Origin of the sequence: Rhodohalobacter halophilus, assembly GCF_001715195.1 — a bacterium.
Taxonomy (GTDB): domain Bacteria; phylum Bacteroidota; class Rhodothermia; order Balneolales; family Balneolaceae; genus Rhodohalobacter; species Rhodohalobacter halophilus.
In genome coordinates this window covers 1-57,671 of sequence record NZ_MDWE01000043.1, presented here as the reverse complement: position 1 = coordinate 57,671, position 57,671 = coordinate 1, and the positions used below count along the sequence as shown (strand labels likewise).

Annotated in this window: 52 protein-coding genes and 2 pseudogenes (1 of these 54 running past the window's edge); 21 read left to right on the top strand and 33 right to left on the bottom strand. The window is 43.3% G+C overall.

The genetic code is table 11. The features are described 5' to 3' along the window. The 4 genes from BG260_RS11770 to BG260_RS11755 form a co-directional block, all read right to left on the bottom strand. Positions 1 to 11 carry the beginning of a DUF305 domain-containing protein gene (locus BG260_RS11770; protein WP_069132915.1) on the bottom strand. 769 nt of this gene lie to the left of the window's left edge, so the window shows 11 of its 780 coding nt (coding positions 1-11); its start codon is at positions 9 to 11; the stop codon falls past the left edge of the window. A gap of 335 nt (positions 12 to 346) precedes the next feature. After that, positions 347 to 2,194, bottom strand: a complete 1,848-nt coding sequence (ftsH, locus tag BG260_RS11765; RefSeq protein WP_069132955.1) for an ATP-dependent zinc metalloprotease FtsH — start codon at positions 2,192 to 2,194, stop codon at positions 347 to 349. A 265-nt stretch (positions 2,195 to 2,459) separates the two neighbouring features. Beyond that, on the bottom strand, positions 2,460 to 2,834 hold the full coding sequence (locus BG260_RS11760) for a hypothetical protein (protein WP_069132913.1): 375 nt from the start codon (positions 2,832 to 2,834) through the stop codon (positions 2,460 to 2,462). Positions 2,835 to 2,854: 20 nt separating this feature from the next. Continuing rightward, positions 2,855 to 3,109, bottom strand: a complete 255-nt coding sequence (locus tag BG260_RS11755; RefSeq protein WP_069132953.1) for a Smr/MutS family protein — start codon at positions 3,107 to 3,109, stop codon at positions 2,855 to 2,857. An 89-nt stretch (positions 3,110 to 3,198) separates the two neighbouring features. On the opposite strand from BG260_RS11755, the gene BG260_RS11750 reads away from it, so the two are divergent. Together BG260_RS11750 and BG260_RS11745 are read left to right on the top strand one after the other, a co-directional pair. Further along, positions 3,199 to 3,597: a DUF3127 domain-containing protein gene (locus tag BG260_RS11750; RefSeq protein ID WP_245683962.1), complete on the top strand. Its 399-nt coding sequence runs from the start codon at positions 3,199 to 3,201 to the stop codon at positions 3,595 to 3,597. A gap of 310 nt (positions 3,598 to 3,907) precedes the next feature. Beyond that, a complete protein-coding gene (locus tag BG260_RS11745; protein WP_069132906.1) occupies positions 3,908 to 5,386 on the top strand; it encodes a histidine kinase dimerization/phosphoacceptor domain -containing protein in 1,479 nt (492 codons plus the stop codon). Here the strand turns inward: BG260_RS11745 and BG260_RS11740 are convergent. Together BG260_RS11740 and BG260_RS11735 are read right to left on the bottom strand one after the other, a co-directional pair. Beyond that, positions 5,383 to 5,796, bottom strand: coding sequence for a DUF4296 domain-containing protein (locus tag BG260_RS11740; RefSeq protein WP_069132904.1), 414 nt, complete (start codon positions 5,794 to 5,796; stop codon positions 5,383 to 5,385). The genes BG260_RS11745 and BG260_RS11740 overlap by 4 nt on opposite strands. After that, positions 5,796 to 6,515: an SDR family oxidoreductase gene (locus tag BG260_RS11735; protein ID WP_069132902.1), complete on the bottom strand. Its 720-nt coding sequence runs from the start codon at positions 6,513 to 6,515 to the stop codon at positions 5,796 to 5,798. Before BG260_RS11735 ends, BG260_RS11740 begins: the two co-directional genes overlap by 1 nt. An 82-nt stretch (positions 6,516 to 6,597) precedes the next feature. On the opposite strand from BG260_RS11735, the gene BG260_RS11730 reads away from it, so the two are divergent. Continuing rightward, positions 6,598 to 7,338 (top strand): type III pantothenate kinase, encoded by a 741-nt coding sequence (locus BG260_RS11730; protein ID WP_069132899.1) that lies wholly within the window; start codon positions 6,598 to 6,600, stop codon positions 7,336 to 7,338. A gap of 30 nt (positions 7,339 to 7,368) precedes the next feature. Here the strand turns inward: BG260_RS11730 and udk are convergent, their stop codons facing one another. Further along, positions 7,369 to 7,992: a uridine kinase gene (gene udk, locus BG260_RS11725; protein WP_069132897.1), complete on the bottom strand. Its 624-nt coding sequence runs from the start codon at positions 7,990 to 7,992 to the stop codon at positions 7,369 to 7,371. Continuing rightward, on the bottom strand, positions 7,985 to 9,247 hold the full coding sequence (locus tag BG260_RS11720) for an N-acetylmuramoyl-L-alanine amidase family protein (protein ID WP_218089767.1): 1,263 nt from the start codon (positions 9,245 to 9,247) through the stop codon (positions 7,985 to 7,987). Before BG260_RS11720 ends, udk begins: the two co-directional genes overlap by 8 nt. 262 nt (positions 9,248 to 9,509) lie before the next feature. On the opposite strand from BG260_RS11720, the gene BG260_RS11715 reads away from it, so the two are divergent. Together BG260_RS11715 and BG260_RS11710 are read left to right on the top strand one after the other, a co-directional pair. Then, positions 9,510 to 12,524, top strand: coding sequence for an ATP-binding protein (locus BG260_RS11715; RefSeq protein ID WP_069132895.1), 3,015 nt, complete (start codon positions 9,510 to 9,512; stop codon positions 12,522 to 12,524). A gap of 44 nt (positions 12,525 to 12,568) precedes the next feature. Further along, positions 12,569 to 13,558 (top strand): mechanosensitive ion channel family protein, encoded by a 990-nt coding sequence (locus BG260_RS11710; protein WP_176719489.1) that lies wholly within the window; start codon positions 12,569 to 12,571, stop codon positions 13,556 to 13,558. Here BG260_RS11710 and BG260_RS11705 read toward each other — a convergent pair whose 3' ends face one another. The 7 genes from BG260_RS11705 to rsmB form a co-directional block, all read right to left on the bottom strand. Beyond that, positions 13,559 to 13,969, bottom strand: coding sequence for a hypothetical protein (locus BG260_RS11705; protein ID WP_069132893.1), 411 nt, complete (start codon positions 13,967 to 13,969; stop codon positions 13,559 to 13,561). It lies immediately after the preceding gene. 8 nt (positions 13,970 to 13,977) lie between these two features. After that, on the bottom strand, positions 13,978 to 14,412 hold the full coding sequence (locus BG260_RS11700; RefSeq protein ID WP_069132891.1) for a hypothetical protein: 435 nt from the start codon (positions 14,410 to 14,412) through the stop codon (positions 13,978 to 13,980). Between the two features lie 85 nt (positions 14,413 to 14,497). Next, positions 14,498 to 15,277 carry an SDR family NAD(P)-dependent oxidoreductase gene (locus BG260_RS11695; protein ID WP_069132889.1) on the bottom strand — a complete coding sequence of 260 codons (780 nt, stop codon included), beginning with the start codon at positions 15,275 to 15,277 and terminating at the stop codon, positions 14,498 to 14,500. Positions 15,278 to 15,282: 5 nt separating this feature from the next. Further along, complete coding sequence (locus tag BG260_RS11690) at positions 15,283 to 15,468, bottom strand: hypothetical protein (protein ID WP_069132886.1); 186 nt, start codon at positions 15,466 to 15,468, stop codon at positions 15,283 to 15,285. A gap of 104 nt (positions 15,469 to 15,572) precedes the next feature. After that, entirely contained in the window at positions 15,573 to 16,061 is a 489-nt protein-coding gene (locus tag BG260_RS11685; RefSeq protein ID WP_069132884.1) for a hypothetical protein, read from the bottom strand. A 122-nt stretch (positions 16,062 to 16,183) separates the two neighbouring features. Continuing rightward, positions 16,184 to 18,883: a valine--tRNA ligase gene (locus BG260_RS11680; protein ID WP_069132881.1), complete on the bottom strand. Its 2,700-nt coding sequence runs from the start codon at positions 18,881 to 18,883 to the stop codon at positions 16,184 to 16,186. Positions 18,884 to 18,971: 88 nt separating this feature from the next. After that, entirely contained in the window at positions 18,972 to 20,291 is a 1,320-nt protein-coding gene (gene rsmB, locus BG260_RS11675) for a 16S rRNA (cytosine(967)-C(5))-methyltransferase RsmB (protein ID WP_069132879.1), read from the bottom strand. Between the two features lie 210 nt (positions 20,292 to 20,501). On the opposite strand from rsmB, the gene BG260_RS11670 reads away from it, so the two are divergent. The 4 genes from BG260_RS11670 (at position 20,502) to BG260_RS11655 (ending at position 27,057) form a co-directional block, all read left to right on the top strand. Then, positions 20,502 to 22,118 (top strand): Na/Pi cotransporter family protein, encoded by a 1,617-nt coding sequence (locus BG260_RS11670; RefSeq protein WP_069132877.1) that lies wholly within the window; start codon positions 20,502 to 20,504, stop codon positions 22,116 to 22,118. Positions 22,119 to 22,339: 221 nt separating this feature from the next. Further along, entirely contained in the window at positions 22,340 to 23,830 is a 1,491-nt protein-coding gene (atpD, locus tag BG260_RS11665; RefSeq protein WP_069132875.1) for a F0F1 ATP synthase subunit beta, read from the top strand. Between the two features lie 20 nt (positions 23,831 to 23,850). Continuing rightward, positions 23,851 to 24,246: an ATP synthase F1 subunit epsilon gene (atpC, locus tag BG260_RS11660; protein ID WP_069132873.1), complete on the top strand. Its 396-nt coding sequence runs from the start codon at positions 23,851 to 23,853 to the stop codon at positions 24,244 to 24,246. A 261-nt stretch (positions 24,247 to 24,507) separates the two neighbouring features. Continuing rightward, on the top strand, positions 24,508 to 27,057 hold the full coding sequence (locus BG260_RS11655) for a zinc-dependent metalloprotease (RefSeq protein ID WP_069132871.1): 2,550 nt from the start codon (positions 24,508 to 24,510) through the stop codon (positions 27,055 to 27,057). A 59-nt stretch (positions 27,058 to 27,116) separates the two neighbouring features. Here BG260_RS11655 and BG260_RS11650 read toward each other — a convergent pair whose 3' ends face one another. The 7 genes from BG260_RS11650 to BG260_RS11620 all read right to left on the bottom strand — a co-directional run bounded on the left by BG260_RS11650 (position 27,117) and on the right by BG260_RS11620 (position 32,595). Then, positions 27,117 to 27,734, bottom strand: a complete 618-nt coding sequence (locus tag BG260_RS11650) for a GNAT family N-acetyltransferase (protein WP_069132869.1) — start codon at positions 27,732 to 27,734, stop codon at positions 27,117 to 27,119. A 17-nt stretch (positions 27,735 to 27,751) separates the two neighbouring features. Beyond that, complete coding sequence (locus BG260_RS11645; protein ID WP_218089766.1) at positions 27,752 to 28,288, bottom strand: class I SAM-dependent methyltransferase; 537 nt, start codon at positions 28,286 to 28,288, stop codon at positions 27,752 to 27,754. Between the two features lie 189 nt (positions 28,289 to 28,477). Further along, positions 28,478 to 28,864 carry a DUF2237 family protein gene (locus tag BG260_RS11640; protein ID WP_069132865.1) on the bottom strand — a complete coding sequence of 129 codons (387 nt, stop codon included), beginning with the start codon at positions 28,862 to 28,864 and terminating at the stop codon, positions 28,478 to 28,480. Next, positions 28,865 to 29,269, bottom strand: coding sequence for a phosphoribosyl-AMP cyclohydrolase (locus tag BG260_RS11635; RefSeq protein WP_069132863.1), 405 nt, complete (start codon positions 29,267 to 29,269; stop codon positions 28,865 to 28,867). A gap of 3 nt (positions 29,270 to 29,272) precedes the next feature. Then, the gene (locus tag BG260_RS11630; protein ID WP_069132861.1) at positions 29,273 to 29,866 is read right to left on the bottom strand and encodes an acyltransferase; all 594 of its coding nucleotides are present in this window, start codon (positions 29,864 to 29,866) and stop codon (positions 29,273 to 29,275) included. A 142-nt stretch (positions 29,867 to 30,008) separates the two neighbouring features. Then, complete coding sequence (locus BG260_RS11625; RefSeq protein WP_069132859.1) at positions 30,009 to 31,217, bottom strand: acyl-CoA dehydrogenase; 1,209 nt, start codon at positions 31,215 to 31,217, stop codon at positions 30,009 to 30,011. 190 nt (positions 31,218 to 31,407) lie between these two features. Then, positions 31,408 to 32,595, bottom strand: a complete 1,188-nt coding sequence (locus BG260_RS11620) for an acyl-CoA dehydrogenase family protein (protein ID WP_069132857.1) — start codon at positions 32,593 to 32,595, stop codon at positions 31,408 to 31,410. Between the two features lie 243 nt (positions 32,596 to 32,838). Here BG260_RS11620 and BG260_RS11610 point away from each other — a divergent pair, with 243 nt between their 5' ends. Next, complete coding sequence (locus BG260_RS11610) at positions 32,839 to 33,165, top strand: carboxypeptidase regulatory-like domain-containing protein (protein ID WP_069132853.1); 327 nt, start codon at positions 32,839 to 32,841, stop codon at positions 33,163 to 33,165. 67 nt (positions 33,166 to 33,232) lie between these two features. Here the strand turns inward: BG260_RS11610 and BG260_RS11605 are convergent, their stop codons facing one another. Further along, positions 33,233 to 33,535, bottom strand: a complete 303-nt coding sequence (locus BG260_RS11605; RefSeq protein ID WP_176719488.1) for a ferredoxin family protein — start codon at positions 33,533 to 33,535, stop codon at positions 33,233 to 33,235. A 149-nt stretch (positions 33,536 to 33,684) separates the two neighbouring features. On the opposite strand from BG260_RS11605, the pseudogene BG260_RS14405 reads away from it, so the two are divergent. Further along, positions 33,685 to 34,032 (top strand): annotated as a pseudogene (locus tag BG260_RS14405) (four helix bundle protein). 34 nt (positions 34,033 to 34,066) lie between these two features. On the opposite strand, the gene BG260_RS11595 reads toward BG260_RS14405, so the two are convergent. The 3 genes from BG260_RS11595 to BG260_RS11585 all read right to left on the bottom strand — a co-directional run bounded on the left by BG260_RS11595 (position 34,067) and on the right by BG260_RS11585 (position 37,241). Then, positions 34,067 to 35,392, bottom strand: coding sequence for an FAD-dependent oxidoreductase (locus BG260_RS11595; protein ID WP_069132851.1), 1,326 nt, complete (start codon positions 35,390 to 35,392; stop codon positions 34,067 to 34,069). Positions 35,393 to 35,474: 82 nt separating this feature from the next. Beyond that, positions 35,475 to 36,452: an electron transfer flavoprotein subunit alpha/FixB family protein gene (locus BG260_RS11590; protein WP_069132849.1), complete on the bottom strand. Its 978-nt coding sequence runs from the start codon at positions 36,450 to 36,452 to the stop codon at positions 35,475 to 35,477. Positions 36,453 to 36,470: 18 nt separating this feature from the next. After that, a complete protein-coding gene (locus tag BG260_RS11585; protein WP_069132847.1) occupies positions 36,471 to 37,241 on the bottom strand; it encodes an electron transfer flavoprotein subunit beta/FixA family protein in 771 nt (256 codons plus the stop codon). A 173-nt stretch (positions 37,242 to 37,414) separates the two neighbouring features. On the opposite strand from BG260_RS11585, the gene BG260_RS11580 reads away from it, so the two are divergent. From BG260_RS11580 to BG260_RS11565, 5 genes are all read left to right on the top strand, one after another. Next, positions 37,415 to 38,314: a hypothetical protein gene (locus tag BG260_RS11580; protein WP_069132845.1), complete on the top strand. Its 900-nt coding sequence runs from the start codon at positions 37,415 to 37,417 to the stop codon at positions 38,312 to 38,314. Between the two features lie 70 nt (positions 38,315 to 38,384). Continuing rightward, complete coding sequence (locus BG260_RS11575; RefSeq protein ID WP_069132843.1) at positions 38,385 to 38,732, top strand: response regulator; 348 nt, start codon at positions 38,385 to 38,387, stop codon at positions 38,730 to 38,732. 72 nt (positions 38,733 to 38,804) lie between these two features. Further along, positions 38,805 to 40,025, top strand: a complete 1,221-nt coding sequence (locus tag BG260_RS13960; RefSeq protein WP_083750291.1) for a hypothetical protein — start codon at positions 38,805 to 38,807, stop codon at positions 40,023 to 40,025. A 3-nt stretch (positions 40,026 to 40,028) separates the two neighbouring features. Beyond that, positions 40,029 to 40,652 carry an ABC transporter ATP-binding protein gene (locus BG260_RS11570; protein ID WP_083750290.1) on the top strand — a complete coding sequence of 208 codons (624 nt, stop codon included), beginning with the start codon at positions 40,029 to 40,031 and terminating at the stop codon, positions 40,650 to 40,652. A gap of 65 nt (positions 40,653 to 40,717) precedes the next feature. Then, the gene (locus BG260_RS11565; RefSeq protein WP_069132841.1) at positions 40,718 to 41,641 is read left to right on the top strand and encodes an FAD-binding oxidoreductase; all 924 of its coding nucleotides are present in this window, start codon (positions 40,718 to 40,720) and stop codon (positions 41,639 to 41,641) included. Here the strand turns inward: BG260_RS11565 and BG260_RS11560 are convergent. From BG260_RS11560 to BG260_RS11545, 4 genes are all read right to left on the bottom strand, one after another. Next, the gene (locus BG260_RS11560; protein ID WP_141691591.1) at positions 41,635 to 42,207 is read right to left on the bottom strand and encodes a hypothetical protein; all 573 of its coding nucleotides are present in this window, start codon (positions 42,205 to 42,207) and stop codon (positions 41,635 to 41,637) included. The genes BG260_RS11565 and BG260_RS11560 overlap by 7 nt on opposite strands. 165 nt (positions 42,208 to 42,372) lie before the next feature. Then, positions 42,373 to 43,290, bottom strand: coding sequence for a YihY/virulence factor BrkB family protein (locus BG260_RS11555; protein WP_069132837.1), 918 nt, complete (start codon positions 43,288 to 43,290; stop codon positions 42,373 to 42,375). Next, positions 43,274 to 44,434, bottom strand: coding sequence for an aminotransferase class V-fold PLP-dependent enzyme (locus BG260_RS11550; RefSeq protein WP_069132836.1), 1,161 nt, complete (start codon positions 44,432 to 44,434; stop codon positions 43,274 to 43,276). Before BG260_RS11550 ends, BG260_RS11555 begins: the two co-directional genes overlap by 17 nt. 4 nt (positions 44,435 to 44,438) lie before the next feature. Further along, on the bottom strand, positions 44,439 to 45,017 hold the full coding sequence (locus BG260_RS11545) for a DUF502 domain-containing protein (RefSeq protein ID WP_083750289.1): 579 nt from the start codon (positions 45,015 to 45,017) through the stop codon (positions 44,439 to 44,441). 147 nt (positions 45,018 to 45,164) lie between these two features. On the opposite strand from BG260_RS11545, the gene alaS reads away from it, so the two are divergent. From alaS to BG260_RS11520, 5 genes and pseudogenes are all read left to right on the top strand, one after another. Continuing rightward, positions 45,165 to 47,822, top strand: a complete 2,658-nt coding sequence (gene alaS / locus BG260_RS11540) for an alanine--tRNA ligase (RefSeq protein WP_069132834.1) — start codon at positions 45,165 to 45,167, stop codon at positions 47,820 to 47,822. 84 nt (positions 47,823 to 47,906) lie between these two features. Beyond that, on the top strand, positions 47,907 to 49,010 hold the full coding sequence (gene pdhA / locus BG260_RS11535) for a pyruvate dehydrogenase (acetyl-transferring) E1 component subunit alpha (protein WP_083750288.1): 1,104 nt from the start codon (positions 47,907 to 47,909) through the stop codon (positions 49,008 to 49,010). A 27-nt stretch (positions 49,011 to 49,037) separates the two neighbouring features. Beyond that, a pseudogene (locus tag BG260_RS11530) lies at positions 49,038 to 50,036 on the top strand (pyruvate dehydrogenase complex E1 component subunit beta); the annotation flags it as partial. Between the two features lie 87 nt (positions 50,037 to 50,123). Beyond that, a complete protein-coding gene (locus BG260_RS11525) occupies positions 50,124 to 51,410 on the top strand; it encodes a pyruvate dehydrogenase complex dihydrolipoamide acetyltransferase (protein WP_069132830.1) in 1,287 nt (428 codons plus the stop codon). A gap of 285 nt (positions 51,411 to 51,695) precedes the next feature. Then, positions 51,696 to 52,139 (top strand): hypothetical protein, encoded by a 444-nt coding sequence (locus BG260_RS11520; protein WP_176719487.1) that lies wholly within the window; start codon positions 51,696 to 51,698, stop codon positions 52,137 to 52,139. Positions 52,140 to 52,165: 26 nt separating this feature from the next. Here BG260_RS11520 and BG260_RS11515 read toward each other — a convergent pair whose 3' ends face one another. The 3 genes from BG260_RS11515 to BG260_RS14280 all read right to left on the bottom strand — a co-directional run. Beyond that, positions 52,166 to 56,533, bottom strand: a complete 4,368-nt coding sequence (locus tag BG260_RS11515; protein WP_069132826.1) for an SPOR domain-containing protein — start codon at positions 56,531 to 56,533, stop codon at positions 52,166 to 52,168. Further along, positions 56,530 to 57,360, bottom strand: a complete 831-nt coding sequence (locus BG260_RS11510) for a fimbrial biogenesis chaperone (protein WP_069132824.1) — start codon at positions 57,358 to 57,360, stop codon at positions 56,530 to 56,532. Before BG260_RS11510 ends, BG260_RS11515 begins: the two co-directional genes overlap by 4 nt. Before the next feature lie 93 nt (positions 57,361 to 57,453). Further along, the coding region (locus tag BG260_RS14280) for a hypothetical protein (RefSeq protein WP_218089764.1) at positions 57,454 to 57,671 on the bottom strand (218 nt) is incomplete at its 5' end.

Genomic DNA, 57,671 nt, shown 5'->3' with positions numbered 1-57,671 from the left:
TTGAAAAACATGTACCTAATTCGTTTATAAAGTTGAAGGATTTTTGATCGGCGCTCAAATAGAACAACGCTTAACAGATGAGTCAATCAGAGGGGTAAAATCCGGATTTGACTTTGCTGTCAAAAATTCGTGTTTGAGAACGCTACACCATTACCTGCATTATGAAGCTGAACGTTACATCATATTTTTTAAGAATCAAAAGCGAATAAACGTGAAAAAGTGTAAAAAGTTTGCTCTGAATGTTCAAAAACAGGGTAAATCTTCAATCAATCAATAACTCTCTTGAAATAAATAAGGGGATTCACTTTTAGAAAAAATGAATCCCCGTTCCGTATTAGAAACAGAATCAATCACTGTCCTGATCTTTCTTCATCAGTTTTAAAACCTCCTCACCGGAAACTTCCTCTTTTTCAATGAGCAGTTCGGCAAGTTGATCAAAGGCATCTTTATGCTTTTGAAGAATTTTGACAGCACGCTCATACGCCTCTCGGGAGATCTCCTGCACCTCCTCATCGATCTCACGAGCCGTGGCGTCACTGTAGCTCTTTTGTCGGGTCATATCCCGGCCAAGAAATACGTCCTCCTCATCACTTCCAAATGCAAGGTGACCAAATTTATCACTCATACCCCATTCAACCACCATTTTTCGGGAGAGTTTTGCTACCCTCATAAGGTCGTTCTGGGCACCGCTTGTTGCAGTGTTGAAGATGAGCTGCTCGGCGGCGCGCCCGCCCATAATTACCGCCATCCGATCGAGCAAGTACTCTTTGTTGTAGAGATATTTCTCTTTTTCGGGAAGCTGCATGGTTTGTCCCATTGCTTTACCGCGTGGGATAACCGATACTTTATGAAGCGGGTCGCTGTTTGGCAGTGCCGCGGCTACAATGGCATGGCCCGCCTCGTGATAGGCAAGAATTTTCTTCTCATCATCATCAATCTGCATTCCTTCACGTTCGAGGCCCATCATAATTTTGTCCCGTGCATTTTCAATATCATCCATGATGATCTTTCGCCGTTTGTTACGGCCGGCGTACAGAGAAGCTTCATTGAGAAGGTTCTCCAGATCGGCACCGCTGAATCCGGGAGTACTTCGGGCAATTTTATCCAGATTTACACTTTCGTCGATGGTCTTGTTTTTCGCGTGAATTTTCAGAATTTCATGCCGGGAGTTTTGCGATGGAAGATCTACCGTAATCTGGCGATCAAAACGCCCGGGTCTCAGAAGGGCAGGGTCCAGAATATCGGGACGGTTGGTTGCCGCCATTACAATTACGTTTTCACTCGGCTCAAAACCATCCAGTTCTGCCAAGAGCTGATTCAGAGTTTGTTCACGTTCATCATGTCCGCCACCAACGCCGGCGCCTCGTTTTCTGCCGATGGAGTCGATCTCATCAATAAATATGATTGCAGGAGATTTCTCTTTGGCCTGCTTAAACATTTCACGTACCCGTTTTGCGCCTACACCTACAAACATCTCCATAAAGTCAGACCCGGTAATGGTAAAGAATGGGACACCGGCTTCACCGGCAACAGCGCGGGCAAGCAGTGTTTTACCGGTTCCCGGAGGACCCATCAACAATACGCCTTTGGGCAGTTTTGCCCCAATCTCTTCAAATCGTTTGGGATCTTTTAAAAATTCTATGATCTCCCTCAGTTCTGTCTTAGCTCCATCCATTCCGGCCACATTATCAAATGTGGTTTTGTTCTTGCCGGGTTCCTGCAATTTAGCCTGGCTTTTCCCGATGTTAAACATTCCGCGTCCCTGCATCTGCATGCGCCGGTAGAACATGTATCCGATAATCAGAAGGAAGAAGAGTGGCATGGAAAAGATCAAGAAATACCACCAGAATCCATCAGAGTCCGATTCAGCCGTAATGACTACATCGTTCTCTTCCAGCAGGGAGGAGAGTCCTTCATCCCCAAATGAGGGAATGACCGTGACGAAGTTTTTATGAGACGTAGTATCTGCTTCAGTTCTGTTAAGAACCTGAGACTCCCGGAATTCACCCCGAATCCGATCACCCTGAATGTGCACACTTTCGATATTATCACTTCGAAGCTGCTGTTTAAACGTGCTGTACTCAATTTCAGCCTGGCTGCCAAAAAGTCCGCCACTGTCCGTTAATACCCAGTAGCCGAGCATGACAAACAGAAAGAGATAGATCCAGTAAATGGTGCCTGTAGGGCGCTTCATTTTATTGGAATCTTTATTTTTTGAGCTGTCCTGATTCTGCTTTTTTTGTTGTGGTGCTTGCTTCGAGTGTTTATTCAAACCTTTTAAAAATTTAGTTCTGTTTAGGGGGTAATCAGTTCACCGCCATTTTATTAGCATAAAATAGTTTAATTTGAAATCGTTCGCGAATAGAACCCATTTACCCGGCCGGTTGATGGTCTCGATCTTGGAAAAATAAGCCGATTGATAAAAAACGGTGTCCGATTTCGATTGACATACAGTATAGTCAGGTAATAAAATCAATGATATCATCCAGAACAGAACGATTTCTGACTGCACTGATAATAGATGCGCCCAGAATTAAAACATGAATGACGGGAGTGAGCCATTCAAAACTAACACCAAAATAACCCATCCCTGCTCCAAACATGTACCGGCCAATGTATGACAACATTACGTAAGCTGCGTAAAGAACTCCAAATGTGATAAAGAAAATAAGAATTCGGTCTCCATATTTTCCTGTGTGCTCCTCCCTGATCTGTTGCTGTTTGGCTTTCATCTCGCCATGACGAAGCTGTTGTTTAAGATCTTTTTCAAATTCCTTTTTCTTCAGCTTTTTCTTTCTCTGTTCAATCAGTTTTTTACGCTCTTTCTCGTCCATAAAAATGTATAGTTGTTAGTTCAGAATTTGAAATAGACAAACAAGCGTCCGTGATTTTTACTGTCTTTATCAATTCTGTGATATTTATCTTTAATATGTTTCTGATCCAGGAACTTTAAAACCCGTTTTTTTAACTGCCCCGATCCCTTTCCCGGAATGATCTCTACAGTTTTAATTCGCTTTTCAATGGCCTCATTAATGATATTTTCCAGCTCCTGATCTATCTGATTGCCATTGTTATAAATATCATGAAGGTCGAGTTTAAGTTTTGCCATAGGATGATCAGCCTTTTCTGAATAATACATTACAGATAATGGTCATGGATAATAATTGAAAAGTCTCACATTTTCATTCTGAATTGTTTTTGAATCCTGCTATTTTAGAACTTGAAAAGTCAATAAAATGTGCAGTTATGGATCTTCAAATTACAGGAAAAGTCATCGATATTTTAGAAATAAAATCGGGTAAGGGAAAAAATGGCCCATGGAAAAAGCGCGATTTCATTTTGGAAACGGGGGGAGAATATCCAAAAAAGGTTTGCATTACGCAGTGGGGCGATCAAATTGACAAAAATCCGGTTGTAAAAGATGAAACGATAACTGCGTTTATAGATATTCAAAGCCGGGAGTATAAAGGAAACTGGTACACAGACGTTAAAGCCTGGAAAATAGAAAAAGGTGCTGCCGCTTCAGAAGGGAACTCAGCTGATGATGTAGTCATAGACTTTGGCCCCGAAGGAGAAGATGAACGCGCACCTTTCTGACTCTTACTTATGTTTTTGAAAATCAATATGGGGGTTTCGATCAAGTTTTTGCGCATACTTAAATGAGGGAGAGAGTTTCCCTACAACAAAAAGGTGAGAGACTGAAAATTTGAACGATTAAACAATGAGAGTTTTAAAGAAGTGATTCTGAACTTAACCGTGTAATGCTAATCCTCATTCGGCAGACTTCAGGGGCTTACCTTTTTTTAATAGGCTATAGCATTTTTTCCGGTGAATTTTTTAATCAACTGAAAATTGACTTACATTTTAATAGGGTAATCATTCCATTCATGGAATTTGGGAGGCTTTATTGAATAAAATATCACCAAAGGGGCTGGCTATTGGCAGTGTTGTTGCACTTTTGCTCATCTTCGCATTCTATTATGGATGGAGTAAAGATCAAAAGCAGTTGAGGGAAGCCCGCATTCAGACACTTGAATCGACTGCAGGACTTCTGAAAGATCTGTTTGAGGAGACTGTAAATGAACATCTAAATCTCGCCTACAATCACAAATCAAGGGTTGAATTCACCGAGGGCAGATATTTTGAGAATTTTGAATTTGAAACAGGGCTTCTTTTAAATGTTAAGCTACCTTTTCGATTTTTTGAATGGATAGACAGCGATGGGGTAATCCGGTTAATTGAACCCTATGAAGAGAACAGAGAAGCAATTGGGTTAAATATTCTGGACCTGGATTACAGGCGCGATGAATGGCTGCAGATGAAGAGAGATTCTACGCTTAATATGACCGGTATAACCGATTTGGTTCAGGGTAATTCTGCATTCTTAATCGATGCCCCTATCTATTATAATAACGAATTTCACGGTTCCCTGACAGTTGGAATGGATTTTACCGATGAGTTTAATGCCCTCATGGCCGGGAGAGAGATGTTTAATTTACGAATTTGGGATCATCACGATCGACTGTTCTATCAGTTTGGTTTTGAGGATGGCGAGAATAGTAAAGAGTACATAACCTCGCTGCGCTTAGATTTTATTTCCGGGTCAGATAATTATTGGAAAATGGAATTGGCAATGAACGAGCACTTCTATTCCGGGCGTGAAGCACTGATCAGTCAGGTTGGTCTCTTTTTCAGAATTGTGGTAGGGGTAATGTTCGGCTTTTTGATCTATTTCATGATGGCCTCATATAAAGCGAATAAACGGAATGAAGCCGCATTGAAGGAGAAAGAGGTATTGATTTCTGAGATTCATCACAGGGTAAAGAACAATCTGGCCATTATCTCCAGTCTGATCGACCTTCAAAGGATGGATGCTGAGGATGAGGTGATTGTTAATACGTTAATCAAAACTCAAAATCGAATACAGTCGATTGCCGGGGTTCATGAACTACTCTACCGTTCTGATACCTTCTCTGAAATACCATTTGATCAGTATCTGCAACAGTTAATCAATAAACATCTTGCCGTTTATCTGATTCAGGGTAAAGATATTGATATCCAGGTCAACTGTACGGTGAAGTCGATGAGTATAAATCAGGCCATACCTCTTGGCTTGCTTATGAGTGAACTGGTTACCAACTCATTTAAACACGCATTTAAAGAACGTGAAAAAGGGATTGTAAAAATCCATATTTTTCAGAAAGGCGATTTTGTGGAGGTAACATACCAGGATGATGGAAAGGGCTTTGATAAATCCATGTTTGAAAACAGTACCGGTATGGGAATTACCATCATCAAAACACTGATTAACCAGCTCGGCTCCAATTACAAAGTAGATTCAGAAAACGGTTTCCGAATCCGATTTAAGTTTAAACTTGACAGTTAGTCGATATCTTCTAAATCTCTTCGGTCTCTGATTTGCCGGCGAATTGAATCGGCATCGGGTCGATTTGCATCTCGGTACCTTCGTTCGGCTGCCTGGACAGAATCACGCTCCGTTCGTAACCGATCCTGTACATCTCGAATTCTCTCCATCTGTGCGTCAATATCTCGTTGGTAAATTTCGTGAGAAAGTTCAAACAGCTCTTCACTGATCCCGTAGTGGGAGAATATGTCTTCCCGTTTTTCCAGGCGACTCTTCTCCCCAAACAGTTCTTCATCCATTTGATTTACGATAGAGAGCTCTGTAAGCACGGTTTTGTAGAGCTCTTCATCCATAATTTCCGGCTCCTTCTCACAACCGAGAGCCGTGAGAAGGGCAATGGAGAGTAGAATTATATTTGCAGTACGTTTCACTATTTACTGTCCGGATTTTTTGGATTAAGCGGTCGCATCGTAACTTCATTGATCAGGAGATTATCCGGAGTCTCGAGCAGGTGAATCAGGGTATCGGCAACATCACCGGGCTGCATCATATTGGCGTGTGTTTCGCTGCCAACTTTGTTAAAGAAATCGGTAGCAATGGATCCGGGAAACATTGCCGAGACCTTAATTTTATCATAACGCAACTCTTTAAAAAGGGCTTCACTAAAGCCTCGAACACCAAATTTGGTTGCGTTATATCCGGTCAGCTGAGGATTTCCCAAGAGACCAGCCACAGATGCAATGTTGATGATATGGCAATGTTGAGGATTCTGCTTCATAAGAGGAACAATCACCCGGGTAAGGTAAAATATACCATTCAGATTGGTCTGAACCATTGTATCCCAGTCATCAACGGTAAGATCGTCAACATTGCCAAACCTGGCCAATCCCGCATTGTTTACCAGAATATCAGGCAGGTGATCCTCATCGAATTGATTATTTACCCACTCTTCAATGTCTTTGTGCTTGGTTACATCCATTTGTACAGGAATAAACTTTTCACCAAGCTTGCTTTGAATATCTTCCAGTTTATTTAGGCGACGCGCCAAACCGTACACCGTTGCGCCTTTATCGATCAGTTTCTTTGAAAATGCAGTGCCGATTCCGCTGCTGGCTCCGGTTACAATTGCTACCTTATTTAATAATTCCATTCTTTGGGATCAATTTTTCGTTTAACTTGTTGTTTGATAATATAAAACATCCGATCCATCAATCATTCCAAAATACGAAAAGATGTCAGTACTCTTTCTCGACATAGGAAACTCACACATTAAACTGGCCGAGAAGCGTGGTGTGGCCTGGAAGGTACTCTACAGAACCACAAATGGAAACGTTGAACAATTACAAAAGATTGTAGCGGAGCAGGGCGGTGCGGAGTTCATTGTAATCAGTTCTGTTCGAGAAGATGTTTTAACCAGGGCTCTGAAAAGTTTAGTCGAATTCGATATAAAAGTACTTACCACTTCGCTGGTTGACCCGGATAACCTCGATTATGAAACACCGGATACTCTCGGGATGGATCGTTTTTTAACCTGCTACGGAGCTGTATCCGCAACAAATAAGGATGTGATCTGTGTGGATGCAGGCACTGCCTGCACTGTAGACTGGATGACCGCCGAGGGAGTGTACCGGGGCGGTGTTATCATGCCGGGATTAACTCTCTTTCACAAGTCGATAGAGGCCTATTTGCCGGAGTTACCGGCAGTTGAGTATAACATTCCGGACCAGTGGCCGGGCAGGTCGACGGTTAAGAGTTTAGAGTGGGGGACGAGTGGCAGTTTTTTAATGGCTATCGATGGATTTATTCGAAAATATCTGGATGGGATAGCGGGTGAAACGGAGCTTTTTATTACCGGAGGGGATTCTTTATACCTTTCCCAAAATTTGAACACAGAACTAAAACCGGTTCATCGTCCTTATCTTCACTTCGACGGTATGGAAAAATTCTGGGAAGACTTAGAAAATCTGAAATGACAATCCGTTCATCAAAACGAGAATATTGTGTTAATCAGCGAGCTTGCCATTAACAAGGGCAATGACCATTTCAAGAGCAACTAAATTTTCGCCACCGCGGGGAATGATAATATCCGCATATCGTTTACTTGGCTCAACAAATTCGAGATGCATTGGACGTACAAATTTTTCGTATTGGTTCAGTACGCCATCCAGATCGCGCCCTCGTTCACTGATATCTCTCTGCAGACGTCTCAGCAGACGAACATCTCCATCCGTATCCACAAAGATTTTGATATCCATTAGTTTTCGAAGTTTGGGTTCACTGAATATGAGTATTCCATCAACCAGTATGATTCTTTGCGGTAGGGCGGTAAAGGTCTCATCCGAACGGGTATGTGCCACAAAATCATAAACCGGTATATCAACCTGATAACCATTTCGAAGTGCATCGAGGTGCCGGATCATCAGTTCAGTTTCGAGAGAAGCGGGATGGTCAAAATTTTGTTTCGTTCGCTCTTCAAATGGGAGGTGGCTGAGATCCCGATAGTAGGAATCGTGCTGTATCAGCAGCACCCGTTTTTCCCCAATTGCTTCAATAATATTCTTAACCACAGTCGTTTTGCCGGACCCGCTGCCGCCGGCAACCCCGATGATCAACGGTTTATCACTCATTACTTGCTTGCCTTTCACCGTTTCCTCTGATACTTCTGTCATACTCTAATTTAAAATCCCGAATGGCTCTGAAAATGGCAGAGGCCATGATTGTCTGCCCATAATCACTGTTCAAAAATCTTGCTTCAGACGGGTTGGATAAAAACCCGAGCTCTATCAATACGGCTGGAGTGGATGCGTGCCAGAGGGCTTCCAGACCGGCCTGTTTTACACCGCGAGATCTCCGCTGGGCACGATTTTTAAACTGATCTTCCACCATGGATGCAATACGTTCGCTGATGGCCAGATTTCCGGTGTTCGTTAATTCATACACCAGCAGTTCCTCTTCACTCAATTCCAGTGAACCGGGCCCGTTTTCGAGATCTACAACACTGTTCTCTCGTTTCATTACCTCAAGTGCGGATTTGCTTCGTGCAAGTCCCAAAAAGAATGTTTCGGTACCGTGAGCAGACGGTGAATTTGGGGCGGCATTTACGTGAATGGAAACAAAGAGGTCTCCCTTGTTTCGGGTAGCAGTCAATCCGCGTTCACTAAGGGGAACAAACGTATCATCCGTTCGGGTATAGACTACTTCAACATCAGGAATGTGCTCTTTGATATATTCACCCACTTTAAGCGTTACTGCAAGGGCGATATCCTTCTCCTGCAATCTCATGGATCTGTTTTCAGTTCCGGGATCTTTTCCTCCATGACCGGCATCCAGCACAATTACATTAAACTCCTGATTATCTCTGATTCTTAGAAATGAATTGTCTATCTCCTCATCTTCCGCAAATCCGTGAATATCTGCTATGTAGTCTGTAAAGTCGATTTCGGTAGAATTTGCTGCAATCTGCTCAATTTCTGTTGAGGAGACGCGCTCCATGGCCAGCAGCAGATCTCTTCCATTCTGGTCGGGGTAGGTTCTGGTCTTAAAATAGTTGCCTGCACTGAGTGAAATTTCAACCCCCATGCCGTTATCGACCGGAAAAAGATCAAAATGATTGAATGTTCCGGTTTGAGGAGGGTAGCGAAAATTCAAGGTGTCAAGCTCCTGAGCAAAAAGGAGCATTTGAATTCGGTCAGGTGAGGGCTGCTCAATTTTAACGGAATCAACCATACTTGAAAGGTGATTGCGCACCACATAGCCTTTGCCATCACTTCTCTCGGCGATAGAAATTCTGTTGAGCTCATTTTGAGCATACAAAGATTCGGCTTGAAGAGTAAGCAGAATCGAACCACACAGTAAGAGTAGAGTGATGATTTTCCGCTTCATTAGACTAAAGCATTCATATTTTCAGAAGTCCGTTAGATGATAACTAAAGGTAATCAAATTTTTGTGTTATGTATAGAGGCTTTAAAAAACCATATAATGGTCCGTATATCTTATTTCAGGTTTTCCATTTTCCTCTGCACCGATTTTAAAAGTCTCCGAATTATTAATGGAAATTAGCCGTGGAGCCGAGTCCAATTATATTTAAAAAGTTTTGTACTATGTTAGGTGAAACGGGCTGCGAAATACTTCAGTATACTTAAACATGAATAAAAATTATCCTTCCGTAAGGGAACATCTCAGAGAGCAGATTGGGGAAAAATTTGATCAGGCTTATGCAGATATGAGATCTGAATTCCGGCTGGCACTGCTGGAGTGGTTCCAAAAAACGTATAAGGAGATTCTCGGAATAAAGAAGAGTGATGAGCTCAGAAATAAGCGGGTTGTCGATACTCTGAATAAAAATATTTCTGATCTCAGACAGATCATAGAGGGATATAATGAAAATCTTTGGTCTGAAAAGTGGAATCAACTGATTGAAGATCTGACCAGATCACTGCCGGAAACTGTGGTTGAGTATCAATCGGAAGAGCGTTTTGCAATTGGTGAAGAGGATTCATTTAAACTAAGATTTCAAAAGAAGTTAAAGAGATTTGCCCGGCGGGTAAGTATGCCCTTTAAAAAGGATAAGAGCGGGTGGAAGCAGGTTGTTCAGCTGAGACGTACCGTAAAGTTACAGCTTTGCGGAACTTCGGACCTGCCGAATAATTTGTTGGCAGAAGAGTTTGAACTGTTGAGCCGGGCTGTGGGCAAGTTACTGGAACAGGAGCCGCTGAAAGAAGATGTTGAGAGTGCAGATGAATCTGTAAATAACGGTGCGGAAGATAAAGAGCACAGCGATAAGGAGAGCAAAACGAAACCGGAAGAACAGCATGCCGGAAGTAAATTCCGTGTTATCGATCAAATTGAAACCCATCTACAGGAGTCGATTCTGATGCTGAAGGATTCAGTTTCAAAAGCATCACTTTCTGAAAAGGTCTATGAAGCTTGTTATCAAGCCGCCGTTGTCAGCGGCACCGTTGAAGAGAACAAGAAACTGCTGGAGGATGACCGGTTAGAGGCGATCATTTCTGAAAAAAAGAGCATTCTGATAAACCGGCAGAAGGAGTGGCAGGCATTTCTAAACTCTCAATATTCAGACTTTGCCATTCAGATAGAAATTGCCCGTTTTGCATTTCTGGCAGACCGAGCTAAGGAAGAAATACTTGGATTTACCCATCGCTTTTTTCGGGATTTTTGCTACCTGCCGCTTGAAAATTCTGTGAAGCGGATTAAGGAGGTTTCCAAAACACTAAAAGAGCAAAAATCGGACAGATTGCCGGCCAAATTAGTACAGGAGCTAAGAGAAGAGATTTCGGAAAAGCTTTCGAGAGAAATGGCTGAAGGGATGGGAAATGTTGAAGGTCAGCAACATCTGATCAGTCAGATACAAAAATCGATCACTGATCTCCAGCTTGGATTCTACAACTTCACAGACACATTTACCCTGGCTGAAAAGAGATCCATTGAAAATGGCAGGCCACAGGTTACGACTGATACGGTAAACTGGAAAAAGCTTGCCACACGCTATGTGCAGGAGAAAGCCCTCCGGGAGATGGATCCCGAAAAACGGGAGTGGAGCGCTTTTTTGAATGAACTGGCCGCGGAGGCGGAGGAGATCATTCAGGTAGTGGATGTTAATCTATTGACAGCAAAAGAGTCTGAAAAAGAGAAGGATGAAGAGCAGTCGGTGCTGGAGATTGCTATTTCGGGAACCGACCGTGCGGTGAGTCAGCTTGAAGCGGCGATAAAACGGGTCAGAGAGCGCCAAAACTCTTACGAGAAGGTAGTAAAGGAGGATTTTCCGGTTAGTATTCAGTCTTTATCCGAAAGTATGCTTTCCCGCTCCTACAATGAACTGGAAATGCAGGATAAAGCACTTCAGGTGAAGGCTACCGCTCAAAACTGGCAAGATAAAATCGTAAAGGTTTACTACCGAGCCCTTGAAAAGTTTGAACTGTTCAGACGGTATTTTGTCAAAAAGTTTAAAGAAGTAAAGGGAGTTACTGCACGCTTTCTCGGCTTTGATGATGAAGGGGCCGTTAGCACTACTGAAAAACGAAATCTTGCCGAATACCTGGCTAAAGTAGATGTACACCACAAATTTCCATTTGTCTATAAAAGGCTCTTCAGCTACGACTTTGAAATTGATGATCGATTCTATATTCACCCTAAGGGGTTGTTTTCACATTTTGAGCAATCTTTTGAGGATTGGAATCTATCCATCGAAACGAACTTTCTGATTGTTGGAGAGAGAGGAAGCGGTAAGAGTTTAGCTCTAAAATTTTTAGAAAAACGTTTTCTGGAAAGCGAAAAAATTGTCACAGTCAATTTCAGAAAGACGATTCATAAGGAGAAAGATCTGATCGATGTGATTGCCGGAGCATTTGGATTTAAAAATATTGAAAGTCGGGATGAACTTATTCAGAAAATTCAGAAGCTCAGAAGCAGAAAAATCCTGGTTGTAGAAAATATCCACAACATTTTTATCAGAAATATCCATGGTTTTGAGGCAATCGAGAGCTTTTGGGTTATCATGGCGTCTACCCGAGATAAACTATTCTGGTTGGTAACCTGCTCCGCATTTGCATGGAACTATTTTGAAAAGGTATTCGGGGCAGATCAATATTTCTCCCATATTGTCCGGTCAGATAACCTTGACCGGGAGATGCTTGAAGACTCCATATTAACCCGCCATAAGGCAACCGGGTATGAACTGATCTTTGAGCCGGGAACGGCAACACAAAAGAGCAGAACGTTTAAAAAAATAATGTCGGATGAAGGGGAGAAACAGAAGTATCTGCATGAGCAGTATTTTAACCGATTGGATAAAATTGCGGAGGGTAACCTGTCGATTGCAATGATTTTCTGGATGCAGTCTATTAAAGAGTTTGATGACCGATCAGTGAAACAGCTTCCAACTGAAATTGCCGACCTGGATAAACTGGAAGTTCCGGCTCGGGAAGTTTTGTTTACCCTGGCAGCTCTGGTACTTCACGAAAACCTGAATGAAGCTGAATTAGCGATGGCTCTGCATCAGGATATTTCCGAAAGCCGACTGATGCTTGCACGACTGAAAAGCAAGGGTATTGTACAGAATGGTGAAGACGGTTATAAGTTAAATCATTTGGTATACCGGCAGGTTGTCCGGCTTCTGAAACGTAGAAATGTGATACATTGACGGGAGTAATAATGAGTAGATCAAGATTATCAAATCGGATACGAATGAGCATCAAACCGCTCTTCCTCGTCTTTATGCTGAGTTTTTTTGCAGCGGAACATGTACAGGCAGAATTAGCGGCGGAGTACCCTGTCACTGAGTGGGCAATGGAGCAGGATCAAGCGAGTAGCGCAGAGCCGGGAGCTGTGGATGAACTGCCTGAAGAGTACAGCGAAATTGCTAAGATTCGTGAATTGATATCTCTCAGTAAGGTTTTCTACATCATTTTTATTCTTGTGGTGACCTATTTCATCAACAAGTACCTGACGATCATACTCGATAATCTGTCAGAAAAGGCTACGAATTACCGGCTTTTTATCAAACGGCTTGCACCGATCAGTCGCATTGTCATTTGGTCCTTTGCAATTTACATTGTTATTGTAGGTATCATATCCCCGCCTTTTGAAACCATCATTGCCATAGGGGCATCTGTGGGCATAGCCGTAGGTTTTGCCTCTCAGGATATATTGAAAAATATTTTCGGTGGGATCATCATCATTCTGGACCGTCCGTTTCAGGTGGGAGACAAAATTGAGGTGGGAAATCATTATGGTGAGGTAATCAATATTGGACTTCGTTCCTGCAGAGTAGTCACTCCGGACGATTCCGTTGTATCTATTCCAAATGCCGAATTAATGAACACCGCAGTATCCAATACCAACTCCAGTGCACTCGACTGTCAGGTAGTTGCCGAGATCTATTTGCCTGCATCGGTGGATATACAAAAAGTGAAACAAATTGCGTATAAAGCGGTGTATGCTTCATCCTATACGTACCTGAATAAACCGGTTTCAATAATTGTTTTAAATGAACTGGAGAACCGGCATTTCGTCTATAAACTTCGGGTGAAAGCCTATGTGGTAGACATTCGGTTTGAATTTTTGTTCAAGAGCGACTTAACCGAGATGATCGTGGATGAGTGCAACAAACTGGGGATGATCCCCTCATCAAATAGAGAAGGCGAGAAAGGTGCGATGGCTCAATCGAAAAGTTAATCAGGTATTTTCCTGCACCTCACCGGGGTTCCAGGCGTACCGTCCTTCACCAAAACAATGTCCATCCACTAGTTTTAGCGCAGGCTCCGTTGCAACGTCAGCTGAAGAAAAGGTATCCCCCTCTTCATTTCTTGCAGCATCCAGTTCGTTGTATCTGTTTACCAGACTTTCCAGTTTTTCACGATCAGTTTTTTTCGTAGAGTAGATCAGAAATCCCCAGGGGCCGCCTGCCGGTTTTACGCCGATGGGCATTATAGCACACTGCTCAACTGAGTCTGCAGCTCCATCTCCAATCAGTTTGTCAATATCTTTGGCAATCTCTTCTATCGTTTTCTCCGTACCGTTTGAAGCGCAGGAGAAAAGGAGTATGGCTGAACTGAACAGAAGTACGGCTAATGATGTGAAGTCCATATAGTAGTTTATTGAGTGCGATTACTGATTTCTCCGGCATTCCATGCATAATGACCATCCCCGTGACATTGACCGCCGATAAGCTCGAGCTCAGGTTTTGTTGCAAAATCACACATTGAACCTAATCCTTTCTCTCTGTTTCGGATATCATCCAGTTCGTTATACCGATCTACAAGTCGCTGAAGTTTGTTGGTGTCAGATTGTTCTGTAGAGTAAACAATATATCCCCAGGGGCCACCGCATGGTTTTGCACCGATAGCCATAGTGCTGCAGCTACTAAGTTCATTCGCTTTTGCATCACCAACTTCCATTTCAATTAATTTGGCAACCTCATCAATTGAGAGTTCGTTGAGTTCGCCGGAAGTAATTTCATCGCAGGCGGTTGTAAATAAGAAAATGAATGAAACTGTAAGTGATATCAGAATGCTGTATGGAATGTTCATAATACGGAACTATTTATGGCCCTTTGATTTATATACGATGATGTTCCGGCAATATTATATCAAAAGTAGAAGTGGAATAACAGATCTATTTTCTCTCCTGAATTTTTCTGACCATGGCTGTTACCCATCTGCGGGGGAAGAATTTCACAACAAAAGATGTGACTTTATTCATCCATCCATAAATGGCTATACGCTTTCCGCTCATCATTTTTTTAAATCCGAACTCAGCAACTTCCTTGGAAGACGGGAGGGGAAACCGGTCCATAAGCTTGGACTTTTCCATATTTGCCGTTGCCTGAAATTCTGACTGGGTTGGGCCGGGGCAGAGAGCCGTAACTATTACACCTTGGTCGGCAACCTCATTGGCCAGAGCTTCGCTGAAGGCGAGAACATAGTGTTTGGTAGCGTAGTAAACACTCATCAGAGGACCGGGCTGAAACGCCGCAGTTGATGCCACATTCATAATTTTACCATGTCTGCGTTCAAGCATTTGCGGCAGGAAAAGATGGGTGAGATGAGTAAGTGATTTCATATTCAGGTCAATCATCGTTTCCGTTTTCCACCAAACACTATCTTGAAATAAACCGTAATCTCCAATTCCTGCGTTGTTCACCAGAACATCAACCTGTAAGTTGTTTTCTTTACAGTAACGGAAGAGGGAGTTTACGGTTTGCGAATGCGCTAAATCAGCCGGAAAAATATGTACATCTGCCGCATACTGATCTGAAATCTCTTTTTTAAGATCATTCAGGAGATGTTCCCTTCGTGCGGTTAAGATCAGATTATATTGATTTCGGGCAAATACTTTTGCCAGCTCCTTTCCAATTCCGCTTGAAGCCCCGGTAATCAGTGCCGTTTCTGACATTTAATTTAATCGCTCATTGCCTTGTACACTGCAATGGCAGAGAGGCCAACCAAGAGTGATGCAGAACCTAACAGCAGGGCAATATTAAGATTTCTCTGAGCTCGTTTGGCTTTTTCCAGCTTCTCGGCTCCAATTCCTTTCTCTTCAATGAACCGTTCCAGTTCTTCTCTTGTCATCTCCTTGAGTTTCATAGTGTCCACCGTTTAGTCAATTTTCCGATTTATTCAATATTCAGAACAGAAATAGTGGGTTCAAAGTTCAAAAAGTGGACGATATCTAAATCCGCAAGATGAGTCTAATGTTGCTCATCAATACCATGTACTCCGGCAATATTCAGGCTGAGTGTGAGGGTAAGACCATAGCTGAGATGCATGATGACACCGGCCAGCAGAATTTTTCCCGGAATCCAGGTGTCTGAGTAGAACAAACCAAATGAATCCCCTGCGGCAGCGGACACCAGCGGACCGACAATCAATCCGGAAAAGATGGAGATCAGTAATCCAAATGCAATTCCGTGTAGAATCCAGTTGCCGGGCATTCTTTTTTGAAGGAAAACAACCCAGAAGAGCGCCATCAAGATACCGCCAATTACATAGGCTACATTTGCCCAAGCCATGGAGTAAACTTCCTTGCCGTGAACGTGATTCAAACTTTGGTCTATAATATAGGCGATATCAATGGTTGGAAGCCCTATTCCTCCCTGAAGAAATGATACCATTGCCATGATAAAGGTGGCAATAAAACCCGAAATAACGGTGCGCCAAAACGTGCTTGAGCTGATCATAGAATCCCCTGTAAGTAAATAAACGTGTTAACGTTGACAGTTTTTCAGTCAGTTATACAAGATGTAGAAAAAATCTGTTATCCTGAAATTGCAACTTAGTGGATACTAAGTTCAAAAAAACACTAGGCCTGAAACTCCTCCAGCTGTTTGGTGAGTTTCTCGAGATTCATTTCGGCATCTTCTTTTTTCTGCCGCTCTTTCTCAACAACCTCTTCCGGCGCGTTATTCACAAATCCGGCATTGGATAGCTTTTTCTCCACTCCTTTCAGAAATCCTGTCAGCCGGTCGATCTCTTTCTGAATCCGATCCCGTTCTATTTCAAGATCGATCAAGCCTTCCAGAGGTACGTAAATTTCTGATCCGTCAACAACAGATGCAGCCGACGCTTTGGGTTTGTCAGCATTTACATCAAACGAAATGGATTCAACCGGCAGAAGTTTCCTGAACACCCATTCAGCAGATTCAAGTTGTTCGGAAAGCTCTCCATTTTTCGGTTTAATGATGATGTTCAGCTCCGCTTTCGGAGATAGATTCATCTCTGCCTGGATATTCCGAATGGATGAGATCTGAGTTTGAACCGTTTGAAAGATAGATACTGAATCACGGTGGAGTTCATCCTGCATCTCCGGCCAGGAGCTGATGGTCAGGGCTTCTTCCGTTGAGCGCTCCTGAATTCGCTGCCAGATCTCTTCAGTGATGAACGGCATAAACGGGTGCAGCATCTTCATCAGCATTTCAAAGAAACCGAGTGCCCGTTCCAGGTTCTCTTTTGGCATGTTCTCGCCATACTGATCCGCTTTGCAAACTTCGATGTACCAGTCGCAAAAATCATCCCAAACCAGAGAGTAGATCTTTTTCAGAGCTTCGTTCAGTCGATACTTCGAAAAGTCATCTTCCATCTCCCGCAGCGTGGTCTGGATGCGTCCCATCATCCACTTATCAGCTACATTTTTGGGGTCTATTATAGTGGTTGGATTATAATCAACACCCTTCTCCATATTCATGGTAAGGAATCGGTAGGCATTCCAGATCTTGTTGGAGAAGTTGCGACCCTGTTCGCAGAGTGCTTCATCAAACAGAAGATCATTCCCGGCGGGGGAGGCGAAGAGCATTCCCACGCGTGTTCCGTCGGCTCCGTACTTTTCAATCAGCTTCAGAGGATCGGGTGAGTTACCGAGAGATTTGGACATCTTCCGTCGCTTCTCATCCCGCACAATTCCGTGGTAGTAAACGTTGCTGAACGGCTTCTCATCGGTAAAGGCGTAGCCGGCCATAATCATCCGGGCAACCCAGAAAAACATGATTTCGGGCGCGGTTACCAGATCCTGTGTAGGATAGTAGTACTCTAGTTCCTTATTTCCTTTTTTGTTCTTGATGAAATCGGGATCAAAAACGGACATCGGCCAGAGCCAGGAACTGAACCAGGTATCGAGTACGTCTTCATCCTGATGAATTTCGGACTCTTTCAGATCGCTGCGACCCGATTTCTCTTTTGCTTTTTCAAGAGCTTCCTCAGCCGTTCTGGCAATTACATACTCCTCTTCACCGTCACCGTAGTACCAGGCCGGGATTCGATGTCCCCACCAGAGCTGGCGCGAAATGCACCAGTCGCGGATATTCTCCATCCAGTGCTTGTAGCTGTTTTTGAACTTGGCGGGATGAAACTGAATTTCGTCGTTCATCACGTTATCCAGTGCCGGCTTGCTCAGCTCATCCATTTTGCAGAACCACTGAAGGGAGAGTCTCGGTTCAATGACCGCATCCGTTCGTTCGGAGTAACCAACCTTGTTGGCCATCTCTTCAACCTTTACAAGCGACTCTTGTTTTTCAAGATCTTTAACAATGAGCTTACGAGCTTCAAATCGATCTTTACCGATATAGTGTCCGGCAACCTCTGCAACGGTTCCATCGGCATTGAGCATATCAATAATCTCAAGTCCATGTTTTACACCGATTTCATAATCATTCTGATCGTGTGCAGGAGTGATTTTCAGACAACCCGTTCCGTACTCTTTGTCAACATAATCATCCGCAATAATCTTCACTTCACGGTTTACCATCGGTATGATGGCAGTTTTCCCAATCAAATGTGTGTAGCGCTCATCGTCCGGGTTCACACAGACGGCTGTATCGGCCAGAATCGTTTCGGGACGAGTTGTTGCAATGGTGATATACTCATCTGAATCTTTGATTTTGTAGCGAACGTGGTAGAGTTTAGACTGTACCTCTTTGTGAATGACCTCTTCGTCACTGAGCGCGGTCTGAGCGGCCGGATCCCAGTTTACCATACGCTGACCGCGATAAATATACCCCCGATCGTACAGTTCAATAAAGCAGTCAATCACCGACTCATAGAGTTCATCTTCCAGGGTAAAGCGGGTGCGCTGCCAGTCGCAGGATGCTCCTAATTTGCGGAGCTGCTGGAGAATGATTCCGCCGTGTTCATCCGTCCACTCCCAGGCGTGCTTTAGAAATTCATCACGCGAAAGATCACTCTTCTTGATCCCTTTGTTTCGAAGCTTCTGAACAACCTTTGCTTCGGTAGCGATGGAGGCGTGATCCGTTCCGGGAACCCAACAGGTGTTAAATCCTTTCATGCGGGCACGGCGCACCAATACATCCTGAATAGTGTTGTTGAGCATGTGGCCCATATGAAGAACGCCGGTTACGTTTGGCGGGGGTATAACTACAGTAAATGATTCTCTATCATCAGGTTCAGAGTGGAAGTAGTTGTTCTCTTCCCAGTAAGAGTACCATTTATCTTCCGTTTCGGATGGATCGTAATGTTTTGGGATGTCTTGAAGATTGTCAGTTGAACTCATAGAAGATTATCATTCAGGTAAAAAAAGGAGATGATATAAAAAGAGTGCAGAGCTACTAACTCTGCACTCTTTAATACTCAGATTTAAATTATTTTACTCGTTTCAGGCGAACACCGAAATGTCCGTCGCAGCCGTGTTTATGAGGGAACGTTTGGTATGCATATCCATCCTCAATGAGAACTTCTTCCGGCAGAAATTCATCCAGTTTTTCCAATTCGAAGTTGTCGTATTTTTCAAGGAATTTCTGAATTTGCTCCCAATTCTCTTCCGGTTCCAGTGAGCAGGTGCTGTAAACAAGCCGTCCGCCTCGCTTCACATGGTTGGCAGCTTCATCCAGCAGTTCTTCCTGCAACTTAACAGAATTTTCCAGCTCCTCTTCAGTTCGCTTCCATCGTAGGTCAGCCCGCTTGCTTAGCACACCGGTTCCGGTACAGGGCGCATCCAGCAGAACACCGTCTGCAAGTTTCAGGTTTAGTTCACGGACATCATCCTGACGAATTTTGATATTTTCTGCCCGATAGTTCAGGGCGCTCTCTGCCAGCAGTTCGAGCCTGTTCGGGTTAATGTCTACCGCAACAATACTGCCTTCAGCGTTCATCATGTCAGACATCACAATACTTTTGGTGCCCGGTGCGGCGCAGAGATCATAAATAGTTTCACCGGGTTCAGGTTCTACTATGGTAGGTGCAAATCCGGCGGCAATATCCTGAACAAGGCAAATACCTTTTTTAAGCAGATCTTTTGAAATAAACGGGGCCACACTGTCCACCCGAAAGTAACCGGGCAGCCAGTCGCTTTCTTCGAACTGAATGTCGAGTTTCTCCATTCGGAGCTTAAAGTTCTCGGTCTTGGTGCGGAGATTATTTGCCCGAACATAGTAGTTTGGCCGCTGGTTGTTCGCCTGCATCAACTGAAAAGCTTCCCGCTCGCCAAATCGTTTTACCCATCGCTTTACCATCCATTCAGGATGAGAGAATGTTGTGGCAATCAGCTTGGTGCGGTCTTTGAACGCAGGTTTAGGGAGGTTGTCGATGTCTCGCTGAATGTTACGCAAAATTGCGTTGACCAGATCTCCGGCCTTGGATCCCAATTTTAGCTTAGCAATTTCAACAGCTTCGTTGATGGCGGCATAATCGGGCGTGCCATCCATAAAGAGCATTTCATAAAGGCTGAGTCTTAAAATGTTCTTCAGAGATGATTTCATCTCATCCAGAGTAATGCTCGAATACTCACCGATGATAAAATCCAGATAACTGCGCTTTCGTAAAATATTTTGAACATACTCCCGAACCTGTGCCCGCTCTCTGGGTTCGAGCTCATTGGCCACTGAATAGTCGAGATTGTTTGTTTCATCAAATGTTTCGAGTAGTTCAATGCTGGCTGATCGCGCTGTAAGTTCCGTATCCAATGGTTTTTCCCGGTTTTATAAATTCAAATTTCAGCAATCCGAAGCCGATAGGGGTCGGCATAAGGTCGAATTTTAAAGAGTCTTAAAGATAGTAGATTGAGATACTTTTTGCTAATAGTTGATTTGCCAAATCTCATCAAATTCTATTCCTTTGATATCGAGCCAATCTTCGTAATTTTGAATCAGGTGATAGGTTAATTAATCGGTTGTATGGAGCTATTTTCTCAGTTTGAAATCTGGACATTTTTTGCCGGTCTGGGGATTTTCCTTTTCGGGATGCATATGATGGAAGAATCCATTCGTATCCTGAGCGGTGCTGCATTTAAATCATTGATACGAAGATGGACCGGCACCAAAATCAAAGCGATACTTAGCGGGATGTTCAGCACGGCTATTCTGCAAAGCAGCTCCGCTGTTTCGTTGATGGTACTTGCATTTGTAGGTGCGGGAATCATGAACCTGATTCAGGCCATATCTGTAATGATGGGAGCTAAAATCGGGACAACCGCAACCGCTTGGATTGTAGCGGTATTCGGGTTTAAATTTAACATCGAGGCTTTTTCCCTGCCAATGATCGGAATTGGCGGTCTTGGAATGATTGTTCTAGCAAAGTCGGCCAAGTATGTGAATATCAGTAAATTTCTGGTTGCTTTTGGTTTCCTCTTTATGGGCCTCGACTACATGAAAACCAGTGTTGATGAGATCTCAACTGTTTTGGATCCGGCTATGTTTGCCGGATATGGTGTACTGGTTTACGCGTTGACCGGGTTAGTTTTAACCGCCATCATGCAGAGCAGTTCTGCCACAATTGCCATCGTCCTTACTATGCTGTTCAGTGGTGTCATAAATTTCTCATCCGGAGCAGCCATGATTATTGGCGCGAATGTGGGAACGACTGTTACGGTGGTTCTGGGAGCACTCGGAGGAATTCATACCAAAAAACAGGCAGCTTTAAGTCAACTTCTGTTTACCTCGGGTACTGCAATTGCAGCCCTGTTAGCTCTGCCGCTGCTCACCTGGCTGGTTCTCGATCTGTTCTCCTTTAATGACAACCTGGTTTTAGGGTTAGCGCTTTTTCACTCTATCTTCAATATTGGTGGCGTGTTGTTGTACTATCCGTTTATCGGCCGGCTGGCAAACAAGGTAGAAGGGTGGATTCCGGAGAAATTTGTTTCACTCAGCAGTTATATACATAAAACCGATCCCAATGTGCCGGAAGCCGGGCTCGTTGCCTTCAGAAAAGAGATTCAGTGTCAGCTCCGTCACACTGTAAACTTTTTGAAGCCGATATTTAAACTTGGAGGGGAGAGAACAGATCTGAGCTATTCTGATCTGGAAAGGTACAACGGGGAAATTTTTGCGTACTACACCGAGCTTCACAACGAAAATCTGCAGCCGGGTATGAGTGAACAGCTTGATAAGCTGTTACGAGCGAGTCGTAATTTTATGAACAGCACAAAAAACCTTTATGAATCGGTCGATGAGTTAAAGGTTTTGGAAGGGGAGTACGATGAAATTCATCAAGCCGGAAAGCAGATGCTGAAGGATCGGGTTGATCTTGTGGTAAAAACTACAAATAAGCTGGTTGACCCTGAATTAGAAATAGACTGCCAAGCTGTGCTGGATGAAGTGGAAGATCTCTATGAGCAGATTGAGGTGAGTGATAAAGAGTTTATACAGATGTGTTCAAAAGCAGTTGCTACTCCGGATTTTAAAAAAGTTGAGGTTACCTTTTTATTGATGCTAAACCGGGTAGTGACTCAATCCTGCCGGATGATTGTTTTTGGGATGAGAGCCATTATTGAGTCCAATCTGAATCATGATTAAAATTTGGTTTAAACGTATTGAAGCTAACACTTGCATTATATTTTGAACAGGGTGAAAACTGTTTGATTCTTCTTTGATTTTTGAGCAAGAAGTGGCTAACTTTTTAAGCTTTCAATGAGGAGGTAATAATCCGGGAAATCCGGGGTGCCTGCCGGCAACGTTGAAAGGAACAGAAAACAGTTTACAATACGCGTAAAGACACAAAAAACGATTATAATCGAATGAATAAAGGAACTGTAGCACAAGTTATTGGCCCCGTAGTTGACGTCGATTTTGGCAAAAGTGAACTGCCAAAAGTGATGAGCGCACTCTACATTGAACGAGAAGACAACACAAAATTGTATCTGGAGGTTGCACAGCACCTGGGAGAAAATCGGGTGCGAACCATTGCGATGGACTCAACAGACGGCCTGATTCGTAATACAGAGGTAGTGGATACCGGCGCACCTCTTTCGATGCCTGTCGGAGAGGATATTCGCGGTCGTCTATTCAACGTTGTGGGCGAAGCAATTGACGGAATTGAACAGCCTGAAGGCAAGAGAAGCTACCCGATTCACCGAGAGGCTCCTAAGTTTGAAGACCTGGCAACAAGTACCGAGATGCTTGAAACCGGAATTAAGGTCATTGACCTCCTCTGTCCGTATGCCAAAGGTGGTAAGATTGGACTTTTCGGAGGTGCCGGTGTAGGTAAAACCGTATTGATTCAGGAGCTGATTAACAATATTGCGAAGCAGCACGGTGGACTTTCCGTATTTGCCGGAGTGGGTGAACGAACACGTGAAGGAAATGACCTTCTTCGAGAATTTCTCGAATCCGGAGTTATCAAGTACGGCGATGAATTTATCGAATCGATGGAGAAAGGCGAATGGGATCTTTCCAAAGTAGACAAAGATAAACTCAAAGAGTCTCAGGCTACATTGGTATTCGGCCAGATGAACGAACCACCGGGAGCTCGTGCTCGAGTAGCACTTTCCGGGCTAACCGTTGCTGAGTACTTCCGTGATGAGGTTTCCAAAGACATTCTTCTCTTTATTGATAATATTTTCCGGTTTACCCAGGCCGGTTCTGAGGTGTCAGCACTTCTGGGACGTATGCCTTCAGCGGTAGGTTACCAGCCAACTCTGGCCAGTGAGATGGGGGATCTTCAGGAACGTATTACTTCTACCAAAGACGGTTCAATTACATCTGTTCAGGCGATTTACGTACCTGCCGATGACTTGACTGACCCTGCTCCGGCTACCACGTTCTCTCACCTGGATGCGACAACCGTATTGAGTCGTGCATTAACACAGATCGGTATCTATCCGGCTGTGGATCCGCTCGATTCTACATCACGAATTCTGGATCCAAAAGTTGTTGGTGATGATCACTACGATACCGCACAGGAAGTGAAAGAGATTTTGCAGAAGTACAAAGACCTGCAGGATATTATTGCCATTCTGGGTATGGATGAACTTTCCGATGAGGATAAAACGGTTGTGAGCCGTGCACGTCGTGTTCAGCGGTTCCTGAGTCAGCCGTTCTTTGTAGCGGAACAATTTACCGGTCAGAGCGGTGAGTATGTGAAGATTGAAGATACCATCAAGGGCTTTAAGATGATCCTTGAAGGTGAATTGGATCACCTTCCTGAAAACTCCTTCCACCTGGTGGGTACGATTGAACAGGCACAGGAGAAAGGTGAAAAACTCCTCGCTGAAGCAGAAGAAGCTTAATCCACAAACCGGAGAATATCGTGTCTAAGACATTTCATGCACAAATACTCACACCGGAAGGATCTCTTTATGACGGAGATGTTGAAGGTGTGCAGGTGCCCGGCAGCAATGGAAACTTTCTGGTGCTTTATAATCACGCACCTATCGTCTCAACATTGGGCGTAGGGCGAATTGTCATCAAAAAAACTGATGGCAGCGAAACTAACTATGCGGTAAGCGGTGGGTTTGTTGAGATGAATGACAACAAAATGACTCTGCTTGCCGAGAAAGCCGAAGAGGCATCAGAAATAGATGTAGAAGCCGCAAAGAAGCTTCGCGACGATGCTAAGGAGCGATTAAGAGATGTGAAGAACGATCGCGATAAAGCAGAAAAAGATCTGGCTATTGCACAGAATAAGCTGAATATTGCTCAGTAACTTCTTATAGTAAACTGAATTTACAAGCCCCGATTGGTGAAAACCGGTCGGGGTTTTTTGTTTTACAGTGGATTGAGCGTGAATTATTTGAAGTTAAAACTGAAAAATAATTCCTTAAAAAGGAATGTTTTGAAACTGCCAGAGATTTATTTCGTGAAAAGCTTTTTAGAACGGTAATTAGATTATTTCTTGTAGCAATTTGAAATTACTCTCTTTAGCGATATACTCGAACGGTCAACTTTAATTAACATTTCCAAGCGTATGAGGTCATTGAATTTTTTAAAAATTACCATTTTGCCGGTCATGCTATTTATAGCTATTGGTTGTGCAACTACTCAGCCCACTGCACCGGCATCATCAAATGGCGCACAGCAAGAGTCTGCCTCAGATTTTGATAAAGCCATTGAAAAAAGCATGGCATACGAGGGGCTTTTTACCATTTATCAGGATACCACAGATGGCTCCACCAAAATGGCAATTCATAAAGATCAACTCGGTAAAGAGTATATCTATTTTGGGATGTCTCAAGATGGGGTTCTGGAAGCGGGGCATTTCAGAGGGAGCTTCCGTGATAATAAAATCGTAAAAGTTCGACGCTACTTTGACAAGGTTGAGTTTGTGCACGTCAATAATCGCTATTGGTTTGATGAAGAGAGTCCGCTTAGTCGGGCATCAAATGCGAATATTTCTGATGCACTTCTTTTTAGCGGAAAAATTTCTGCGGAAGACGATTCGTCAGGAATGTTGTTAATTGATACAGATCCACTCTTTTTAACGGAAAGTTTACATCAGATTAAACCGAGCCCAAGCCCATTTGGTGGCCCCGGCCAATTCTCCATTGGCAACCTGAGCAGGGATAAGAGTAAGTACACGGCTATCAAAAACTACCCGAAGAACTTTGATGTAATTGTGGAGTATGTCTATGAAACTCCATATCCCACCGGTTCCACAAGCGAAGCTGTAACTGACGGACGATCGGTAAAAATTACGTTTCAGCACTCCTTTATCGAGATGCCTGAAAATGACTTTCAGCCGAGATATGCTGATCCACGAGTGGGATATTTTACAACCCAAATGGACGACCAGGTGAGTACAAGTGCCACACCATATCGGGATCTGGTGCATCGCTGGAATTTGGTGAAAAAAGATCCGGACGCTGAAATTTCAGAACCGGTTGAACCGATCGTTTGGTGGATTGAAAACACCACACCCTACGAATTTCGTGAGACCATAAAAGAGGCCACACTTGCGTGGAATGAAGCGTTTGAAGCCGCAGGATTCAGAAATGCCATTGAGGTGAAAGTTCAGCCCGATGATGCGGATTGGGATGCGGGTGATATTCGATACAATGTCCTTCGATGGACATCATCTCCCATTCCTCCATTTGGTGGATACGGCCCAAGTTTCGTAAACCCGAGAACAGGGCAGATTCTTGGTGCGGATATCATGCTCGAATGGGGATTCTTCAGAAACAGGTCATTTGAGGAAGACGTACTGACTTCAGGACGAATTTCTGATGTAAACGTATATGAGGCAATGGATGAAAAGTTCTGTTCATTCGGAACTCACTTCACTCAGAACAATCAGTTTGGGATGAGTGCATTGAGTCTTCTGGATGCTCCTGATGAAGAACTGGAGGGATTCCAGAAAGAGGCGATGACCATGTTGATTCTTCACGAGCTGGGCCATACGTTTGGGCTGAACCACAATATGCAGGCCAGTACACTGCATTCGCCCGAGGATATTCACAATGAAGAGCTGGCCAATACGATTGGGTTGACCGGCTCCGTTATGGACTACTCTTCCGTGAACGTCAACAGAGACCGTGACAATCAGGGAAGATATTACGACATCAAACCCGGTCCTTACGATATCTGGGCGATTGAGTTCGGATACAAGCCGGAACTGGATGATGAGGCTGAGAGAAAAACACATCTTAATCGATCCACCGAACCTGAGTTGGCATTTGGGAATGACGCAGACGATATGAGAAGTCCGGGTAAGGCGATTGATCCGAGAATTATGGTTGGCGATATGTCATCTGACCCCGTTGCATACGGAGTTGAAAGGATCGAAATGTCTCGTGAACTGATGAACGGACTTTTAGAGAAGTTTGGAACGCGTGAAGGGCAATCGTATCAGGAGCTCAGAAATGCGTTTATGAGTTTGATGGGGCAACAAAGAACTCAGACAGGTGTCATATCCCGTCAGATTGGTGGTGTGTATCGCGACCGGGCATTTATCGGGCAGGAGGGGGGAGATGTTCCATTCCGCCCGGTTCCGGCTGAAAAACAGAAAGAGGCGATGACCTATCTGAATCAATACCTCTTTGCACCGGATGCTTTTAGTAGGTCTCACGAAGTGTATAACTACCTTCAGATTCAGAGAAGAGGATTTAACTTCTTCAGCATGTCTGAGGATCCAAAAATTCATGACATGGTACTGTCGATGCAGGGCAACGTGCTGAATCACCTACTACACCCAAATACCGCAAAGAGAATCACAGACTCCCGAACGTATGGTAACAGCTATTCACTGGCTGATGTTGTTGGGGATCTCACGTCATCTATATTTGATGCCGATGCGAGAGGTAATGTAAATACGTTCCGCCAGAACCTACAGGTTGATTATGTGAACCGATTGATTGCTATACTGGACAGTGATTCTTACGATCATATTTCAAAATCGACGGCTTTGTACAATCTGCAGAACATCCGAAATATGATGGATAGCAAAGGAAGTGTAAATGCAGAAACCCGTGCTCACGCTGCTCACATAAAAACCGTGATTGATAAAGCGCTGGAGAGCTAATTTAATAACCGGTTTCAAATCTATAAGAGAGCTCTGCATAACCGCAGGGCTCTTTTTGTTTACAAGGTTTTGACAAACGATGAATTTATTTTTTCGAAACCCACTTTTCGGAGATACTCATTGTGTTCGCTGTTTCCTGAAGGGGTTACAATTTTCTCAATGCCATCTCTCTTCAGTTCATCAGCATTTTTTTCAAACAGAAATCGTCCGATTTTAAAATCCCGGTAGCTGGGAATCACAAAGTCGAGATCCATCTCAAGCGTACCATCCTCTCGGATATTACCCAGTATCAAACCGGCCGGAACCATGTCACTTAGCACAAACATGGAGTAATTGAAGCTTTTTTCTTTAGAGAATTGTGGCTGGTAAGTCTTGATGTGATCATTATAAAAATCCAGAAATTTTTTCAAATAGGTACTCTCTTCCGATGTCTTAAGAAGCTGAAAATATTGATCATCCCGATAGATTTTTATAAGGTAGTATATGTTTACAAAAACAATCAGAGCATTCATCAGGGCAACCGGCCATGCATCAATCAATACTCCGTAGATGGTAAAAGTCAATGACCCGATCAGATTGATAATTCTGAGTTTGACGATGGCGCTCATCATCAGCGAAATCGCCACAAGAAGAGATGCCAGGTAACCAATCAGTTCGTAAAGTACAGCTTGTTCCATAGTGATTGTCAGTTTGTTTAATGCTTTGTAAGGATTACAGTCCGTTCTCCCATAATCTCAAGATCTGCCCCGTAATGATCGGCCATCCATTGGAATGTTTTCTCTGAATAGAACGTCACATGTGTATCATCCTTACGGTAATGCCAATCTTTAAACTGCTCGACTTTTGGAGCCAGTTTCGTCATAATACCAAGGAATCCTCCACTCTTCAAACAAGACCATAACAGATCAAACTCTTTTCTTGGATTGAACAGGTGCTCTGCAGTTTCGGTGGTAGTAATGAAGTCATATGTGTGATTGAAGACGGATCGGTCGGGAGCGTAAAATGGATCATAAAGATTCACGGTATGACCGTCCTCTTCAAACATTACACTGAGAGTAGGTCCGGGGCCTGAACCAAAATCGAGGCCAAAACTTGCCGGTGAAAGTTTATCACTGAGCGGGGAGTAGAGTTGATTTAGAAATTCGCGATAGCGACTATCCTCCGGGTCATTTTCGTGTAGATCGTACCGGCTTTTTTCTACATCAGGGTCGAGTCGTTGGCCCGGTTTCACAAATTTTAAATCACAATTTTTACAGTGTATATAACTGAAATTATTTGCATCAAATAAAGATTCTGTAGACTCACTTTTACAAAGAATGCAGCCGGGGATAGAGAGTTGAGTGTATCCGGATTTGTTGTTGAAGGTATCTTTCATGGATTCGTAAACAGATCGAAAGAAAAGAAAGTTGAGAAGGGTAGCCTACTCGGGGTCAGGTTGACTTTTGAGAGCATATTGAAGAAGCATGTCCATTTCTATCAGTTCCAAAACTCTTTCATTTGTAGCTTCAAGATCTACTTTGGGAGCTACACCGGCTTGCTGAGCCTCTTTCCAGCGCAAAGCACAAAGGCACCATTTGTCTCCCGGCTTTAACCCGGGAAAGTTGTATTGAGGCATAGGAGTTTTGAGAGGATTACCTGCTTTCATGGAAAAATTTAGAAAAGTTTCGGTCATAACTGCGCACACCAGATGCCGGCCATAATCCTGTTTACCGGTTTTACAGCAGCCATCACGATAAAATCCGGTAACGGGATCGCTGCTACACTCTTTCAGGGGCTGACCAAATATATTTCGGGCTGACTGTTCCATCTACTTTTCAATAAATGCTAATTCAACTTTTTCTATATCGAGCTTTCTGTAAAAGCATGATTTGCGGTTTAACCCCGATTCATTTTTAGTGTGGCAAACACCGTCACCTTCCAGTCGTACTTTATATATAAAAGCATCCTGATCGCAATCAGTAAGTATTTCATCAATCCATATGGTGTTTCCCGAAGTTTCTCCTTTAACCCAGATCTCATTTCGGCTGGTACTCCAGAACGTGGCTTTTTTTGTTTTGACTGATTGGTTTAGAGCTTTCTGATTAACGGATGCGATCATCAAAATCTCCCCGGTTGATGATTCCTGAACCACAACCGGAAGCAGTCCTCCTCGTTTCTCAAACTGTGGGTTAAATGTTCTGCTTTCTTCGATGTCAGATTTGGTTAGAGACATAAATTATTTCTTCTGTTTACCCCAGGTTTGATACTCTCCGGTTTGATCTTCCCGGTTTTCAGGTACTTCTCTGAGAGGCTCACATTCGTGAAGTGAATCGTGCAGTTGCTGCGGTAGTCGCTGATACCATCCTGTGCCTTCTGTTTTCCATTTAGCCATCACATCGGTAACATCCTTCACAATTTTTGCGGGGTTACCCACTACAACTTTTCGGTCCGGAATATCCACTCCCTCTTTGATGAATGAGAGAGCTCCTATGATACACTCTTTTCCAATCTTCACGTTATCCATCACAACGGCATTCATTCCAACAAGCGTGTTTTCACCGATAGTGGCACCATGAATGATTGCACCGTGGCCAATGTGTGAAGCTTTGTGAAGGGTTACGGTTACACCGGGAAACATATGAATGGTACAATTTTCCTGAACATTGCTTCCATCCTTAATCACAATTTTTCCCCAATCACCGCGAATAGCAGCACCGGGGCCAATGTACACATCTTTCCCAATGATCACGTTTCCGGTCACGGCTGCCTGTGGATGCACATAAGCAGATTCATGTATTACCGGTTTATATCCGTTAAATTCGTAGATCATGTATCCTGGTTTGGAGAAATGTGAATTAGAACCTGCCAGCGTCCAATGGACCTGACAGCGTTCCTGTAGCAATATCGTAGTAAACACATCACGCTGACAGGTCTGTCAGTTGACAGACGCTATCAGGTGAAATTCTTTTAAATCAATTGTTACCTTTCGGAGTGAACGACTGAATTCCTGTAATTTCTCTTCCGAGAATCAGACCGTGAATGTCGTAAGTACCTTCGTAGGTGTTCACGGACTCGAGGTTGACCATGTGATGGATTACACGATACTCACCTGTGATGCCGTTACCACCGTGCATATCACGCGCTACGCGGGCAATATCGAGCGCTTTGCCGACATTGTTTCGTTTTGCGAGAGAAGTCATGGCATGGTGATCGCGGCCTTCATCTTTCAGTTTTCCGAGACGAAGTGCCAGAAGCTGCATGGATGTTATTTCCGTCAGCATGTTTGCCAATTTTGTTTGAGGCAGCTGGTTTGCTGCGATGGGTAGTCCAAACTGTTTCCTGTCAAGTACATACTGACGAGCTTTTTGATAGCAAAACTCTGCAGCGCCGATGGCTCCCCATGCAATTCCGTATCGGGCACTATTCAGACACATAAAGGGACCTTTCAGTCCACGAATGTCAGGGAATACATTTTCGTCCGGTACAAACACATCTTCAAAAACCATCTCTCCGGTTGATGAAGCACGCAGACTCATTTTATGTTTGGTAGCCGGGCAGGAGTAACCGTCCATACCTTTTTCAACGATAAAGCCACGAATAACCGGCTTGTCATCTTTGTGCTCTTTGGCTTTTGCCCAAACAATTCCCACGTCTGAAATGGGGGAGTTGGTAATCCACATTTTAGCTCCGTTCAGAATCCAGCCGCCGTCCGTTTTTACGGCAGTGGTTACCATCGATCCGGGATCAGATCCGTGATCCGGCTCGGTCAGTCCGAAGCAGCCGATAATCTCTCCGGAAGCGAGACGCGGAAGGAAACGCTCTTTCTGCTCTTCAGTACCAAACTGTGAGATTGGGTACATAACAAGAGAGGATTGAACGGACATAAACGATCGGTAACCGGAATCGACTCGCTCCACTTCACGTGCTACCAGACCATAGGCCGTCTGACTTGCACCAACGCCGCCATATTTTGGATCAGTGGTTGCCCCGAGCAAACCAAGATCGCCCATCTCTTTGGCGATCTCCATATCAAAAACTTCTTCTTGATTACCTTTCAATGCGCGCGGTTCAAGTTTAGTTTGAGCATATTCGCGAGCGGTTTCCATGATCATTTTGTCATCTTCGTTTAACTCAGATTCGAAGAGGTACGCGTCGTCTATGTTAAATTGAGAATTTGCCATGTTGGTAGATGATTAAGAGCTAAAATTTTAAAATTTCATATCCTTTAATGTAACAAATTCAACTTCGCAAGTCATCTTTGCAGGATGAAATAAGCTGATTTTTATAAAAACTTTATTGAGTGGGTCCATAAAAAAAAGTCACACCTCGTTACAAAGTGTGACTTTACTCTATCTGAAATTACTAAATGAATTAACTGTCGTATCCCAGCTCTTTTTTAATTTCGCGGGCCAGGATCAATCGCTGAATTTCTGAGGTTCCCTCACCGATAGTCATCAGCTTGGAGTCTCTCAAAAATCGTTCAACGTGGTACTCTTTGGTATACCCGTATCCGCCGTGAATTTGAATGGCGTCGAGTGAAGCACGTTCAGATAGTTCGGAAGCAAACAGTTTTGCCATCGAAGCCTCTTTGGTGTAGGGGCGTCCCTGATCTTTCAGCCAAGCAGCTCTGTGCACTAAAAGGCGGGCAGCATCAATCTCCACAGCCATGTTGACCATCTTGTGCTCAATGGCCTGAAAGTCACCGATGGATCGTCCAAACTGCTTCCTTTGCTTGGCGTATTTCATAGACTCTTCAAGCGCACCGCGAGCAATACCTACCGAGAGTGCACCGATGCCAATCCGGCCGCCATCAAGGACCTTCATTGTGTCGATAAATCCTCTTCCTAATTCGCCGAGTAGATTCTCTTCAGGTACTCTGACATTTTCAAGGATGACCTCTGCTGTATCTGATGAGTTCATTCCAAGTTTATGCATTGGTTCACCGGGTTTCACACCCTCCATATCTCGCTCAACAATAAATGCACTGATTCCTTTGGTTCCTTTTGTGGGATCAGTTTTAGCAAGCACTACATAAGTATCACCCACGGTAGCCTGCGTAATAAATGTTTTTGCACCGTTAATAACCCATTCATCCCCCTCTTTAACAGCCACAGTTTTCATATCAGAGGAGTCGCTTCCAGAGCCGGGTTCTGTCAGACACCAAGCTCCCAACTTTTTACCTTGTGCAAGAGGAGTGAGGTACTTTTTCTTTTGAGCGTCATTTCCTGCAAGTGCAATGTGTCCGCTTCCCAATGATGTGTGAGAAGCTACCGTCAATGCAAGGGAAGCATCCCAGCGTGCAATTTCTTCTAATGCAAGGCAGAAACTTACAGTGTCAAATCCTGCACCGCCAAATTTCTCTTCATGATAGATGCCGAGCAGACCCTGTTCAGCAAGTTTTTTTACAATGTCGTGAGGGAATTTTTTACTCGTATCTCGTTCAATTACATTCGGTGCGATGTATCGATTGGCAAAGTCCCGAACTGAGTCGCGAATCATTGCCTGATCGTCAGTCAGGTCAAATGATAGTATGTTCTTTTCAAGTGCGTCAATAGTCATTATAATGTAGTTTTATTTTTGATAACGCTTCCAAAAGGTAACGATTTTTTGCTTGTTATCATTTGCTTTAAGGGAAAAATTTGAAGGGGTATTGGATATTCGTGGCAAAGTTGCCTGGATGCCGGACGTTCTAAGTGAACATAACGTTTAGATCCGAATCGGTTTAAAATATCATGGAACATAATCTCCCGGAATCCATTAGAAAGCATGAACCTCAAAGAATAATAAACCGATAGATTAATCATGTTAAGAAAATATTCATCACTTTTGATCGCACTTACCTTTTTCATTGGAGTAGGCTGTGCCTCACCCGGAAGTTTGGCCTCAGATGAGATTACAGATGTAGCCGGTGTTGTAGTGACTGACGGTTACGATAGAGTGGCTAATGCGGAAGTTTATTTTTCCGGTGACGATTTGAGAACTACAACTTCTACTGACGGTACTTTTACACTCAGGGAAGTAAGCGTAGGATCTCACGAAGTAAACATTTCAACTGAAGGGCAGGGTTCATTTACAAAAACTGTAGAAGTAACAAATGGTGGCACCCGGCTTGAAATTGTTTTGGATTGACAAATAAAATCGATTCAACAAAAAAGCTCTCTTTGGTATGAAAGAGAGCTTTTTTATAGCATAATATTTAGCCAAAATTCCAGGTCACACCCCGTCCAATTTCCGGATCAGGAAACTCCCAGCTTACCGCTCCCTGATCACAAGCATACATGCATGTTCCACACTCTATACAGTCTTCCACCTGAAAGTGTACTTTTCCTTGTTCATCCTTGGTGTAGCACTTTGCAGGACAAACATAGGTTGTACAGTGGTGCGGACAGGTAGAGTTACAAATATCTGTATCAACTTTGATGTGTGGCTTAATCTCAGATTTTGCCTGGTTACGATAGCTTACCAATCCAAGGCGTTCAGGTAAAGTCAGGAGTTTCATTTGAATGTACGTTGAGTTAATTGATATTCTTCGATATTGAGTGAAAACGCAAAAGGTAAAAGTGAAAAAGGAGTCAAGATTATTTTATTGTAAGGATTTGGTGAATTGTGGTTCATATTAATAATAACCTTGAACAAACCTATTAAATCATGTTATCACTTAATCATAAAGACTTAAATGTTTATCAAAAAAGTATTGAGTTAGTGTCTGACATTTATGCTTTGACTCAAAAATTTCCTTCACATGAGAAATATGGTTTAATAAGCCAGATTCGTAGATCTGCGATTTCAATTCCCTCCAATATTGCTGAAGGTGCATCAAGAAAAACAGAAAAATAAAGAAAACGATTTTACGAAATCTCAAGATCATTACTCGTTGAACTTGATACACAAATCGGTATTTCGATAAATCTTGGATATCTGAATAAAACTCAAATTTCAAACCTTGAAGAACTGGCAAACGAAGTATTCGCTATGCTATCAGCAATGGCAAAATAGCTTTAATCTTTTGCGTTTTCAGTTTTCACTTTTGCTAGAGCGCTTTCGCTCCTTTCGCTCCTATCTTAACGAGATCCCAGTATGAAGCGTGTTTTTTAACTGAATCACTAAACATATTTCTCGCTTTCTTTGTAGGCTCGTTTTTGATGCTGAAGAAATTCCGTCCGAAGTCACAGATCAGGTTCGGCATTTTATCTACCATAAACGGATCGTGCAGCAGATGAACGGCATCCTGGAAATTGTTGATATCCTTCATCACATAGCTGTCTTCCAGTGCATCCTGATAGCTCTTCATAGACGCTTCGCTGTAGTCTTCTTTCTCCTTCGCTTTTGTAATCGCTTCAGCCGCAAGAATTCCGGATCGCATCGCATAATCCATTCCCTGGATCGCTTTTCCTGCGTTCATCAACAAATTGGCAGCTTCACCGCAAACCATCAATCCAGCTTTGTAGAGCTTTTCAGGCATCACCCGCTTGTCTCCGGAGGAAACCACATGCGCTGAATACTCCACAACCTCACCGCCGCGAATCATATCAGCAACAGCCGGATGTTTTTTGAAATGGTTCAAAATATCGTATGGTGTTTGCTCCTTTTCACGCAGGTCTTTCAATCCCAATACCAATCCTATGGAGACGGTATCTTTATTGGTATAGAGAAATCCACCGCCTTCTACGCCGTTGGTAGCGTGGCCGACAAACTCATTACTCATTCCGCTTCGGCCATATAACTGAAATCGGTTTTCGAGAACATCCTGATCAAAGCGGATGATCTCCTTTACTCCGGTCAGCATGTGATCGGCCGGAACATATTTATCCTGAAGGCCAACCTGGCGTGTGAGCAGGTTATTGACACCTTCAGCCAGAATGACCGAATCTGCATAAAATTTGTCTTCACCGGTTCGGATTCCCACTACTTTTCCATCCTCTTCCAGTACTTCCTCAACGAGAATGTTGGGAGCCACGAAGGAATCCATGGCAAAGTCACTCTCTGCAATCGCCTCCTCTACTTTACCGGCCAGCCATTTGTCAAATTTAGATCGAAGAACAACGACTCCGGTATAGGGCGGTTCGTTGAAATGCGAGGATTTAAAGTCAACGGAGAATGAGGACTGCTCATCCATGAAGGTGAGCCTTCGGTGGTTTATGAATCGGTCCCAACCGCCATCTTCTTCCTCCCAATAGTTTGGAACCAGCTTGTTCAGGTCACTTCCCCATAAAACCCCGCCGGATACATTTTTGGATCCGGGAAATTCACCCTTTTCAATCAGAAGGAATTTCATGTTGTTTTTGGCGAGTGTCATGGCAGCGGCAAGTCCGGCCACACCGGCACCTACGATGATACAGTCAAATTTTTCGTCCATAGTGATTTAGTCGTGGGTCATGAGAGGTGAGTCTTGAGATGAGGGAGTAGAATCCTTTCAACTCAAGACTCGTGTCTCAAATCTAATTCTGTTTGATTTTTTTGAGCTCTTCGATGAATGGAGGCAGAATTTTGTAAAGGTCTCCAACGAGTCCATAGTCTGCTATATCGAAGATAGGGGCGTCAGGGTCTTTGTTGATGGCTACAATTACTTTACTGTTTGCCATACCGGCAACGTGCTGAATAGCACCTGAAATGGCAACGCCGATATAAAGCTGAGGAGAAACCACTTTACCGGTTTGTCCGATCTGAAGACTTGGATCGTAATCACCGGCTTCTGTTAATGCCCGAGAAGCGCCAATTCCGGCGTTCAGAACAGAAGCAAGTTCTGAGATCATGTTACGTCCCTCTTCATCTTTCACACCGCGACCGGCGGCAACCACAACTTCCGCTTCAGAGAGATCAACCCTATCAGAAGAAGAGCTGATAATCTCTTTCAGGGTAATTCGAAGTTCTTCTTCGTTAAAACTAAAGTCGATCGCTTCAACAGAAGCGTCACTTGACTTTTCCACTACGTCATATGATCCGGATCGAACGGAAATAATCACAGGAGTTCCGGTTGCTTCAACAGAGGAGATAATTTTTGAAGCCATGACCGGACGCTTTCCCTTCACGCCGTTCTCGGTCAGTTCAAATTCAGACATATCGCTGAGGGCGCCGGCTTCTTTGTTTGCAGCCAGTGCGCCAAGAATATCTTTAGAGCTCTCGGTGGAAGCGAATGCAACCAATTGCGGATTAATATGATCCACAGCAATAGAAAGTGCCTTCAACACAGGTGTGTTCAGGTGATTTTTGAAAATCGGATTTTCAATAGTGTAGATGGCATCCGGGCCGTAACTTTTAAGCTGTTCGGCAATTTCACCTGCATTTGCATCAACAACCAATGCGGCAGATGTCAATCCGTTGGCTTCGGCAAGTTCATTACATCGGGATAACACTTCAAGAGATGAACGTTTAATTTTCCCGTCATTTACTGAGATAACAGTTAGTAGAGTACTCATGGAATAATTTCTTTTTAGTTAAATAACGTTTTCTTCGGAATCGAGCAGTTTGGCAACCTCACGAGCAATTTCCTCAGGTTCCCCTTCATATTTTTTACCGGGCTCGCGTTTAGGCTTCTCTTCAAACCCAAGCACTTTGGTTTTAACCTCCTCGGATGCAGCATCTGCTGCAAAATCATCGAGAGAAATTGTATCAACCGGCTTTCTTTTGGACTGCATGATTCCTTTCAGACTCGGAATTCGCGGATCGTTCATATCATTTGAGCAGGTGACCAGACCGGGAGAAGGAAGTTCAATCATCTCTTGGCCGGCATCTCCCTGGCGCTTTACAAGAATTGAACCATCGCTATATTCAAGCCCAACAGCATTGGTTGCGTACGGAAGATTTAGAAGCTCCGCAAGCATCGGCCCGGTCAGTCCTGCGTCGGTGTCCTGGCTCTGCTTACCACAGGAGATAAAATCGTATTCTTTGTCAGAAAAGAATTTGGCTAAAATTTTCGCATAGGAGTAGGAGTCAAACTCCTCATCTCCGTTGGTTACAATGTGAGTTCCTTTATCGGCGCCCATTGCCAGTGCTTTTCGGAGGGTCTCTTTAGCTTTTTCGGGACCCGCTAACACTACTTCAACTTCGCCGCCATGTTTTTCACTTAATACCAGTGCCTCTTCTACGGCTGAAGCGTCATAAGCGTTCAGTATATTTCGGTCTGCATCTTGAATTAGTTGGCCGTCTTTTATTTGCAGGGGAGCGTTCACATCGGGTACTTGCTTAATACAAACGTAGAATTTCATGCTTGATGGTTTATTTTTCGGTTAGCGTATGAAACCGCTTTTTTAGCGTTTTTTTAATATACAAAACGTGTATTAAAAAACTGCATCGGATTCCATTCTGCCCGCCTTCAAAATCGAAGTTGGAAGAATCTTTCAGCTTACCTATCATCTAACAAGTTTGAAGGAACTTGACTATGCCCAACAAAAATTTCATCTACATATTTCTGCTCACTTTTATCGCCGGATGCGATGTATTCAATTTCGATGAGGAGGCGCTGATTTACCCCACACAGCTGGAGCCTTACGAGATGGAGCAGCTAACGGAACTCAATGAACAATTTCAAGCCTCCAATGATCATATTTGTTCAACACTTAACCGATATGGATTGACCGGGTTTAGTGATGTGCTTTTTGAAGGGCAGAGCAGTCCATGCCTGAATCGAGAACCGGTACGAATTGAGTTGACAGAACCGGATACTCTACTATCACTGGCTGTTGAGACACTTGTAATGAATGAGGGTTTTACCGGGGTTACTGATCCGGATAAGCTGGAGCTGAGTGAAATGGAACCGCTCCGAGGTTGTATCATCTGTGAAGGGCCAAATATTGATAGCCGTATTATTGAGTGGAAATTCGTGTTTAATTCGCAGCAGATTAATGAGTTGGATGTTCATGATTCCTCTATCACCGTAATTGTGGATGGCTTGGGTGTGAACAGAATTTGGGGGAACTGGTACAATGATCCATATATCCCATCAAGGGCAAATTACCTACCCGACGAGATCGTAGAAAAGCTGGACGGTCAGACCATTGAGTGGATAGAGGATGGTGAACTCTTTGAGCATACAATTTTGGCAGATTCTCTCAACATCCCTACTGAAAAAACGATCATTCCATTCGAAAACAGCGAAAACGGAAACCTTGAACTGCGTGCCGGCTGGAGAATTGAAGTGCCAAGCAATCAGGTGCCATTTGGCGGTTGGGCCGTTTTTGGTGATAAAATTGATGGCAGAATTCTTTTGGTAGATAAGCTCAGGAAAGAGAATAATTTTGGCCCAATTTCAGATAGCCGGGAAAAGTTTGTAACAAATTAGAGACTCATTACTCTTGTTTACGTGTACGTACGGGTAAATTTCGAAATGCTCATAATAATAGGAGTGAACATTGAAGCGAGTTCTCATAGTTGAAGATGATCTGATTATTTCTCTGACCACCGAAAAAATGGTTGAAAAACTCGGGTATCAGGTAGTTGGTTCAGTTACATCAGGTGAAGAGGCTGTACGGGCAGCTCAGGAAAATCAGCCCGACGTTATTCTGATGGATATTAGATTAAACGGGAGTATGGACGGTATAGAGGCCACACAAGAAATTTTGAATAGAATGAATAATATCCGGGTTATTTATGTAACCGGTAATACAGATCAGGCCTATCGGGAACGTGCCGAAAAAACCGGGTATGAAGCTTACCTCATCAAACCGCTTCGCATGGAAGATTTAAAATCAATTATCTGATTGGTCGATTTCTGCTCGATTAAGCATTATATTCTTTCTCAATTTTCCGGAGGATGGTTAATCGAATAAATTTTGGCACTGATAAAAAAAACTTCACTACTGCGAGATAGTCTGCTGGTTATCATTACCATTGTGGTTGGCACCAGCTGGATTTACGATCTACAGATCGAAGAGCGTGTTATTGCGGTTCGGTACCTGATTCTTGCATCTGCCGGATTTATTTCATTTGTAACTCCTTACCTTCTGTTCCCCGATTCCAATTCAAAATTGATACAGTTGGGAAATATCAGCGATTCAGAATTACTGAACTATCTCTCCGGCAAAACATCAAAAATCTATAAATTTTTCTATCTCTTTATCTTTGTGATGATGTTTGCCGATGTTAGTTCTCCGGCAGGCAGCCTGGTGATAAAGCTGGTTTATTCACTCTACGCCATGCTTATGGTTGCGGGGCTTCACTACACGGCACTGTTTCTCTATCTGAAAGTGGGTCCTCAATCACAGTTCTGGCAGGAGAGCCAAAAAGGGCAGGAGCTGAGAAGAAAAGTTGCTGAATATGCAAAATACCCAATTGATCCGGGTGCCATCCCCAGCTTGTTGAATACGGTGTTACTCGCCGCATTAGGTATGTCACTGCTTGTGATTGCAACATTACTGGGTAATTCATTTGGACATTTTGCTGAGTTAACGATTGGTTTTTTGTTGATTGCATTTGGCAGATACAAATTCTTCCGGGGCAGTAAACACCCGGAAAAAAGATATTATCACACAAACAGCTTCTTTAGCGAGTTTTTTGGAGAATCAGCCGGCGAAGATTCAATTACTGCTCGCCGCAAAGTTGAACAACTGTGGTGGGTGCCATCAAAATTACGGGCCAACGTATGGCAGTTTTTGCAGCAGACAGATCGTAAGCTCCCTGCCGGCAGAGTTGTTGCTGCCGGACATATTTTAGTCTGGCTGGTTGCATATCAAAGGCCGGATGATCAGTTTATGATAGGAGTCTGGGCACTGTTCGCAGTGACACACCATCTATTTATACTGCAAGCCGTGCAAACGTCATTCTCGCCTATGTGGTTATTGCGGTGGATGAGCTCTCCTATGGTTTGGCTGTTTAGCTGGTTTTGGATGCAGATGCGGTGGCTGCTTCCTCTCACAGTCAGTATGAACGCACAGCTCTTTATTTTTGGTGTTCCCGGTTGGAGATATCAGGGAATTGTGTTGTCTATTTACCTAATTACAGCTTTAGCCGTTTCAGCCGCAGGAGTTTTCAGGCTTAAAAAAAGTATGACATAAACTATGTTAGAGATCGAAAAACTGACAAAACAGTATAAACCGGGGCGCCCAATTTTTTCAGATTATTCAAATCGAATTGAAGAGGGTAAAGCCATTGGAGTTGTTGGTCCGAACGGTTCAGGTAAAACAACTTTTCTGAGGATTTTATCTGTGAACTCATTTCCAACCAGCGGCACTGTTTTGTATGATGGAGTGAATATTCACAAACATCCGGCAGATTACCTGCAGCATGTAGGTCTTGTACATGATGAAGAGACTTTGCCACACCATCTTACGGCATCCGAACTGCTTGAATGGATCCTGAGAAATCGAAAAAAGTGGAGTGAGCACTCTTCAACAGACATAAGAGATATGTTTGATCGTCTTGCACTGGATGCCCGGGATGAACAGATTGGAACGTTTTCGACCGGGATGAAGAAAAAAACTCAAATTGCAGCTGCACTTATCGCAGCTCCTCAGATCTTAATTATGGATGAGCCGCTGCGCGGGCTGGATAAAGATACCCGGGAAGTGGTTATGGAGTTACTGAAAGAGGCAAAAGCTGAGAATACAACAATTTTAATGTCTTCTCACTACATGGATGAAGAGAGTTTATTATTTGATGAAATGATTCAATTTCCTCTTTAGTTTATACCCACTGAAAATCCAATCGACGTCTATCATTTTAAACTAAAAATTATTAAACAAAACGAATGGCAGAATTGACCCTCCCCGAAGTTGAACTAAATATTTACGGACCCAAAGATCCCGTAGAAGTTACGGTTGTTGAAAATTATGTTGTAACAAAAGAGTCCAGCCCAAACTTTGTGAGGCACATTACTTTTGATATTTCAGGAACAGATCTTGAGGGGCGTGTACAGGTTGGGCAATCCATAGGAATTCTTCCACCCGGCAAAAATGAAAAGGGAAGAGATCATAAGCTTCGTCTCTACTCAGTCTCATCACCAACGGCCGGGGAGAACGGGCAGCGTCATTTAATCTCAACTACTGTAAAGCGTACAATTGAGGAGATTGATAATAAACTCTATGTTGGAGTTGCCTCAAATTATCTGGCCGATCTGCAACCGGGTGATAAAGTAAAAATGACCGGGCCGAGCGGGAAACGATTTCTTCTGCCTGAAAATGCAAAAGAGTTCAATTATCTCTTTTTTGCCACAGGAACCGGGATTGCCCCGTTTCGGGGAATGATTATGGAGCTATTTGAGAAAGGAGACTATCAAAACGACTGTGCACTGATTTTTGGATGTCCTTATCGAACGGATTTACTCTATTCAGACTATTTTGAACAGATGGCATCCGAACACAGTAATTTTCACTATCTGAAGAGTATTTCAAGAGAGAATCGACGCAAAGACGGCTCCAAACATTATGTTCAAACAAAACTGACGGATGAGGAAGAGCTGCTTTTCCCAATTCTGAAGAAAGAAAATACGCTGATCTATATATGCGGACTCAAGGGAATGGAAACAGGGATCTATATCGAATTGCTGCGTCTTGGGTTGGAAGAGTATCTGGACATTCGCAAGAAGCTTCCTGAGGATCTGAATGAAATTCCCCGAGATAAAATTAAGAGATTCATCAAACCGTCTGATCGAACTTTTGAAGAGGTCTATTGACCGCTTCTTTTTGATTTCTGCTTGATCAGAAATTTCAGCTCTTTTTCGAACGCGGTTTCTGTATCAGTGGTGTAGTAGGATGAGGGGTTGATAAACCCCGGATGAACGGAATATCGCTTGTAGAAATCTGAATAACGCTGAATGTATTTCACAGCAGAACGTTCACCTACCGGTTGAGGTCCTTTTAACTTAAACTGACCGGTGATCAGGTGTTTTGACAGGGGCAGTTTATACAGGCCGGTTTTGTAAAGCAGGGATTGAACTCTATTTGGTGCAGACGAACCTGTACAGTTCTCCTGACTCAGCCCGATATTAATCAGGGTGATTTCTATAACTCCTCCGTTTAGTCCATTGATTCGATGCTTTAATAAGGGGTTTTGAACTCCGGTTATCTTTAAAAAAAGCCAGATAAATGGATAAAGCAGTAAGTAGCTTGTATATAAAAGAATCCCGGCAAACTTTTCCGTTGTTCTCTTTAATGAAACACTTCGATTTTCAAGCTCGTGATAGAATAGATCCGTTGTTGGCCCTTTTAATTCATTGACCGGGACAAAGGATTTTTTCATAGTAAAGATCTCTTCCTGAATGGAAGGTGAAATACCTCTGCCAGGAGAAACCTGTCGGTTAAAGGTTGATTGCATGTTATCTGTTGAGAACTAAAATTTACGAACACATTATCTGTTTGAGGCTCTCCCTTGTAAGAGTATTTATCCCTTAAAATGTTTCAAATCTTATTTACGAATCTCAAAGTTCTTTAAAGATACAAATTTATAGGGTCTGATTCTTCCGCCAAACAGATCAGTATAAACTTGTGTAAACACCGCACCAAGAAGAATGGTCTGGATGTTGTAGTAAACCCATATAATGAAAACAACAAGTGACCCTGCCGCGCGATAGGTTGCCTCGATACCTGTTGTAGTAAAAAACAGACCGATCAAATATTTGCCGATCAAGAAGAGTATTGTGGTAACCAGTGCACCTACCATAACATCTATCCACCGTGCATGCACATCCGGCAGTATTCTAAAAATGAGTGTGAAAAAACTGACAGCAAAAAGGATCGTAATAATTTGTGCAATCACACCATACATATCAATTTCAAACGCCGGAAATAATTCCTGAAAATAAGATGCTGCGATTGCCAGTAGCAGCTCAGCAACGAGTGAGGTGAGCAGAAGAAGACTGAGCACGATTATCATTCCAAATGATAAGAGCCGATTCAGAAGAAAGTGCCACGCAGAGTTGATCTTAATCTCATCCACGTTCCAGATTTTATTCAGTGTTGTTTTAATCTGGCTGATTACCGTAGTTGCACCGAATATCACAGTACCGGCAGCTATAATCGTGGTGATAAATCCGGTATGTTGCTGCTGCTGTGTAGTGATGTATCCAATCAAATTATCAAGAAGTGCTTCGTCCAGGTAGTCACCGAGATATTCTGTAAGTTGTCCGGAAACGATCTCTTCACTCAAGAATATGCCTCCAAAATATACAACCAGTATAATTAGAGGTGTGATGGAGAAAATGGTGTAGAAAGCAATTGCGGCCCCTCTTGTCATAATCTCATCATCAGCTGCCTTTTTAAAGGTGCGCAGGAGCAGTACTTGCAGCTCTCTAAGTAACGTTTTTACTCTATTTGGCAATGGCATTCAGAACAGTTTCAACCTCTTCAAATGAATTGTAATAATGCGGGGCAACGCGCAGCATCCCTTCCCGAGAAGATATTGTAATATTCCGCTTTTTGAGAGATTCTACAAACGCATCACTGTCTTTTATATCTTTATGGCTAAAGGTAACAATCCCTGCTCTCTGCGTTCTGTTTACCGGACTGATGAGCACTACTTTATTATTTGAGCTGAGATTTTCTGTTAAGTATTCGGTTAGATTTGTGATCTGTCGGGTAATTCGTTCAGGACCGATTTCAATCAGATTTTTAAGAGATGCATTCATCCCAACCAGCCCAATCATATTGGGAGTTCCTGTTTCCAGATGCTGCGAAACCGGCAGCCAATTCTGTTCAAAGCTGGAGAGTGCCCATGGCTCCTCAACGGACAACCATCCGGTTTTGGCCGGCCGAAGGTGTTGGGCAAGCTGTTCAGAGAGGTAGAGAAAACCGGACCCCATAGGGCTCATCAGCCATTTATGGCCGCCGGTTGCCAGTGCGTCAATATTGCACAGCTGAACATCAATTTTACCGGCTCCCAGATACTGAATGGCATCCACAACAAAAATAATGTTATTTTCGGAGCATATTTTTCCAATTGCTTCCAGGTTGGCTTTAAAACCTGTGAGGTATTGAACAGCACTGATGGATAACAGTTTTGTCTTTGGGGTGATGTTCTCCTTAACCATTTCCGGGGTCACCACATTGTTGCGAGGTTCGATGTATCGAATATTAACTCCACGGCGCTCAAGAATTCGATATGGCTGTACATTGGATGGAAACTCCATTCGATTGAGCAGAATTTCGTCGCCCGATTCCCAGTTCACTCCTTCAGCAACCGCCGAAATTCCATCTGAAGTGTTCCCCATAAAGCTAATTTGATCGGGAGATTCAGCATTGATGTAGTCGGCCAGTAGTTCCCGGGTTTCTGCAACTACACTCATTCCAAACTCTATGTTGTCAATCTTTCCTGAACTGCGGTTATCCAGAAAGTGGTCTATGGCCCTTCTTACTTTCGCAGAAATTGGGCTGATAGCCGCATGGTTCAGATAAATATGTCCCGTTTGCAGGTGGGGGAAGTTGTTGCGAATTCGGTCAACCTCCTGAGGTTCAAATGCAGATTTTTTCATGTTCTTACTTCTTTGGTGATTCGATTTGTGTGACACCGGCGCTTACGGCAAATTTCATGGCTTCCGAAGGTTCTATCTTCAGGATTTGTACCCGGCTTGGTTCAACCAGGAATAAATTACCTGAAAAGTTGTATGAGTGAGGACAGTAAACAGCAACGCGGTCTTGAATGTTCAGAATAGTTAAATCACGTTCTGTGATGAACCCGATTCGGTCAACTCCTTCTGTAAGTGTAACAATGACCGGTTTATTGAATTTCTTTTTATCGCCGAGAAATGCCTCACTGAAGTCTTTAAATGCCGTGTAGATGATTTTGATAAACGGAATTCTAGACATCAGGTTCTCAAAAAAAGTAACAATGGGGCGGGTAAGTGCTGTGGAGATAATGAAGCCGAGCAGGGCGATCACTATCAGCGATGTGAGAAATCCAAGCCCGGGAATCTGGAAGGGTAGCCACCCGAATAGAATGGGATTTACGGCGGAATCGAGCCAGTTAATTAATACCACAATCACAAAAATGGTAGCATAGAGGGGGAAAATAAACAGAAGTCCTCTCAGGAAATAGTTAAGCAGTGTTTTCATCATGCATTGATTCGGTTTTTAAATGAATCAATATAGCAATGAATCGGCAAGCTGCCACGTCCGAAACTTTGAATGAGGTTATGATGAAAAATTGCTATTTTAAGAAGCTTAAGACAAAATGTATCGATCTAATTTTTTGAAGAATTTTTTATGTCATTGAAAACGGCTGCTCAAATTCGAAATGAGTTCTTGGAATTTTTTAGGGAGAAAGAACATCTGATTGTAGACAGCGCTCCTGTTGTACCCAAAAATGACCCGTCGCTACTTTTCACCAACGCCGGGATGAATCAGTTCAAACCGATCTTTTTAGGTGAACAGGACGGGCTAAAAGCCGATGGGAAAGTATGGAAACGAGCGGCCGATACCCAGCGCTGTATCCGAGTGAGCGGTAAGCACAATGATCTGGAGGAGGTGGGGCACGACACATACCACCACACGCTGTTCGAAATGCTCGGAAACTGGTCGTTTGGAGATTATTTTAAAGAGCAAGCCATCGAGTGGGCGTGGGAGCTGATGGTGGACCAATGGGGGCTCGACCCCGACAGGCTTTACGCTACGGTTTTTGAAGGCGATGAATCCGACGGACTACCGGCCGATGATGAATCTGCAAACCTCTGGAAAGAGAAGACCTCCATCAACCCCGACCATGTTCTGAAGTTTGATAAAAAGGACAATTTTTGGGAAATGGGAGAAACCGGCCCGTGCGGTCCCTGCTCAGAAGTTCATATCGATTTACGATCTGATGAGGAGCGTAAAAAGAAGCCGGGAGCTGAACTGGTTAATATGGATGATCCCCGCGTGATGGAGATCTGGAACCTTGTATTTATTCAGTTCAATCGGCAGGAGGACGGTTCTCTCGTTAAGCTGCCGGCACAACATGTAGATACCGGAATGGGTTTCGAAAGGATTTGTGCTGTGCTTCAGGGGAAAACATCCAACTACGATACAGATGTTTTTCAGCCAATCATCCAAAAAATTGCTGAACTGGCCGGTAAAAAATATGGATCAGTTGAGGAGACCGATATCGCCATGAGGGTGATTGCGGATCATATTCGTGCGGTTAGCTTTTCAATTATGGATGGAGCATCGCCTTCGAATGAGGGACGAGGATATGTTATCCGGAGGATTTTACGACGGGCTATCCGTTACGGCTGGGATCGTCTCGATTTCAAAAAACCGTTTCTGAGTCAGCTTGTTCCCGTTCTTGCAGATCAATTTGCGGATGTTTTTCCTGAACTGGACGGGCAAGTTGAATTTATTCAGAACGTAATCCTATCTGAAGAGAAAAGTTTTCTTAAGACACTGGGGCAGGGGATTGAGCTGTTCAACAACATGGTTGACGGGACAAAGAAGATCTCGGGTGATGATGCATTTAAGCTTCATGATACCTACGGTTTTCCGATTGACTTGACTGAGCTGATGGCTCGTGAGAAAGGTGTAGAAGTGGATACGGACCGGTTTGATGAATTGATGAAGGAGCAGCGTGAGCGAGCACGTTCTGCCGGTAAATTTGCTGTATCACAAAAGAGTGATCTGAACTGGAAAACCATCAAAGAGGGTCAATCTGAGTTTGTGGGATATGATGAAGTACATGTTCAAACTGAGATACTTGCAACCGCGCAAAGTGAGAAGCAGAAAATTATCCTCCTGGAAAAAACCCCGTTTTATGCAGAATCAGGCGGTCAGGTTGCTGATATTGGAATGATCAAAAATGATTCCGAAACAATTCAGGTGCAAGATGTTCAAAAATCGGATGACGGACATCTGCACTACGTGGATAAGCTCCCGGCCAATCCTTCCGGAAGCTGGACTGCAGAAATTGATGTATTGCGCAGAAAAGAGATTGAAAAACATCACTCTGCAACTCACATCATGCACGCCGCGCTGAGAAATGTTTTAGGGGATCATGTGGCTCAGAAAGGATCTTTGGTGGCTCCGGATCGATTGCGATTTGACTTTTCACACTTCGAGGCGCTGACCCGAGATGAACTCGACCGAATAGAGGCGGAAGTAAATGAGAAGATTCAGGAAAACATTCCTCTTCTTGAAGAGCGAAACGTTCCGATTGATACAGCCAGAGAGCGTGGTGCAATGATGCTGTTTGGGGAAAAATATGGCGATAAGGTTCGTGTTATCACTTTTGATCCCAACTACTCTGTTGAACTTTGCGGCGGTACGCATGTAGATGCATCCGGAAAAATCGGGTATTTTAGATTTACAGATGAATCTTCTGCCGCTGCCGGAGTGCGCAGGGTGGAAGCGGTAACCGGGAAAGCAGCGGATCAAAAACTGCGATCTGAACACAAAGTGCTGAAGAAAGTGCAGGCTCTGCTTGGAAATCAGAAAGAGATTTTGACAGGCATTGAATCTCTGATTGAGAAGAATAAAGAGCTTGAAAAAGAACTGGACAAACTGCGCCAGGCCCAAGCCGGTAACTCTCTTGAACAGATACTGCAAAACGGAAAGGAGATTTCCGGTGTTAACCTCTATACAGGGAATGTTGCAGGTGCCAATATGGACACGCTGAAACAACTCGGTTACGACGCACTTGCCAAGACAAAGGTGAATAGCGTTGTCGTTTTGGCGGCAGAAAACATTGAAGAAGGAAAAGTTTATTTAATGGCTGCGGTAACCGATGACCTGATTGAGAGTGGTCTCAAGGCGGGAGCTATGGTGTCACAGCTTGGTAAAATTGTTGGTGGCGGCGGCGGAGGACAGCCTAATTTGGCTACAGCCGGTGGACGTTTCCCTGAAAAGATAGATGAAGCTTTCCAAAAAGCTGAGGAGCTAATCCGGACTCAACTTTAATTTGAGATTTGGGTATCTGTAAACTTCTCAAATAATGGGTATATTTAACACAAATTTGAAAATGAATAACGGTTAACTGTAAGTATGGCGAAGAAAAAAGAAAAAGAGGCTATTTTTACTCCCATAGGAATTGAAAATGGCAAAAATGGCCAAGTTGAAAAATCAGTAGATCTGCCTGATCCAACAGATAAATCACATAAAGATTTAGGTCTGTCAGACGATGATGTTATTAATATGTTTGAACAGATGTTCCTTCAGCGTCGCTTTGAAGAACGTGCGATGCAGATGTACCAAAAAGGAAAATTTGGTGGATTCCTTCACCTGTATATAGGCCAGGAGGCAGTTTCAACCGGAACCGTTCATGCACTAAATGATGACGACGATATCATCACTGCATATCGTGACCATGGCTGGGGATTAATGAGGGGTGTTTCAGCAAAAGAGGGAATGGCTGAGCTTTACGGTAAAGCCACAGGATGCTCAAAAGGAAAAGGCGGCTCCATGCACTTCGCAAATGTTGAGCAGCACTTTTGGGGCGGTTATGGAATTGTGGGGGGGCACATACCCATTGGCGGCGGTTTAGCTTTTGCAAACAAGTACCAGGAGAATAACCGTGTTACGGCCACATTCTTTGGTGATGGCGCTGTTGACCAGGGTGCTCTGCACGAAACATTGAATATGAGTCAGCTTTGGAAGCTACCTTGTATTTACGTTGTCGAGAATAACGGTTACTCTATGGGAACTGCCGCCCGACGTCACACCGTGAATGAGATCCATGAGCGGGCGAAAGGGTACGGTATGAAAAGTGCTGTGTTTAATGGAATGGATGCACTTACCGTTTATGAAAACATGAAGGAAATCGCAGACGAAGTGCGAAAAGACAGTATGCCATGGTTTGTTGAAATTCGAACCTATCGTTATCGCGGACACTCCATGTCAGATCCTCAGAAGTATCGGACAAAGGAAGAGTTGGAGCAGTATCAAAAAGTAGATCCTGTTGAGCGCATGAAGACATACCTGCTGGACAACAAAATAGCGAAGAAGAAAGATATTGAAAAAATCCAGGAACGAATAGAGGATGAAGTGCTTGAGGCAATTGATTTTGCAGAAGAGTCAGATTTTCCAGGCGATGAGGCACTCTACGAAGATATGTTTGCCGATACCCCTCACTTTCATGACAGAAAGTAAAACGATTCTAAAAGAAATTTTAAATACAACGAATTAAGAAAAATGGCTGAATTACAATTTAGAGAAGCAATTCGCGACGCGATGGACGAGGAGATGGCGCGTGATGAGAAAGTCTTTTTGATGGGCGAGGAAGTTGCTGAATACAACGGCGCGTACAAGGTATCGGAAGGGCTACTCGATAAGTATGGTTTTAAGCGTGTTATTGATACTCCAATTTCTGAGCTTGGATTTGCCGGAATTGGTGTGGGGGCAGCTATGAACGGACTTCGCCCCATTGTGGAGTTTATGACGTTTAACTTTGCTGTGCTTGCAGCTGATCAAATTATTAACCACGCATCAAAAGCCAGGTACATGCTTGGCGGGCAGTTAAATACTCCAATCGTATTTAGAGGCCCGAATGCATCTGCCGGTCAGCTTGGCGCTACTCACTCTGTTGCATACGATTCCATGTACGCTCAGTTTCCCGGTCTGTCTGTTATCTATCCATCTGAACCCGATGATGCGAAAGGACTGCTGAAATCTGCTATCCGGAATGATGATGCGGTTCTGTTTATGGAGTCGGAGCAGATGTATGGTATGAAGGGTGAGGTCTCCGATGAGGAAGACTACATCATCCCGATAGGTAAAGGTAAGATTAAACGGGAGGGTGACGACGTAACCGTTGTGGCTACCGGAAAAATGTATCATATTGCAAAGCAGGCGGCGAATCAGCTTGCTAAAGATGGGGTGGAAGTAGAAATTATAGATCCACGGACTATCAAGCCGCTTGATATTGAATTGATTGTTGAGTCGATCAAAAAGACTAACCGATGCGTAATTGTGGATGAATCTCATCCGTTTGGCGGTCTGGCTTCAGAGGTTGGATTTTTAATTCAACGGGAAGCATTTGATTATCTGGATGCTCCGGTTCGAAGAGTAACACTGCCGGATGTAAATGCACCGTTTTCCAAACCACTGTTTGATCTGTGGCTGCCGGATGCGAAGCAGGTGATTGATGCTGTTAATACAGTTACTTACAGAAATTAATTGTTGTAATTCATCAGAAATTTCATGAAATATTTTCTGATGTTTAATCTGCTGAAAACTATTTAAACAGAATTAGGATAAATAATTATGGCGATAAAAATTGAGATGCCAAAGTTAAGCGATACCATGGAAGAAGGGGTTATCGCTAAATGGAATATCAGTGAAGGGGACAAGGTAGAATCCGGCGATGTAATAGCCGAAGTTGAAACGGACAAAGCTACCATGGAAGTGGAAGCTTTTGACCCGGGAACAGTACTCAAAATTTTAGTTGATGAAGGCGACGCTGTTCCCCTTGGCGGAATTATGGCCATTGTGGGTGAAGAAGGAGAGGATATCAGTGATCTTCTTAAGGAAGCTGAATCAGCTAACGGTAGTGGATCTGCCTCGGACGATAAGGAAGACGATAAGTCTGAGAAAAAAGAGAAGAAATCATCCGACAAAAAAGAATTTGATCCGATACTGGAAGATGTTGACTCCAAAGAGGATAAAAAAGAAAAATCAGGCCAGGCCGATGATGATGGCAGAATTAAAGCCTCTCCGTTAGCCAGAAAAATGGCAGAGGAGAAAGGAATAAAACTTTCTGATGTTGACGGTTCAGGTCCGGATGGACGAATTATTAAGCGTGATATTGAAAGTTATGAGCCTTCCGCAGCGAAAGAAGAATCAGTTGTTCAGGCACCTGATTTTGCATCTGAGGAAGATGAAGAGATCAAAATTTCGCAAATGCGTAAAGCAATTGCCCGACGACTCAGCGAGAGCAAGTTTAACAATCCGCACTTCTATGAGACGATTGACATCGACATGGAAAAAGCGATTGAGGCCCGGTCAGCACTAAATGAAATCAGTGATGTGAAGATCAGCTTTAATGATATTGTTGTGAAAGCTTCTGCGATGGCTCTCCGCAAGCATCCTGAAATTAACTCATCATGGCTTGGTGATACTATTCGTAAACATGGTGATGTGAATGTAGCTGTAGCAGTGGCAATCGATGAAGGACTGATGACACCTGTTTTAAATCATACCGATAAGAAAACGCTGCAGCAGATCTCCTCTGAAACAAGAGAATTGGCAGGGTTGGCCCGCGACCGTAAATTACAACCAGAGCAGATGGAAGGAAGTACATTTACGATCAGTAATCTTGGAATGTTTGGAATTGAAGAGTTTACTGCGATTATTAATCCGCCAAATGCATGTATACTCGCGGTTGGTGCTATTCGTGATGTACCGGTAGTGAAAGACGGTCAGGTTGTGCCCGGTAAGAGAATGAAGGTGACACTTTCCAGTGATCACAGAATTGTAGACGGTGCAAAAGCCGCACAATTCCTCAATACATTGCGAACAATGATGGAGAATCCATTAGCTATGATGCTCTGAGAATAATTTCAAAGCTAGTTTAATGAAGGCCGGGTGATTTTTGTCATCCGGCCTTTTTTGTTTTAAATATCGACTACAAGCCACTTAAACAGTAACTATTTTCTTTCCATCTTGTATTCCACGCCTTTCCTAATACTGATTTCACAGCTACCAATCCGCTCATCTGAAAGTCTAATAAGTGTAAAAATCAAAGTCTCTTAACACCTAAAGCCGTTTTTGAGAGAGTCTTCTTAGCTCATCAAAAATTAGATTTTTATAATATTAATAAATTCTAATATATTACTGTTGAAACAAGAATGCTTTAGAGAGGCAATCATGAAAAAGGGAATTAACATATTGGCCCTGATCATCACAGCATTTACTTTAACTGCTGTAGATGCATTATCACAAGCCAGTTCAACTGCAACCATGCAGGTTCGGGTTGAAGTTGTTAATGGCAGTCAAATCACCAGAAATTATGAAGCGGAAGATACTTCTATTCGAAACGGTGAGACTGTATATGGTGATTTTACGATGAACATTCCTGAAGGGGCTGAAATTCTTACTGAAGCCGGTGATAACGTAGAGTTGACCAATGGACAAGAAGATTGGAAATTAGATGCTGAGATGATAATTGAGAGAGGGGAAGACGGAGAAATTCATCTAAGATTTGTAACCCGAAATAGTAAGAGTGTTAATCGTTCTGGTACTTATCACGGTACCCAGATGGCAACTATACATTACCTCTAATTTGCGCAAGGTAACGTACAGATCTGCTACTCAAGAATAAAAATTTCAAGAGGACGCAGATCTGTACGATTTTTTATCTCTTCGAATTTTTGAAGGAACTCTAACCAGGAACGGAAAAATTCTTGATCATACAGCTGTATTTGATCATCCAGGATTTCAAGAGTCAATCTCCTATCAGTATCTTGCGAATATTTTGATGCAGTGTTTTGATATTCAGAGAGGTTATCTGCGTTTCCTAAATAAATCTTGAAAGTGAGATCGAGTGAATTTTCTTTTTCAGGATCTAACATGACAGGCACATCTTCACTGATAATCTTCATATCTAAGAGAATATTACGAACTTCATCTGCCCTGTCTAAATGATTAAAAGGTCCTGCGTATATAGTGAAAATTTCTTGAGAGGTGTCACTTTTTGCAAAGAATTCAACTCCTGATTTTAAGTTCAATTCCTCTCTGATTTGAACCGATTGATTTTGCTCTGCAGTTGTATCAATGGGTATGACGAATCGTGCATATTGATTCTCAATAGATTCAATATCTATATCGCACTGTCCTACGATAGCATATTGGTTATAGGAATCACGATCGCGGAAGAAAAGAAGTTGAAGCAATGCATTTTCTACTGTTTCAATTGGATCTGTACGAAGCGCAAATAGATCTGTATCGGCATTGTATATTAACTTGACTTCTTCATCTATACGCTCACCAATATTATCTGCGTTTTTCTGAGCTTCATACATATTGCCAAAACTTCCTACCTGAATAGGGTAAAAGCATGAAATTGATTCTTCTATCGTAGGAATTGAAATTTCAACAGGTAATTGATCTGTTTCGGCAGTATCAGCTTCAGTAACAAACTCCTCCTCTTCAAGTATCTCTATGACTTCCGGCTGTGCTGCAGCTTTTGATGTATCTGGATCCTGTTCATGAAGTTCGTACATCATGATTCCACGTGGTCTTATGCCTGTGGCTGCAGTAATAGATTCATTAATATCTCTGATCTCATCCAGGGTTTGAGCACGCTGTTGTGTGACAACTTCAAACTGTCCGTCATTACCTTCAATTACCTGAAGCTCCTGATCCAGTCTGTCTCTATTTTGATCAACGAACGACTGTGCGCTTTCTTCATCATCGAATGACTGAATTCTGATCAAATAAGTAAGATCAGTCGATACAGGAGCAGTAGTTTCTGCTTGGATGGATGCAAGCAGATCGTTGTATCGTTCATCAAAGAAAGTATTGTGAGCAAATCGAATAAGTTCATTTTGTGTAGGAAAAGGACCTACCAAAACTTTGAAACGATCGGTATTTCTGTCTGGATAAATGTACAGATTCTGGAATCCAAGCTCTGACTGTAGCTGATCCCTGAAAGATATTGCCCGGCTTCTGTTATCAAAGGAAGCCAGATTTATATTGAATTCAGCTTCGTCTTCATCATATTCACAATTGTGAAGTATTGCTACCTGAGTAAGCCCACCGGCCCTGAAGTCTGCAATGGTGCGGTTAAGGCTGTCGTTGTCAGACAAATCCGGAGTTTGTACACTATAGAGTCCTGTATTGGAATTAAACTTTATATCAAGTTCAAGGTTTGTAAACTGTTCTGAATGTGACGCAAAATCGATTGCCTCGCTAAAACTTTTGAATGATGATAAATGAATCGAATAGCTACAGTTTTCATTTTGAGGTACAGATATGTCACTTCCATTAAGACCAAGAATTGTCAGTGCTATTACAGGTGTATCAGGTACGGACTCTTTTCGAACCGGATCATCGGACGGTAAAAGAGTCATAGCTAAACCTTCAACAAAATCACCCTCTGCAAGCGGTCGTACTTCAAATTCCAGGGTAGCAACGTCAGGTGTTACGTCCAGAAAATTGAGTTGTGTTGGATCGGGTTCTATAACGTAGTCACCTGGAGGAACTTCGTAAGTGTAGAAGCTTCCATCAGAAAAAGTTCGAATTTCCTCGGTATGAGGTTCTGCTCCTTCTGGAACATTGATTTGTCTCAGATAAAGTCGAAGTCCGCCCAGACCACTCATTTCGCCATTTGGCATCTGACGTTCAATTTTCCCTTCAACAATACCTGACATGTAAAGAGGTATCTCAATCAGCTTATATTGATTGGGATCTGTAACAATGGAAAATTGCTCCAGTTCCGGCACCAGCAGAGGATTAGATATTGATCCCTTATTTACCGTCATGTTGTACTGCCTGTAAGGCTGAAGCTGGGATATGTAGTGTACATTCTCCTTCGAAAAGCTATTACCTCCGGCACGGTCAATACGAATTGCATTATCAGGGATTAGTTCATCCCCTTCATCATAACGGCCGCTATTGTTACTGTCTACATACATACGTACGGCTACACCCGAGCGGCCAACCTGCTGTCGGTTTGTGAAATGAAAATTGTTATGGTTTGAGTCGTAACCTACGGATCCTCTCAGGCTCTGTGTAAGCGTAGTGCTGTTACGGGTAGAACGAACAGTAGTGTTAGATCGAATAGAATTGAAATCGAATGTTAAAGAGAAGCGGAAGAGATTAAAGTCACCGATAAAATTACGTCCAGCTGAAAATTGGAGACGACCTCTTCTTGTAATATTTCTGCTAAACTGTATTTCCGCATCTTCAAACCGTGAAATTGACGGAATAAAGTTTGTTTGGGCTCTTATAAAAAGACTTCGTAAAGGAGAGGGAATGTCCCTGCTTCGTGAGAAATTATAGGTAACCGAAGAATTCAAACGTGCAACAGGTGTCGTATCAAATGAGAGCCTGCCGAGTTGAGTGTCCCGGTAACCAAAGCGCAGATTAGCTCTTCCAATACGGGTATTGAAATCTACTCTATAGCGCGTGACAGCTCCGGTTTCGCGCTGTTCATTGGTCACAGACCAACGTAAAAACAGTGGCCAGTCTCCAATACTGAATGGAGTGAAGAGATTGGCCCGGATAGAAGATTGGTTTCGACTGCTGTTATAAATTCCGCCTTGTGTATTGTAGTATGTGTAATCAAGGTTTAGGCTGGTATTATTTGGGTAGATGACGCTTCCACTTGCCCGATAAAAAGCATTATTTGCTGCTTCAAATGAAAGAAGGTAGCTGTCGGAAACCCTAGATGAGATTCGTCCTGTAAAGGTCGGCAGGTCATCATGAAAATCTTCGAAATATTCTACACCTCCCGTCGCTGTAAATCGATCTGTGAGACCGGCGCTTACATTTGCTTTAGAAACAAGTCCGCGTTCTGTTGATCCTGCAATCGGATTATCAATACGTCCGGCATTAATGGTGTAATTAACCTCTCCGGGTGGTAAAAAATTAAACGGTATCTGAAGCCGGGCATCTCGTACAGTAAGTTGGCCGGTGGGACTGTAAGCCCTGATTGTGTAGTTAGATGTACCATACGTGAGAGGTATGGTAAAACGGTATGAGCCACTTCCATCAGCTTGAGTGAAATCAATAAGAGTATTGTTTCGATAGAGCTCAACCTCTGAGTCGGGATCTACATTTCCGGTAAATACGGTTTCATCATAAAGGTAACGCGGTTCGATGGGTTCATTGGTCAAGCGAATTCCGGTATAGGCCACCGGTGCAAGTCCTTCCGCAGTTGTTTGACCCGCGATAACCGAACTCACCCAATCATTATTACGAACACCATACCGCCAGCGAAGACCACTGGAGCGCAAAGATGAAGCGTTTTGGGAATAACTGCCAAAAATTGTCCCCTGCAGATCACCGCCAATGATTTCAGCTCCAATATTTGTACTATATAGATAACTGTTGGTTGTTTGGTTGATATTCGCGGTAAGATTGTAATCTACAAAGCCGCCATTGACAACACTCTTGTTGCGATCGAACCGAAGTGGATAAAAGTCTCTGCGTAACTCTCTTTGTGTGCGAAGAAGTCTTTCACGCCGCTGCTCTCGCTCTTGCTGAGCTACTATAGGCATTGTATCGGGAGACTCAAGAGAAATAGCCAGATTGCTAAAATCTACAATGAACTCCATGTCAAACAGTTCATAATAGATATCCGGCACAAGGTAGTACCCAAAATCCGTGATGATGTAATCATCGGCGGTTAACAGTATTTCCTGATCCAAAAATCGTGCTTGTCGGGAATCGAGGTTAATCACATATCTGCCTTTTCCCAGGTAATTGCCGGACACCGTCAGTGAACCCTGATCAATGCTAAAATCGATGCGAAGAGACTCAAAGAGATCAGAAACAGAAAGGTAAAATTTGTCCTGATCGTAAATTGCAGAGACGTATGTGTTAACTACGCCCTGGTGGCGGAATTGAAGGAATACCTCCTGGTCTGCACTTTGAGCCTCTGCCGAATCATAAATCGAAAAGCTCAGCGACAGAAGGGTAAGATGTGCTATCAGAAGGCATTTTTTAATCACTCAATGGAAAATGTTGTTCGCTCACTTACTTCAGAAATCTGCAGCAAGTTTTGCGATGAAATATCATTTCGTTGCGATTCAAAAGTTGTTTCGACGGTATATTCACCTGCCGGCCAATTAGAAACATCAAACTCGACACGCTGATTATTTTGGAAATAGACAGACGTGGATGAGCGGCGGGAATCAATTTGTTCTCCGCTGGAATTAAGTACTCTGGTTTCAACACTCCCGATAAAAGGTGAGTTCCCGGTTCGTTCTACGTTGGTAAGTATAACAAGCCTGCCATCTTCAACAGAGGCTTGTGAACTGTGAATATCAAGGCCTGTTCTTGCATCACCATGTTGAACCAATACAGCTGTTACCTGATCTATCTGAAATGAAACCTGGGCTGCAACCTGTCCTTCCGCAACTTCACCAATCGGAGGTGTTAGTTGATTGGACGATACTCGCATTCGGGTCCAATACATTCCCGGATCAGAACTTTGTGGAATTCTTCCGACAAGCCGAACAGTCTGACGTTCACCCGGCTGTAAAACAAAGGTGGTTGGAAAAGCCCGTAAATGTGGGACTAATGAGAATTTCTCTTCTGCTTCTTCGTCTTCGTAATTAAGAAAAACGCGTCCGTCTTCATCCGTGGCAGGGTAGGCAAATTCAAACCCAAGCCGTACTTCTACTGCACTGTTAGATGGATTAGAGACATAAAAGGAGCCAACCTTACTGTTTTTATCTAAAAATACAGCTGTTGGAGAGATCGTTACCTGAGCCTGAACAGAGACGGCAAAAAGTAACAGCAGGACAAATGGAAGTGTAAGCAGACGAATTTTCATGAGCTAATCTATTTATTCAGCAAATATGGCTGAATTTACAAATAAAAAAACCCCCACGAAATAGTGGGGGTTTTAAATTCATTTACTTAAGAATTAAAAGCTGGTGTAGCTTATGCTGATCGTACCGGACCCGCTATAATTTCCAGGAGTTGTGAGAGTTCCAGTATTATCACTTGCCTGATAAAGTGTACCACCAACAAATAGTCTGATAGTACCAGTTCCTGATCCATCGTTTAGCAATACAACACTATCTTCGCTTGTAAATGCGTTTGCTGCTGTGGCATCATTTAAATCTGTACCTGCTGTTGTTG

Coding starts and splice junctions, on each gene's coding strand:
- BG260_RS11650 (WP_069132869.1), bottom strand. CDS start 27,734: ATGGAACAAGCTGTACTTTACGAACTGATTGGTTACCTGGCATCTCTT.
- BG260_RS11705 (WP_069132893.1), bottom strand. CDS start 13,969: ATGGACTTCACATCATTAGCCGTACTTCTGTTCAGTTCAGCCATACTC.
- BG260_RS11545 (WP_083750289.1), bottom strand. CDS start 45,017: ATGATGAAAACACTGCTTAACTATTTCCTGAGAGGACTTCTGTTTATT.
- BG260_RS11595 (WP_069132851.1), bottom strand. CDS start 35,392: ATGGACGAAAAATTTGACTGTATCATCGTAGGTGCCGGTGTGGCCGGA.
- BG260_RS11580 (WP_069132845.1), top strand. CDS start 37,415: ATGCCCAACAAAAATTTCATCTACATATTTCTGCTCACTTTTATCGCC.
- udk (WP_069132897.1), bottom strand. CDS start 7,992: ATGAGTGATAAACCGTTGATCATCGGGGTTGCCGGCGGCAGCGGGTCC.
- BG260_RS11685 (WP_069132884.1), bottom strand. CDS start 16,061: ATGATCAGCTCAAGCACGTTTTGGCGCACCGTTATTTCGGGTTTTATT.
- BG260_RS11625 (WP_069132859.1), bottom strand. CDS start 31,217: ATGGCAAATTCTCAATTTAACATAGACGACGCGTACCTCTTCGAATCT.
- BG260_RS11640 (WP_069132865.1), bottom strand. CDS start 28,864: ATGGAACAGTCAGCCCGAAATATATTTGGTCAGCCCCTGAAAGAGTGT.
- alaS (WP_069132834.1), top strand. CDS start 45,165: ATGTCATTGAAAACGGCTGCTCAAATTCGAAATGAGTTCTTGGAATTT.
- BG260_RS11620 (WP_069132857.1), bottom strand. CDS start 32,595: ATGACTATTGACGCACTTGAAAAGAACATACTATCATTTGACCTGACT.
- BG260_RS11525 (WP_069132830.1), top strand. CDS start 50,124: ATGGCGATAAAAATTGAGATGCCAAAGTTAAGCGATACCATGGAAGAA.
- BG260_RS11760 (WP_069132913.1), bottom strand. CDS start 2,834: ATGGACGAGAAAGAGCGTAAAAAACTGATTGAACAGAGAAAGAAAAAG.
- BG260_RS11710 (WP_176719489.1), top strand. CDS start 12,569: ATGAGCATCAAACCGCTCTTCCTCGTCTTTATGCTGAGTTTTTTTGCA.
- BG260_RS11715 (WP_069132895.1), top strand. CDS start 9,510: ATGAATAAAAATTATCCTTCCGTAAGGGAACATCTCAGAGAGCAGATT.
- BG260_RS11630 (WP_069132861.1), bottom strand. CDS start 29,866: ATGATCTACGAATTTAACGGATATAAACCGGTAATACATGAATCTGCT.
- BG260_RS11690 (WP_069132886.1), bottom strand. CDS start 15,468: ATGAAACTCAAGGAGATGACAAGAGAAGAACTGGAACGGTTCATTGAA.
- pdhA (WP_083750288.1), top strand. CDS start 47,907: ATGGCGAAGAAAAAAGAAAAAGAGGCTATTTTTACTCCCATAGGAATT.
- BG260_RS11605 (WP_176719488.1), bottom strand. CDS start 33,535: ATGAAACTCCTGACTTTACCTGAACGCCTTGGATTGGTAAGCTATCGT.
- ftsH (WP_069132955.1), bottom strand. CDS start 2,194: ATGAAGCGCCCTACAGGCACCATTTACTGGATCTATCTCTTTCTGTTT.
- BG260_RS11555 (WP_069132837.1), bottom strand. CDS start 43,290: ATGCCATTGCCAAATAGAGTAAAAACGTTACTTAGAGAGCTGCAAGTA.
- BG260_RS11585 (WP_069132847.1), bottom strand. CDS start 37,241: ATGAAATTCTACGTTTGTATTAAGCAAGTACCCGATGTGAACGCTCCC.
- BG260_RS11655 (WP_069132871.1), top strand. CDS start 24,508: ATGAGGTCATTGAATTTTTTAAAAATTACCATTTTGCCGGTCATGCTA.
- BG260_RS11730 (WP_069132899.1), top strand. CDS start 6,598: ATGTCAGTACTCTTTCTCGACATAGGAAACTCACACATTAAACTGGCC.
- atpD (WP_069132875.1), top strand. CDS start 22,340: ATGAATAAAGGAACTGTAGCACAAGTTATTGGCCCCGTAGTTGACGTC.
- BG260_RS11695 (WP_069132889.1), bottom strand. CDS start 15,277: ATGTCAGAAACGGCACTGATTACCGGGGCTTCAAGCGGAATTGGAAAG.
- BG260_RS11550 (WP_069132836.1), bottom strand. CDS start 44,434: ATGAAAAAATCTGCATTTGAACCTCAGGAGGTTGACCGAATTCGCAAC.
- BG260_RS11570 (WP_083750290.1), top strand. CDS start 40,029: ATGTTAGAGATCGAAAAACTGACAAAACAGTATAAACCGGGGCGCCCA.
- BG260_RS11670 (WP_069132877.1), top strand. CDS start 20,502: ATGGAGCTATTTTCTCAGTTTGAAATCTGGACATTTTTTGCCGGTCTG.
- BG260_RS11720 (WP_218089767.1), bottom strand. CDS start 9,247: ATGAAGCGGAAAATCATCACTCTACTCTTACTGTGTGGTTCGATTCTG.
- BG260_RS11510 (WP_069132824.1), bottom strand. CDS start 57,360: ATGAAAATTCGTCTGCTTACACTTCCATTTGTCCTGCTGTTACTTTTT.
- BG260_RS11755 (WP_069132953.1), bottom strand. CDS start 3,109: ATGGCAAAACTTAAACTCGACCTTCATGATATTTATAACAATGGCAAT.
- BG260_RS11700 (WP_069132891.1), bottom strand. CDS start 14,412: ATGAACATTCCATACAGCATTCTGATATCACTTACAGTTTCATTCATT.
- BG260_RS11635 (WP_069132863.1), bottom strand. CDS start 29,269: ATGTCTCTAACCAAATCTGACATCGAAGAAAGCAGAACATTTAACCCA.
- BG260_RS11680 (WP_069132881.1), bottom strand. CDS start 18,883: ATGAGTTCAACTGACAATCTTCAAGACATCCCAAAACATTACGATCCA.
- BG260_RS11610 (WP_069132853.1), top strand. CDS start 32,839: ATGTTAAGAAAATATTCATCACTTTTGATCGCACTTACCTTTTTCATT.
- BG260_RS11565 (WP_069132841.1), top strand. CDS start 40,718: ATGGCAGAATTGACCCTCCCCGAAGTTGAACTAAATATTTACGGACCC.
- BG260_RS11560 (WP_141691591.1), bottom strand. CDS start 42,207: ATGAAAAAATCCTTTGTCCCGGTCAATGAATTAAAAGGGCCAACAACG.
- BG260_RS11735 (WP_069132902.1), bottom strand. CDS start 6,515: ATGGAATTATTAAATAAGGTAGCAATTGTAACCGGAGCCAGCAGCGGA.
- BG260_RS11590 (WP_069132849.1), bottom strand. CDS start 36,452: ATGAGTACTCTACTAACTGTTATCTCAGTAAATGACGGGAAAATTAAA.